A 51,262-nucleotide genomic window follows, 5' to 3' on the forward strand; every position below is an offset into this window, starting at 1 on the left:
ATGTCGCCATGTCGTGCGTTAGGACGGGTTTGTGCTTCATGCACTGGCTTTTAGCACACTGTTGAGTTCTCAAGAAACGGACGCGTTCACCGTCCCCCCGAACCGTTTTACCGGCCGGAATTCCGGGGCGTTTCGTTTCGTTCATTTCGTTGTGTCTTTATTCTTTCAGACCCGCTTTTTCGTGTCAAACCGATCCGACCGGATCGCATTTTCTTCGATAAAGCCTGTCCGAGGAATTTCAGACCGCCCCGTCTCCGGAGCAACCCTTCCAACTTACTCCAACATCCGGGCCTTGTCGAACCGGCACCCTGCGCGACGCATGCGTCATGCAGGGAAAGTGGATCAGTGGAAGGGGTCCCGAGGCCTTGGCGATCTTCGCCGACCCCCTCGGGCCTGTGAACTCTATGTAAGGCCTCCGTCGCCGTCAAATCGACGATCACCCTGCGATCGAAGAGGTGATCGGAACGGTGATCAAAACAGGGAACGCATCAAAGACCACCCCACAAGGCCGCTTCTCTTCCCATATGGGTAGAGATCCAATATGACGGAGCAAAGACGGATTCCCCGGGCTCTCGTCGTGCTGCTCTGCGCGGCGGGCGCGGTGGTCACACTTGCCGGAGTACGGGAAGCCGGGTCGATCATCGGGCCCGTTCTGCTCGCACTGGTGCTCGTTCTGGCGGTCGCCCCTGTCAGGGCAAGACTGGAAAGGCGGGGCGCGCCCGGCTGGACGCTCGTCGCGGCTCCCCTGGCTCTCGTACTGCTCCTGCTGTTGAGCATGGTCGCGGTCCTCGCTCTCTCCGCCGCGCAGCTGACGACCCTCGCCTCCACCTACGGGCAGCAGTTCGACCAGTTCGTCGTCCAGGTACAGCAGCTCGCGGCGCGACTGGGCATCGGCAACCAGCAGGTGAACCAAGTGATCAGAACCCTCGACCCGGGAAAGGTCTTCGGGATCATCAGCGGCTTCGCCTCCGGACTGCTGGGGGTCTTCTCCAGCCTGGTGATCATCGTCATCGTGGTGCTGGCGATGTGCCTGGACGCCCGGGCCATCTCCTCCGTCCTGTCGTCCCGCCTGGCTCGGGAACACTCCGAGCTCGTCACGGCGCTCGGCCACTTCGCGCACAACACCCGCCGTTATCTGGTCGTCTCCACGGTCTTCGGGCTTGTCTGCTCGGTGTTGGACGTCATCGCGCTGTGGGTGCTCGATGTCCCGCTTCCGATTCTGTGGGGTGTGCTGGCGCTGTTCACCAACTACGTCCCCAACGTCGGCTTCGTCATCGGCCTGATCCCGCCGGCGCTCCTCGGCCTGCTGCAGGGCGGTCCCAAGACCATGGTCCTGGTGATCGTCTGCTACATCGCGATCAACTTTGTGGTCCAGTCACTCGTCCAGCCCAAATTCCTCGGGGACGCGGTCGGCCTGTCCACGACGGTGACCATGATGTCCCTGCTGCTGTGGGCGTTCGTGCTGGGCCCGCTCGGAGCGTTGCTCGCCATTCCGCTGAGCCTGCTGGCCCGCGCCCTGCTGGTGGACAGCGACCCCGAGGGGCGGTGGGTCGCGGCGCTCATCTCGGGGAAAGTCGTCGAGGACGGCCGGGACCGAAAACCCGCGAGGCCGTCCTAGCCTGGAGGCATGTACCGCGAGTGGGCCCCGGATCCGGCGATCGCCGGGCGGGTGACCTGTGTCTGGACGAGCCTCGCCGTCTCGGCGGCCACGCAGCTTGTGGTTCCCGACGGCTGTGTCGACCTGATCTGGGGGCCGGACGGCCCGCACGTCGCCGGGCCGGACACCGGGCCGATGCCGGTGCGGATGCGCCGGGGTGACCGTTACACGGGGGTCCGTTTCCGGCCTGGCGCGGTGGGCGAGGTGTTCGGCGTTCCGGTCGAGGCGCTGCGTGACGCCAGGGTGCCGCTCGACGAGCTGGGGGTGTTGCCGGGCCTGACGCCCCGCACCATGCAGGAGACGCTGGCCGTACGGTTGCGCGAGGTTCCTGAGCCTGATCCGGCGGCGCCGGCCATCGCCGAGGCGCTGCGGACGGGCAGGACCGTCGCCCAGGCGGCTTGGGAGCTCGGTCTCGGGGAGCGGCAGCTGCATCGGCGGTCGCTGCGCGCCTTCGGGTACGGGCCGAAGACGCTGCAGCGGGTGGTGCGTTTCCAGCGGGCGTTGCGGCTGGCCAGGCGCGGGACGGCGCTGGCCGAGGTCGCGCTGGCCAGTGGGTACGCCGACCAGTCCCACATGGCCAACGAGGTCAGGCGGCTGGCCGGGGTGTCCCTGGGCGGGCTGCTCAGCCGGTGACCCGCTCTCCGGGCGGTGGGGGCGGAGCGTCCAGCCTGATACCGAAATGGTCGCGGTAGGCGGCCAGGATCTCGGCGTCGGTGGTCAGGGTGGTCTCCTCGCGCTCGTCCCCCACGGTGCGGACGAGCTGCCTGTCGTTGAGCGTGAGACGCCCGTCCTCGGTGAGGAGGGAGCACACGAGCGAACGGGTGAAGTGGGACTTGGGTGAGGTCTGCTGCCACCAGCAGGTCGCCTCGTAGTCGGCCAGGACGCGTGGCCGCCGTTCCAGGCGATATTGGGGCACGCCGTTCTGCAACACGTCGATGTCCCCCTCCTCTGCCTCGACCAGCCGGAAGACCCCGCCCTGGTCAGCCTGGTCGGTGCGCAGGTCGAGCCGGAGGGGACGGTTGACGAACCTGCCGAACCCGACGTCGACGAGCCACGGCTCCGGGGTGTCGACGCGTAGCGCCATGTGGTCGAAGGGCGGGCCGAGCGAACCTCCGGAGAAGACCCTGGCCGCCAGCATGGTCACCCGGTAGCCCAGCGAGCGGAGCAGTACGGCGAAGGCACCGTTGAGCTCGTAGCAGAAGCCGCCCCTGCGGCGGCCGACGATCTTGTCGATCAGGGCCTGTTCGCTGAGCGTGACGGGTTCGCCGAGGTGGATGCTCAGGTTCTCGAACGGCACCGTCCGCAGGTGGCGCAGGTGCAGTTCGCCGAGAGCCTCGGCGTCCGGGCGCGGAGGGCGGGCGGCGCCGATCCGCGCCAGGTATTCGTCCATGGGGGTGTTTCCCGTTCAGGCTGCGGCCGGGGCCGTGGGAGACAGGGGATCCGAGGCCTTGGAGACGCGGCGCGCCCAGGGCATGGCCATGACCAGGATCGGCAGCAGGACGATGGAGGCGCGGGACCAGATCGAGTGCATGGCCCACCAGGTGTCGGTGTCGAACTGGGTCAGGTAGAGGTAGCCGCAGCCCGCCCAGAGGGACACGCCGATGATGGCCGGCCAGGCGAAGCGGGTCGGGCGGGCGACCAGGAACGGCATGAACCACAGCAGGTACTGCGCGCCGAGTCTGGGCGTGGTGACCATGAAGGCGAGCAGCAGGGCGATGGTGAGGTCGATCGGGTCGGCCCGGCGCCAGAGGAAGGCCACGACCAGCATGGTGAGGTAGATCAGCCGGGTGCCGAAGGTCGCGATCCCGGAGTGGAGGGTCCAGTCGCCACCGACGAGGATGGCGCTGTAACCCCACTCACCGACGATCGGCCTGACGTCTCCCATGACGCGGATGACCTCGGGAAGCTGATCCAGCGAGGTTCCGGCGAAGACGGGCAGGGTGGCCAGGAAGAAGATCGGTGGTACGGCCGTCGCCACGAACGCGGCCAGCCGGGAACGGAAGGTCGGCAGCAGCAGGAGCATCCCTGGGATCAGCCAGATCGGCCAGCTCTTCGCGCACAGGGCCAGTCCCATCAGCAGGCCGGCGATGATCGCCCTGCGCATGACGGCCGAGTCGCCGTCGCGGGGGGCGAGCGCCGTACGCACCGAACCACCGGGGGCGAGCGCGCCGCCCGGCGCGGTGAGGCTCCGTACGGCTCCGCCCAGCCCGAGGGCGGCGACGCGTTCGCGCGCCAGGGCGAACACGTCGATCCTGAGGCCGGGGCGCTCGGGGTCGCCGGGGCCGCGGGCGACCACGAAGGCGGCGACGCCGAAGAGCAGGGCGACGGGTTCGACCTGTCCGTGGATCGAGGCGACGAGGATGGCCAGCGGGTTGCAGGCGTACTGGAAGGCGCGCAGGGAGGCCTTGCCGCCGCCCGCGAGCTTGCCGACGAGCGGGATCAGCGCGATGTCGGCGACCACGGTGACGAGCCTGCCGCCGATCTCCCACGGGATGCCCAGCCACAGCAGCAGGCCGTACACGTAGGGGATGGTGGGCAGGAAGTGCCAGCCGCCCTCACTGCCGATCACGGGGTCCTGACGTCTGAGGATCGCCTCGCCCGCGGGCTTGAAGCTCTCCATGAAGTCGACCGGCTGCCATCTGCTCATCGCGGCCAGGACCATGATGAGCACCCGGAACACGATGCCCACGACGAGCACGAGGATGGGAGACGGGCGCCAATCTCGCCACTGGGCGACCAGAGCCAGCACGACACCTGTGACGAGGACAAACCCCGTGAGAATTGCGTAGTCCATGACGGTAACAGCCTGCCGGAACCGGTCGCCTCACGCCCACTCGGTCTCGAAAACGAGACCTGTCTCTCAGCTTACATCACTCAAAGCTCTACAATCGTTACAAATGGTAGCCCCTGGGGGTGAGTCCTGGTCGTTCGGCAAGCGGATCGCCGAACCGCCCAGGAGGGTGTGGGTGGCGCCGGCCCTGCTGGTGCTCGGGGTGGGCTTCGTCGCGCAGAACCGGGTGCCCGTCAGGATCCGCTGGATGGTCTTCGGCGTGACCTGGCCGCTGTGGCCGGCCCTGCTCGTGATGCCGGTCGTCGGCGTGCTCATCGGGGTGCCGGCCCGTCGCCGGCCGGCGCGGCGGAGGTGAAGGCCTTCCTGGTGTAGAGCAGCGCGCCCAGCGCCGTCAGGGCGAGCAGGAGATAGCCGATCGTGTAGGCGTGGGCCACGGAGTAGACCACTCCCATGACCAGTGGCGGGAAGTAGCCGCCGAGACCACCCGCCGCGCCGACCAGGCCGGTGACCGTTCCCACCCTGGACGGCTCGACGAGTTTGGCGACCAGGGCGAAGACGCCACCCGTGCCGAGGCCGAGGAACAGGGCCGTCAGCACGAAGCACAGTCCGGCGGGGATCTCGGCGGGCGGTTCGAAGGCCAGCACGACCGCCATGATCGCGGTCCCGGCGAACGAGACCAGCAGCACCCTGGTCGCGCCGATCCGGTCGGACAGCGCGCCGCCGACCGGCCTGGCGAGGACCGCGGCCATCGAGAACCCCGCGTCGCGCAGGCCCGCTCCGGTCTGGGTGAAGCCGTAGACGACCTGCAGCAGGGTGGGCAGGTAGGTCGAGAAGGCCACGAAACCGCCGAAGCAGACGGCGTAGAGGAACGCGCACTGCCAGGTCGCCTTGATCTTGACGGCCTCGCGCATCCGGGGCAGCGCGGGCGCCGTCGCAGGTCGCCATTCGGGTGAGTCCCGGCTGACCAGCAGCATCACGACGCCCATCACGGCCAGCAGCACGGCCATCAGCACGTGGGTCTGGGCCCTGCCGAGCCACTCGACCAGGCGGGGCGTCAGGAACGCCGAGACGGCGGTGCCGCCCATGCCCATGCCGAAGACCCCGGTGGCGAAGCCGCGCCGTTCCGGCCGGTACCAGGCGTTGACGAACGGGATGCCGACGGCGAAGGAGGTGCCGCCGAGGCCGAGCAGGAAGCCCCACAGCAGCAACCAGCCGTAGGAGTCGGACCAGCCGACCCCGAGCACCGGGACGATGGTCACGAAGCACACGACGGCGAACATGAGCCGCCCGCCGAGCTTGTCGGTGAGCACGCCGACCGGGATGCGGCCGAGCGAGCCGACCAGCACCGGGATCGCGACCAGCAGGGAGGTCTGGGGCGGCGACAGGCCGAGCTGCCTGGTGTAGCTCCCGGCGAGGGGCCCTATCAGGTTCCACGCCCAGAAGGTGATGGCGAAAGCGGTCGTTGCGAGCACCAGGTTGACGACCTGGCCCCGGCGAAGTTCGTTCGGCATGCGCACCCCCGACATCACAAATGGTAACCATTTGTGATGGATCACTCACAAGGGGTACGACCCGCGAAAGGAAAGATGGACGGATTCCGGCCTGCGACCTTGGCCGGAATCCGTCCGCCGGGCGGAAACTCAGCAGCTAAGGTTGCCGCCCGGAGTCACACCGAGGATCTGAGTGAACCTCTGGTAGCTGTTGATCCTGCTCTGCACCTGGGAGGGGTTGCCTCCGTTGCACTCCAGGGCGCCGTTGATACTGCGGATCGTCTCACCGAATCCGGCGCCGTTGACCATGGCGTTGTGCGGGGTCATCGTGCCGGGGCCGTTCTGGGTCATCCAGTACCAGATGCCGGTCTTCCAGGCCACGGCCGGGTCGTTCTGCACCAGGTTGGGGTTGCGCAGCAGGTCGATGCCCAGGGCGTCGCCGGCGGCCTTGTAGTTGAAGTTCCAGCTCAGCTGGATCGGGCCCCGGCCGTAGTAGGCGGCCTGGCCGGCGGGGCAGCCGTACGGCTGGCTGGCGTCGCAGTAGTGCGGGTAGTTCGAGGTGTTCTGCTCGACGACGTAGACCAGGCCGCCGGTCTCGTGGCTGACGTTGGCCAGGAACGCCGCCGCCTCCTGCTTCCTGACCGTGTCACTGCCGGTGCCCGCGAACGCCGGGTAGGCGCTCAGCGCGTTGACCAGGCCGTTGTAGGTGTAGAAGGGGTTGCGGCTCGGGAACATCTGGTTGAACTGCGCCTCGCTGACCACGAAGCCGCCCGGGTTCGGCGTCGTCGACGTCGGGGTGGGCGTGGGGGTCGGCGTGCCGGAGGGGCGGCAGACGTACGGCGACCAGTACCACGTGCTGATCACGGGGTCGTAGCCCGGGTTGTCGTGGGTTGCCTGGTAGTAACGGCCGTTGGTGTACCTGACGATGTCGCCGGTGACGTAGTTCCTGCCCGCGACCCAGTCGGGGTGGTCACAGGTCGGGACGGTCGGGGTCGGCGTGGGGGTCGGCGTGCCGTTCCCGCACACCCCCTGGTCCGCCCACACGATGGCGACGCCCGGGGTCTCGTTCTGGGTCCACCACTTGGCCGACCAGTTGTGGCCGTTGTAGGAGGCGGTGTTACCGCCCGTGTAGACCTTCGAGGAGTTCCAGGGGTCCGCGCAGGCGGCGGCGACCGCGGTGGAGGTGGTTGCGGTCGTTGAGGCGGTCGTTGAGGCGGAGGCCGCCGGGAGGACGACCGCCAGGGCGCCTGTCACCGCGGCCGCGGCGATGGACGCCATGATGCGTAGTCTCGTCACTTGCTCACTCCTTGGGGCGAAGTCCTTGGGTGGAGTCCTGCGCGGACTCCTGGGGGAGTCCCTGGGGTGATGTCCTGGGGCGGAGACACGGGGACCGGCAAAGACAATCGGCGCCGGAGGTCCGTCTCCCCCGGCGCCGATGGGAACCTCGCCGCCGGGGGTCCGTCTCCCCCGGCGGCGATGAACACCTCGCCTCCGAGGGTCCGTCTCCCTCGGTGACGATGTACACCTCGCCGTCGGAGGTCCGTCTCCTCCTCCGGCGATGGAGACCTCACCGCCGGGGGTCCGTCTCCCCCGGCGGCGAGGGGCCTGTCAACTCAGGGCGTCAAGGTAGGCCCTGTGGTTGCGGGAGAACTCGAAGTTGTTGTACTTGTCCCAGTTGATCGACCAGGTCATCAGACCCCGCAGGCCACGGTAGACACCCTTCGGCTTGTAGGAGCCGCAGTTGGTGCCCTTGCTCAGGCAGTCGAAGGCCTTCTGGACCTCGGCCACCGAGGTGTAGCCGTTGCCCGCGTACTGCGCGGCGGGCAGGCCGATGGCGACCTGCTCGGGGCGCAGGGCGGGGAAGACGTTGTTCGGGTTGCCCGCGATCGGGAAGCCCGCCAGCAGCATGTCGGTCATCGCGACGTGGAAGTCGGCGTTGCCCATCGTGTGGTACTGGTTGTCAAGACCGGTGATCGGCCCGGAGTTGTAGTCCTGGACGTGCAGCAGGGTCAGGTCGTTACGCAGCGCGTGGATGACCGGCAGGTAGGACCCGGCCCGCGGGTCGGCGGAGCCGCTCGCGCCGGGACCGTAGAACTGGTAGCCGAGCTGGACGAAGAACGTCTCCGGGGCCATGGTCAGCACGAAGTTGGCGCCGTACTTGGCCTTGAGGGTCTTCAGCGCGGAGATCAGGTTGACGACGACCGGGGTGGTCGGGGACGCGAGGTTGGTGTCACCGGCGTTGAGGTAGAGCGAGTGGCCCTCGAAGTCGACGTCGAGGCCGTCGAGGCCGTACTTGTCGATGATGGCGCTGACCGACTCGACGAACTTGTCACGCGCGGCCGTCGTGGTGAGCTGGACCTGGCCGTTCTGGCCGCCGATCGAGATCAGCACCTTCTTGCCCTGGGCCTGCTTGGCCTTGATCGCCGCGATGAAGTCGGCGTCGGACTCCACGCTGGGGCACTCGGCGACCGGGCAGCGCACGAAGCGGATGTCACCGGAGGTCACCGAGGTCGGCTCGCCGAAGGAGAGGTTGATGAAGTTCCACTCCTTGGGCACGTCCGCCATCCGCACGTAGCCGGAGCCGTTGGCGAAGGAGGCGTGCAGGTAGCCGACCAGCACCTTGTTCCCGGGCGGCGGGCTGTCGCCGACCGTGACCGAGACCTCGGCGGACTTGCTCGACTCACCGACGGGGTTGAAGGCGCTGACCCGGTAGGCGTAGGTGCCGGCCGGGAGGGTCTCGCTGAAGCCCCGGGTCGTCGTCGTGCCGACCTTGGTGTTGCCCCGGTAGACGTTGTAGCCGGTCACGCTGCCCGTGCCGGGGTTCCAGCTCAGCGTCACGGTGGTGCCGTTGACCGTGGCGGCCAGACCGGTCGGGGTTCCGGGCGGCGGCGGGGTGTCGTTGCCGACCGTGACCGAGACCGTGGCGGACCTGGCCGACTCACCGACCGCGTTGACCGCGCTCACCTGGTAGTCGTGGTTGCCCGGCTGGGGGCTGTCCGCGTAGGTGGTCGTCGTGGCCGAGCCGACCTTGGCGCCGTCGCGGTAGACGTTGTAGCTCGTGGCGCCCTCTGAGGCGTTCCACTTCAGCGTGGCGGTGGTCACGCTGCCCGTGCCGGTCAGGCCGGTGGGGGTGGCGGGCACCTGCGGGGTGTCGTTGCCGACCACCAGCGTGACCGACGCCGACTTGGCCGACTCGCCCACGGCGTTGACCGCGGTCACCTGGTAGACGTGGGAGCCCGCCGGGGCGCCCAGGTCGGTGTAGGTGGTCGTCGTGGCCGAGCCGACCTTGTTGCCGTCACGGTAGACGTTGTAGCTGGTGGCCCCCTCGGAGGCGGACCACTTCAGCGTGGCGGTGCTGGGGGTGCTGCTACCGGTCACGTTCGTGGGAACGGCGGGCGCCCCGGCTCCGGGAGGGCCGTCCAGGACGATGTCGTCGGCCTGGTAGGCGCCCTGGCCGTACCAGCCGTTGACGTAGACCGTCACCGAGTTGGTCGAGGCGCCGGTGGTGAAGGTCCGGGTCAGCTGGGAGTAGGCCGACGGCGAGGACGTCCACGTGCTCTGGTCGGTCGTGCCGGTGCCGGTCACGCCGAGGAACACGTAGCCGCCGCGCACCCAGCCGGACAGGGTGTAGGAGGAGGACGGCTTGACGGGGACCGTCTGCTGGCAGCGCGCGGTGTCGGCGCCCTGCGGCGTGGCCTGCAGGGCCTTGGACCCGCCGTGCACCGGCGAGGAGACCGCCGTCGCGCCGGAGGAGGCCGTGCAGGTCCAGCCGGACAGGCCGTCCTCGAAGCCGGGGTTGTTCGCGATGTTGGCGGCGCTGGCGGGCGTCGCGGCGAGCATCGTGCCGCCGATCGCCAGTACGGCCGCCGTGGCGAGCTTCCTGAGGTTCATCCGGTGAATCCCTTGAAGATTGTGGTGAACTCCCACGGCGACTGTGAGATGCCGCTGCAGGTGGGCGATACCTGACCGTTGGGGCAGCCGCCGTTGTCACGGCCGGCCGACCAGAAGCCGATGTAGGCCACGTGGTTGCTGTTGGCCCAGTTGAGCAGCGAGCGCGCGTCCGCCTGGGTGGTGGTCGACCCGGTGTCGTTCTTGCCGATCATCGGGGTGAGACCGAGCATCTTCTTGAGCTGCGCGTCGGTCTTGGCGGGCCAGACGCCCTTCATCTGGTTGAGGGTCGCCTGGGCGGCGCTGATCAGCGCGGCGCCCCAGTTGCCGCTGTAGCCGAAGTCCATCAGCATCGGGTTGACGATGAGGTTGAGACCCTTGGCGGCGGCGTCCTGCAGGATCGACACGGAGAACGGGTCGAGGCCGTAGTCCGCGCCCTGGATGCGCAGCGTGTAGCTGATCACGGTGCCGCGCTCGGTCTGGAGCTGCTTCAGCGCGGTGTTGACCTTGTTGACGTCGATGGAGGCCTCGACGTCGACGTCGAGGTGGTTGGTGCCGACGGTGTCGAGCACCTTCTTGTAGGCGGTGAGCAGCGCGGCGGAGGTGCCGCAGGTGTGCTCAAGGTAGGGACCCTGGGCGCCACCGGTGGCCACGATGACCTGGCCGCCCTTCGCCTGGAGCGCCTTGACGTCGTTGATGATGCGCGGCTCGTCGATCGGGATGGTGCCGCCCCAGGCCGGGTTGCAACCGGTGCTGTCGCCGAGGGCGAAGGCCAGGGTGTAGTTCTTCACCCCGGTGGCGTTGGACGCGCTGACCAGGGAGGGCGTCGGCATCGTGATGTCGATGTAGGGCGCGTAGCGGATCTCACCGGTCGGAGGGAGGGTGTCGTCGCTGGTCTTGCCGCTGACCGAGGGACCGTACGCGGAGCAGTTGTTCGATCCGTCGCACGCCCTGACCCGGAAGCCGTAGGTGGTGTTGGCGGTCAGGCCGGTCGCGGTGTGGCTCAGGTTCGCCCCCGCGCTGACCGGGGCCCCGTTGTCCCTGGAGACCTCGTAGCGGTCGACCTTGCCCGAGTCGTCGGTCGAGGCCGACCACGCCAGGTTCAGCGAGTTGGCCGTGGGACCGCCCACGGTCAGGCCGGCCGGCACGCTCGGCGGGGTGGTGTCGGGGCCGCCGGTGGTGGTGCCGTTCACCACGGAGGTGTAGGCGGAGCAGTTGTCCGAGCCGTCACAGGCGCGGACCCGGAAGCCGTAGGTGGTGCTGGCGGTCAGGCCGGTCGCGGTGTGGCTCAGGTTCGCGCCGACGCTGACCGGCGTCCCGTTGTCCCGCGACACCTCGTAGCGGTCGACCTTGCCGGAGTTGTCGGTCGAGGCCGACCAGCTCAGGCTGAGCGTGCTGTTGGTGGCGCCGCCGACGGCCAGGTTGCCGGGGACGGTCGGCGGGACGGTGTCCGGGGGCGGGGTGTCGTCACCGGGAGGGCCGTCCAGGACGATGTCGTCGGCCTGGTAGGCGCCCTGGCCGTACCAGCTGTTGACGTAGATCGTCACGGACTTGGTGGACGCGCCGGTGGTGAAGGTCCGGGTCAGCTGGGAGTAGGCCGACGGCGAGGACGTCCACGTGCTCTGGTCGGTCGTGCCGGTGCCGGTCACGCCGAGGAACACGTAGCCGCCGCGCACCCAGCCCGACAGCGAGTAGGACGAGGACGGCTTGACGCTGACCGTCTGCTGGCAGCGCGCGGTGTCCGAGCCCTGCGGCGTGGCCTGCAGGGCCTTGGACCCGCCGTGCACCGGCGAGGAGACCGCTGTGGCCCCCGAGGTCCCCGAGCAGGTCCAGCCGGTCAGGCCGTTCTCGAAGCCGGGGTTGGTGGCGATGTTGGCGGCGTGGGCCGGCGTGGCGGCGAGCATCGTGCCCCCCACCGCCAGTGCGGCCACCGCGGCGAGCCTCCTGAGGTTCATCCGTTGTACCCGACGAAGATCTTGGCGAACTCGTAGGGCGTCTGGGGGATGTTGGTGCACTTGTACAGAGGGCCGTTGCAGGCGTTGCGGTCCCGCGTGCCCTCCCAGTACGAGAGCATCCCCAGGTGCTTGGACTTGGCGAAGGCGACGAGCTGGCGGGCGTCGGCCTGGTCGAAGACCCTGCCGTCGTCGTTCTTGCCGAGCATCGGGGTGACGCCGAGCATTCTCCACAGCTGGGCGTCGTTCTTGGCCGGGTAGAGGGTCTTGAGCTGGTTGAACGTGCTGTTGGCCGCCTGGATGGCCGCGTCACCGTAGTCGGCGTCACGGTAGTAGTCCATGGCCATGACGTTGACCAGGTCGAGGTTGACCCCGGCGTCCCTGGCCGACTTGACCACGTTGATGCCGCTCTCGACGAGACCCTCGGGCAGCACCGGCAGGGTCAGCGAGATCTTGAGGTTGGGGTAGGTCTGCTGGAGCTTGGCCAGCGCCTGCGACCTGCGGTTGACGGAGGCGGTGTCCTGGGTGGCCGCGCCCTCGATGTCCAGGTCGATGTACTTCAGGCCGTAGGTGTCGACGACCATCTTGTACTCGTTGTAGAGCGCGGTGACGTCGGTGCAGGCCTGGGCGAGCTCGACGCCGCTGGCGCCGCCGAAGGAGATCTTCACGTCACCGCCGGCCGCCCTGATGGCGTCGATCTGGTCCTTGGCCCACCCGGAGCGCGGGTCGAAGGCGCCGAACCAGGTGGCCTTGCAGGTCCCGGCGCCGATGAAGGCGAGGGTGTAGTTCTTGACCCCGGAGGCCGTCACCATGTCGGACAGGACCGGCGTCGGCCAGGCGCCCATGTCGACGTAGGGGGCCATCCACAGGTTCCCGCCGGGCTGGACCGTCGGAGTCACGGTGGGAGTCACCGTCGGGGTCACGGTGGGCGTGACCGTCGGGGTCACCGTGGGGGTCACGGTGGGCGTGACGGTCGGCGTCGGCGTGGGGGTGGAACCGCCGTCGCAGGGGTTGCCGTTGAGCGTGCAGCCGGTCGGCGAGCCGGTGCCGGTGGAGACCCAGCCGAAGGTGGCGGTCGCGCCGGGCGCGAGCGTGCCGTTGTAGTCGCGGTTCTTGAAGGTGTACTTGCTCCCGGACTGCGTCATGAGCGAGTCCCAGTAGGAGCCGACCCCGGTGCCCGAGGGCAGGTCCAGGACCACCGTCCAACCGTTGAGCGTGGTGGTACCGGTGTTCTTCACGGTGATCTGGCCGGTGTAACCGCCCGACCACTCCGATGCCTTGGTGAAGGTCGCGGTGTCCGCCTGGGCGGGCGCGTTGACAAGCAGTGTCGCTCCGCAGGCGAGCGCCGCGGCGACGGCGAGCGTCGACAGCCGCACTCGTGTTGATCGTTGGTTCATGACCTGCCTCATGGGACTTCTGGGGGGTGTGGGGGGTGTCATGGGGTGTCATGGGGGTACGGCCCGCGGCCCGGTGCACGGGGCCGCGGGCCGTACCGGCTAGAAGCCGGCGGTGATCTTGGTGAACTCCCAGTCGGCCTGCGCGACGCCGCTGCAGGTCTCCTGGACGCCGCCGCCGGGGCAGGGGCGGTCACGGTTGGTCGACCAGAAGGCCAGGCGGGTCAGACCCTTGGACTTGGCGTAGTCGGTGATCTGCTGCCAGGTCGCCGGGCTGGTCACCTCCTGCTGGTCGGACAGACCGTTCATGCCGGAGATGCCCATGTGGGCGTAGGCCTGCGCGTCGGTCCAGCCGTTGGCGGACTTCAGCGCGTTCTTCAGGCCCTCGGCCGCGTTGACCGTGCTCTGGTACATGTTCGCGCCGCCGTTGAAGTCGAACGGCATGATCGTGTAGTTGTCGATCGGCACGGCCAGCGCCTTGGCCTGGTTGATCAGGCGGATGCCGTGGCTGGTCGGGCCGGTGGTCGCGGTGCCGAAGGTCACGACGATCTTGACGTTCGGGTTGGCGGCCTTGACGATCTTGAGGCCGTTGAGGATGCGGTCCTGGACGGTGTAGTTCTCGAACTCGTCGGTGTTCTCGATGTCGAAGTCGACCACGGCCGGGCCGACCGCGTCGATGACCTTCTGCACGGCGCCGGCGAAGGCCTGCGGGGTCGAGCAGTTCGGGCCGAGCTTGTTACCGCTCCAGCCACCGAAGGAGATCTGGACGTTGCCGCCCGCGGCCTTGACCGCGTTGATCGCGGCCTGGTCGGCGCCACCGGTCAGCGGACGCTGCCCGTCCCAGGCCGGGTTGCACCCGTTCTGGGCCAGGATGAAGGCCATCGTGAAGGACTTGATGCCGGTGGCGTTCATGACGGTGGTGACGCTGGGCGGGTTGCCCCAGCCCATGTAGAGGTACGGCGCGCCGGGCATCTTGGCCGGGTTCGGGTTGGTGCAGCCCGTGGTGGTGCCGGTGACGGCGGCGCTGGCGGCCGACTCGCCCTGAGAGTTGTAGGCCTTGACCGTGTAGGTGTGCGGCTCACAGGTGCCCAGGTTGGAGACCGTCGCCGAGGTGCCGGTCACGGTCGCCTTCACCGTGGAACCCTCGTAAACGCGGTAGCCCGTCACCGTGCCCGAGGAGGCGCCCCACGACAGCGAGATGGAGGTGTCGGTGGTGCCGCTCACGGTCACGTTGGCCGGTGCGCCGGGGGTGCCGGTGGTGCAGCCGGTGGTGGTCGCGCTGACCGGGTCGGTCTTGGCACCCTCGCCCGCGCCGTTGTAGGCCGCGACGGTGTAGGTGTGCGCCTCACAGTCACCCAGACCGGAGATCGTCGCCGAGGTACCGGTCACGGTCGCCTTCACCGTGGAGCCCTCGTAGACGCGGTAACCGGTCACCGTGCCGGACGCCGTGCCCCACGACAGGGACACGCTCTTGGAGCCGCCGGTGGCCGTCACCGCGCCGGGCTTGCCCGGGGCGGTCTCGGTGCTGCCGCCGCCGCAGTCGGCGCCGTTGACCTTGCAGCCGGTCGGGGTCGCGTCACCGGGGGAGGCGATGAAGCCGAAGCTCACGCTGCTCCCGGCCGGGAGGCTGCCGTTCCAGCCGACGTTGCTGAGCGTGAAGTGGGTACCGCTCTTGGTCAGGCTGGCGTCCCAGGCGGAGCTGACGTTGCCGCCCGCGGGCAGGTCGAACTCGACCTTCCAGCTGCTCAGGGCGGCGCCGCTGTCGTTCTTGATCGTGTACTTGCCTTCGAAGGCCGAGCCCCAGCTTGAGGTCTTGGTGAAGGTCGCCGTCACCCCGGCCGCGTGGGCCGGGGAGGAGGCGAGCAGTACACCCGAGGCGGCGATGGCCGCCGCCACGAGAATACGAAGAGGACGCATGTTCCCTCCATGGGGAAGAGGTGCGAGAAGTGCGGTCTTACTTGGGGGGTGTCACTTCGTCGTGACCTAGGTAGGGCCCGCGCCCCGGGGGCGGAAGACGCGGGCCGTACCGGCTGTGTGCCCTGGGAGGTGCTTCCCCTAGGGAAGAGTGGCGAGGTGCGGCTTGACGGTCTTGGAGAAGTTCCAGTTGTTGCTGGCGTCCCAGTTGATCGACCAGGTCATCGCGCCCCTGATGCCGGGGTAGGCGTTCGGGGGAACGAAGGAGCCGCAGTTGGTCTTGGTGGCCAGGCAGGTCAGCGCCTGGTTCACCATGGAGGGCGCGACGATGCCGCCGCCCGCGGCGCCGGGGCCCGCGGGCAGGCCGAGCGCGACCTGGTCGGGGCGCAGACCGTTCTCAAGCTGGATGCAGGCCAGGGCGGTCATGAAGTTGACCGTGCCCTGCGAGTAGGCCGCCATCTTGTCGCAGCCGAGCATGGAGCCCGAGTTGTAGTACTGCGTGTGGACAACGGTGAGGATGTCCTTGATGTTCAGCGCGAGCTTGAAGTACTCGGCGCCCGGCGACTGCATGTCGATCGTCTGCGGCGCCATCGTGATGATCAGGTCGGAGCCGGCCTTGGCGCGCAGCGACCGCAGGGCCTGGCCCATGTAGGTGGCGTTGAGGCCGTTCTCCAGGTCGATGTCGACGCCGTCGAAGCCGTAGTTCTGCATCAGGGCGTAGACGCTGTCGGCGAACCTGGTCGCCGCGGCCGAGCTGGCGACCTGGACGCGGCCCTTCTCACCGCCGACCGAGAGGATGACCTTCTGGCCGCGCGAGTGCACGGTCTGCACGTCGGCCTTGAACTGGGCGTCGGTGTAGCCGCCAAGGGAGGCCGACAGGCCCGGGTCGATGCCGAAGACGACCTCGCCCGCGGTGGAGCTGGCCTCGCCGAAGGAGACGGCGATCAGGTCGTACTCCTTCGGCACCGAGGAGAGCTTCAGCTCGACCGCGGGGTTGTCGAAGTTGTGCCAGTAGCCGGTGAGGAAGTGCTTGGGCAGCGGGGTGGTGGTGCAGCCCGTGGTGCTGGTGCTGGCCGGGTCGCTCTTGGCGCCCTCACCGTTGTCGTTGTAGGCCGCGACGGTGTAGGTGTGCGCCTCACAGTCACCCAGACCGGAGATCGTCGCCGAGGTACCGGTCACGGTCGCCTTCAGCGTCGAACCCTCGTAAACCCGGTAACCGGTCACCGTACCGCTGGCCGCGCCCCACGACAGGGACACGCTCTTCGAGCCACCGGTCGCCGTCACCGCGCCCGGCTTGCCGGGGGCGCCGGTGGTGCAGCCGGTGGTGCTCGCGCTCGCCGGGTCGCTCTTGGCACCCTCGCCCGCGCCGTTGTAGGCCGCGACGGTGTAGGTGTGCGCCTCACAGTCACCCAGACCGGAGATCGTCGCCGAGGTACCGGTCACGGTCGCCTTCAGCGTCGAACCCTCGTAAACCCGGTAACCGGTCACCGTACCGCTGGCCGCGCCCCACGACAGGGACACGCTCTTCGAGCCACCGGTCGCCGTCACCGCGCCCGGCTTGCCCGGGGCGGTCTCGGTGCTGCCGCCACCGCAGTCGGCGCCGTTGAGCTTGCAGTTCAGCGGTACGGAGTTGGCGCCGCCCGGGGTGCCGAGGAAGCCGAAGCTCACGCTGCTGCCGCTGGGGACGCTGCCGTTCCAGCCGACGTTGCTGAAGGTGATGTGCTGGCCGTTCCTGGTCAGCGTGGCGTCCCAGAACGAGCCGACGCTGACACCGGCGGGCAGGTCGAACTCGACCTTCCAGCTGCTCATGGCGGTGCCGCTGTCGTTCTTGATCGTGTACTTGCCTTCGAAGCCCGACCCCCAGTCGCCGACCTTGACGAAGGTCGCGGTGGCCGAGGCGGCCTGTGCTGGGAGTGCGACCGCCGTCGCCGCCGCGGCGAGGGCCGCCGCGGCGACGAGCGATCCGGCTATGACGCGAAATCTCACGTTAACCTCATGCATTCGGTGGGGGGTGGCCGTACGGCTCGCGCTCCTTTTTGGGGGGTGCTCCTCTGCAGGCGGCGAGGAGGCGGAGCGCAAGCCGTACGGCGGGTAGGGCGCGGTCCCGGGGCCGCAGGAAGGCCGGGTCCACGCCATGGTTCAGCGCAGGCCGTCGCCCGGCACGCCGAACGAAGAGGCGCCGTCGCTGGTCGTCTCTTGGTTCGCCGTACCGGTCGCGTGCCCGATCTTCCGGTGTTCACCGGTGATGACCGGCTGTACGCCGACCCGCGGAGTCCGGCCGACGGTGTGTTCGGCCCGTGCGGACGCGCGCGGATCGCCCGGGGTGTTCCGCGTGGCCGCGTCGTTACGGCTCACGCTGGTCGAAACGCTGGTCGAAACGCTGGTCAAGGCGATGATGGAGCCGAGATGCCGCCCGTGACCGGTGGGCGGCGTGTTCTCGCGCCGGGTTTGCCGGTGCGCGGGAACCGCGATGGTGACATCCTTGGGCGTGTGCCCGCCCCGTGGCCCCGACCACCGGCCGCAAGGCCGGACGAGGGTGGCGGTGGTGGTGCCACCTGGCGCGAACGCCCCGTGCGGGGAGCTTGCAGCCTCAGTCAGGACGAGTAAGGGAAGGGTACGCCACATGATCGCTCCCTTGACAGGGGAACCTGGGGGGTGGAGTCGTCCGAACGGCCGGACCTTCACATGGTGATGACTGCCGTCTTGGCGTTCTCGCAGCTCGCGATCGATCAAGGCGGTGGGGGGCGCACCATCGTCGTCTCGTCTCCTCATTTCTTTTAGGAAAGTTTCCTAAGAGTTGTCGCGATCGTAGCCTTGACAGAGATTTGCCACAAGGCCCAAAAGCTCAAGGATTCAACGATCCAGCTAGGCACGTTCCAAAATCTGCCCTCCTTTCCGCCTCCGCGCGCCGGTCACTCCTCGCCGAGCACCTGTGACAGCGGTTTGCGGGTGAGATCGGGAACCTCCGCGTCGTGGGCCGCGTAACCGACCGGGAACAGAATGTAAGGGCGCTCGCTGCCGGGACGCCCGCAGATCTCGGTCAGGAACGCCATCGGGTTCGGGGTGTGGGTGAGCGTCGACAGACCCATCTCGTGCAGCGCGGCGATGAAGAACCCACACGCGATGCCGACGCTCTCGTTGACGTAGTAGTGCTTGACCCGGGTGCCGTCGGGGCGGACGCCGTACTTCTCCGCGAAGCAGACCACCAGCCACGGCACCGTCTCCAGGTAGCCCTTGTCCGAGGTGGTCTCCAGGTGGGCCAAGGCCTCGCGCCACTCGGCGGTCAGCCGGCCGCCCTCGTAGTTCTGCCGCTCCTCGATCTCGGCGGCCTCCCTGATCCGCTTCCTGGTCTCCGGGTCGCCGACGACGATGAACTTCCAGGGCTGCTGGTGCGCCCCTGACGGCGCGGTGTTGGCGGCCCTGATCGCCAGCTCGACGCACTCGCGGGGCACGGGCTCGTCACTGAAGAAGCGCACGCTCCTGCGCCGGTCCATGTGCTCGTAGAACCTGCGGCCCCGTTCCACCATCTCGGCCTCGGGGTACCGCGTGGGCCGGTAAGGAATGAAAGGGTGGGAATGCTCGCGTGCCATTTCTCCTCCATCTTTGCCGTATATGCCATATATGCAGGCGTAGTGTGATTGGCAGTCCCAGACTGGGCAACACACCCGCCGTTTCACTGCCAGATCGTCAGTGAAGGGCACGGCGCGCACTTCGGAGGTGGACAGATTGGCAGCCCGGCGGAACGGCCTGGACGAGCTCGACCGCAAGGTGCTCCACCTGATCAGGGAACGCCCGAGGACCGGGCTGCTGGAGATCTCCCGCCTCCTCGGCGTCGCCAGGGGCACCGTCCAGGCCCGCCTCGACCGGATGGTCTCCGACGGGGTGATCACCGACTTCGGCCCCAACCTCTCCCCCCGCGCGCTGGGGTACCCGGTGCAGGCCTTCACCACGCTGGAGGTCGAGCAGGTCTCCAGGGCCGAGATCTCCGCCGCGCTCACCGCGATCCCCGAGGTCCTGGAGGCCCACATCGTCACCGGCCCCGGCGACGTCTGGTGCCGGATCGCGGGCCGCGACCACGAGCACATCCAGGAGGTCATCGACGAGACCCTCACGATCCCCGGCGTACGGCGCAGCAGCACGGTGATCACGTTGTCCACGGTCGTCCCGCACCGGGTCCAGCCCCTGGCCGACCGAGGCTGAGACACCGGTTCCCGGGAACAGCCGGCCCCCGGCGGGCGATCCGGAGGCGGGCATTCCGGCGGCGGAGGCGGACCGCCGAGCCGCCGACCGGGCCGGGGCCAGGAAGGGCTGTGACAGGACGAACGGCGGGCCGCCGCGACGGCCCGCCGTACCGGACTCCGGTCTCAGGCGGCGCTGAACCCGCCGAACAGTGCCAGCGCAAGCCCGAGGGCGACGACCACGTTGACCAGGGTCGCGGCGGCGAAGACCCCGACCGGGCGCCAGCCCGCCTCCCGCAGCGAGGCGACCCTGAACTCCAGGCCGATGCTGACGAAGGCCAGGATCAGGAACCAGACCCGCAGGTCGTTCACCTCCCCGATGACCGCCTTGGCCTGCGTGACGGCGACCGTGCCCTGCCACCAGGTGGCGATCACCGAGGCGGCGACGAAGCCGAGCACGAACTTCGGGAAACGCCGCCAGAACTCGCCGAGACCCGGCCCGCGCGTGCCGGGGCGCCGCTCGACCCGGAAGGCGAAGTAGGCGGTAAGCCCGATGGTCACGACGCCGATCAGCGCGTTCTGGGTGACCTTGACGATGCTGGCGACCGCGAGCGCGTTGTCGCCGACGATCGCGCCCGCCGCCGTCACCGCCGCGGTGGTGTCGATGTTGCCGCCGATCCACGCCCCGGCGACCTCGTCGCTGAGCCCGAACACGCCCGCGAGCCAGGGCAGGACGAAGATCGAGGGCAGCGCGAAGGCGATCACCAGACTCGCGCTGTAGGCCAGCTGCTCACGCCTGGCCTGTACGGCTCCCGCCGCGGCGATGGCCGCGCTCACCCCGCAGATCGAGACCGCGGCCGACAGCAGCGCGCGCAGCCGTTCCTCAAGGCCCAGCCTGCCGCCGAGCCACCAGGTGAACAGGAACACCGAGGTGATCAGCACGATCGCCTGGACGATCGCGGGACCGGCGGCCGTGACGATCACCCTGAGGTTGATCGAGGCGCCCAGCAGGACCAGGCCCGTCTTGATGAAGAACTCGGTCCTGAAACCGCCGGACAGGCGCTCTCGCACCCCGGCCAGGGTGAGCACGGCGTTGCCGGCCAGCCCGATGACGATCGCGTAGACCGGGTACTCGACGGTGGCCGCGATGTTCCCGAGCGGGGTCCCCTTGAGCAGCTCGGGGACGTTCTGGTCCAGATAGCGGGTCGCCGCGGCCAGCAGCAGCACGACCAGGACGCCCGACAGCGCCCATCCGGCGCCGCCCTGACGCCGGGACACGACGTTCGTCTCCTCGATGCTCATCAGGGCACCAGCCCTACGGGGATCACGCCGACGAGGACCAGTGCCAGCAGCACCAGGCCCACGATCGTGGCCGCCCAGTCCTCGTTGACCGCCGTGCGGCCCTCGCTCTCCACCGCGGTCTCCACAGGGGGATCGGTCTCGCTCATCTCACGACCTCACTCGTCGTCCGACGTCACCCCCGAGTCATTTCCATGGTAATTCGATAGGGATTAAAGGTAAAGCGGTACGACGCGTGGCGGTAGCGTGTGACGGATCACGCAACGTCCCCCTGGAGCACGACCATGTTCTTCGGCATAACCGACATATGGACTTATGTCCTCGGCGCCTTCTTCATCATCCTGTTGCCCGGCCCGAACTCGCTCTACGTGCTCACCACCGCCGCGCAGCGCGGCGTACGCCAGGGATACCGCGCGGCCGCCGGGGTGTTCATCGGCGACAGCGTCCTGATGGTGCTCGCCTCGGCCGGGGTCGCCTCACTGCTGAAGTCGACGCCGATCCTCTTCAACGTCGTCAAGTACGCCGGCGCGGCCTACCTGGCGTGGATCGGCTTCCAGATGCTGCGCGGCGCCTGGCGCTCCTGGCGAACGTCACAGGACGCCCAGGCGGCTCAGGCGGCCCAGGGAGCGCAGGCCGGGCGGACGACGCAGGCCGCGTCCCGGCGCGGTGGGGAGAACCCCCTGCGCAAGGCCCTCGTGATCAGCCTGATGAACCCGAAGGCGATCCTGTTCTTCATCTCCTTCTTCATCCAGTTCGTCGACCCGGCCTACGGCATGCCCGCGCTGTCGTTCCTGATCCTGGGCGCCATCTGCCAGGTGTTCAGCATGCTCTACCTGTCTCTGCTGATCTTCGGTGGAACGTTCCTCGCCGCCCAGTTCAGGACGCGCCGCAAGCTGGCCGCCGGGCTGACCACCGGGGTCGGCGCGCTCTTCCTCGGCTTCGGCGCGAAGCTGGCCACGGCCTCCATGGGCTGACGCCTCCCCGGCCCCGGCGGGACGGCTCGGGCACTCACCCGGCTCGGATACGGTGAATCGCCGTCCGGCACGGGAGTCTCCGTCCCCCGATCCGAGACGTCCGGCGGCCGTCCCCTGGGGAGCGTCATGAGCCATCCGCCCGTCGTCCTGCCCCGCCTCACCGCCCTGGTCCGGCAGGCCGTGCCCAAGCTCCTCGAAGGGGTGGTCGCCCCCCTGGCCGTCTTCTACGCCGCGCTGGCCGTGCTCGGGCTCAACGGTGCCCTGATCGCGGCGGTGAGCTGGGTCTACGCGGGGGTCGGCTGGCGCCTGGTCCGGCGGGTCAGGGTGCCGGGGACGATGGTGCTGGCCGCCATCGCGATCACCGTGCGGGCGCTGCTCGGGCTGTGGAGCGGAAGCGCGGTGGTCTACTTCCTCCAGCCGGAACTGGGCACCATCTGCATCAGCATGGCCTTCCTCGCCTCGGTGCGGCTGAACCGGCCACTGGCGCAGAAACTCACCCTCGACTACATCCACCTGCCCTCCGCGGTGCTCAGGCACGAGCGGGTGCGGCGGTTCTTCGCCCGGATCACCCTGCTGTGGGCCTTCGTGCTGCTGGCCAACTCCTCGGTGAGCATCTGGCTCCTGCTGCACGAGTCGATCGGCACCTACCTGCTGGTCCGCACCGGCGTCGTCGCGCTGATCAGCGGTCTCGCCGCGGCCGTCTCCGTCTACGCCTTCCGCCGCGTCCTGCGCCGCCTGCACCACGACCCGGCCCCCGCCTGAGCGTTTCCCTCCCCGCCGGGGAAACCGTCCCCGTCTGAGCCACGAAGACAGGGGCAGGGAGGACCTCATGGACATCGCGGAAAATCCGAAACGCTGGCTCGTGCTGCCCGTCTTCATCCTCGCCCTCGCCCTGGTCGCCGCGGCCGGGGCGCTGGCGGCGGGAGACGCGGGCGGTGAGTACCTCATGCTCGACCGCCCCGCGTGGGCACCGCCGCAGTGGCTGTTCGGTCCCGCGTGGACGGTGCTCTACATCATGATCGCGCTGTCGGGCTGGCTGGCCTGGTCGGCGCGCGGCCTGACCCCCGCGCTCGGTGTCTACGCCGTCCAGCTCGTCCTCAACGCGCTCTGGACCCCGCTGTTCTTCGGCGCCCACCTGTACGGCGTCGCCTTCGCCGAGATCGTGGTGCTCTGGGGGACGATCGTGGCCACCGTCGTCATGTTCCGGCCGATCAGCCGCCCCGCCGCCTGGCTGCTGGTGCCGTACGCGCTGTGGGTCACCTACGCGGGCGCGCTGAATCTGGCCGTCTGGCTGATGAACTGACCCCGCCGTCGCGGGATCTCCCGCCGGAACAGGAGGGCGCATGACGAAAGTAGGGGGTCACCACGACCGAACGCGGGATGTGCCGACCGCCCTCTGCTTCCTAGGGTCGAGATGACGCGCCCCTGAGGGGCCCTCAGGGGGCGCTCCCCGAAAGCTCGGGGACTCCCCCTGATGCCCGACATGCGGGCCGCCCGGCACCGTGCTGTGTGCGGTTCCCGATACCTACAGGAGTGCGGCTGTGACACAGGCCATCCTCGACGCCGTCCACCAGGCGATGTCCTCGCCGTGGATCTATCTGGCGCTGTTCGCGCTGGCCATGCTCGACGGCTTCTTTCCCGTGGTCCCCGCGGAGACGGCCGTCATCACGGCCGGTGTCTTCGCCGCCTCGACCGGCGCACCCAGCCTGTGGCTGGTGATCGTGGTCGCGGCACTCGGAGCGTTCGCGGGCGACCACATCTCGTACGCCATCGGGCGCACGACCAACAGCCGTCTGAGGGGCGGAAGGCGCAGCGGCAAGGCGATCGCCTGGGCGGAACGGGCCCTGGCAGAACGCGGCGGGCTGGTCCTGGTCGTGGCCCGTTACATCCCCGCGGGCCGGACCGCGTGCACCCTCACCATGGGCGCCGTCGCCTACCCCCGGCGCTCCTTCGCCCTCTTCGACGCCCTGGCCGCCGTGTCCTGGGCGATCTACTCGGGGCTGATCGGCTTCGTGGGCGGCGCCGCCTTCGAGAACGACCCGATCAAGGGGCTGCTGCTCGGCCTCGGCATCGCCCTGTCGATCACGGCGGTGGTCGAGATGGTCCGCTTCACCCGGCGGCGCCGTACGGCCGAGCGGCACGAGCGGACCGCGGCCGGGGTCCGCGACTGACCCCTACCTCCTTTCCCCCGCGCCCGCGGGGAGGGAACTCCGTCACCTCGGAGAAGGCCGTCGCTCCGGCCACGAGGCCCTGACGGCCCCCGAGCCCGACCCCGGGGAATTCCCCGGGGAGTCAGGGAGAACCCCGATGGTTCCGGGGTCCGTGCCGCGAGACGCTGCCACTGGTTCACCGGAAGACCCCAACCGGTCGCCTCCTTGAGGTGTCTCGGCCATCTCGCCATGTCTTCATCTGCAGTGGAAGGAGTGCGCATGACCGTGTTGGCCGTCGGCCTGGCGTTGCTGGGATCGCTGTTCTTCGCGCTCGGAGCCGCGTTGCAGCAGCACGAGGCGGCCGGTGCGGAACGACCCACGATCGGCCGTCTGTTCCGGCGCCCGCGATGGCTGCTCGGCGGGCTGTCCATCGGGGTCGGGACCGGCCTGCACGTCCTCGCCCTGAGGTACGGCCCGCTCACCGTCGTCCAGCCGATGGGCGTGGCCAGCCTGCTGTTCGCCCTGCCCTGCGCCGCCGCCCTCGGCGGTCGCAGACCCACGTCCCGTGAACTGTCCGCCGCCGCGGTGATCGCCGTCGGGCTCGGCGGCCTGGTACTGGTCGTGCCCCAGGGCACCGGAGACCCCCACCTGAGCACGACGGGGGTGGTGGCCCTGCTCGCGGGGGCGGCCATCACCGCCCTGGCCCTGTGGGCGGCCTCCCGGCTGACCTCTCCGGCGGGACGGGCCGGGCTGCTCGCCATGGCCGCGGGCGTGCTCTACGGGGCGACCGCCACCCTCACCAGGGTCCTGGTCTACGGCGACTGGGACCTCTGGCTGGTGCTCGCCGTACCGCTGCCCTGCCTGGTCGCGCTGGTCCTGCTGCAGCACGCCTACGCCGCCGGCCACTTCGGCGTCGCCTTCGCCGCGCTCCAGGTGGCGGACCCGCTCACCGCCGTCGTCTTCGGAGCCCTGCTGCTCGGTGAACCGCTGCCGACCGGCGCGGTGAGCACGCTGACCGCGCTCGCCGCCGCCTGCCTCACCGCCGCGGGCACGGTCGCGCTGGCCCGTACGACCCCGCTGTCCCCCAACGTCCGATTAGATCGATGAAGGAGTATCGATGGTCACCTCAGCCGCCCCGATCCTCGCCCCGTCCCCCCTTCCCCAGAGGCCGAGACGGGTTCTGATCGCCACCGACACCTACCCGCCGGACGTCAACGGCACCGCCTACTTCACCCACCGCCTGGCCTGTGGCCTGGCCGGGCGGGACAACGAGGTCCACGTGATCTGCTGCTCCGACGAGGGCCCGGCCAGGACCGAGTCCCTCGACGGGGTGACCGTGCACCGGCTGCGCTCGGCCCCGCTGCTGGTCCACCCGACCATGCGCGTCTCCCTCCCCTCCAGGCTCGACCGGCTGGTACGGCACATCGCCCCCGACGTGCTCCACGTCCAGGGACACTTCGTGGTCGGCAGGGCCGCGATCTCGGCGGCCAGGCGCGGCGGCGTCCCGGTGGTCGCGACCAACCACTTCATGCCCGACAACCTCTTCCAGTTCGCGCACGTCCCCGGGCCGCTGCGGGAGCAGGTCGCCCGGCTGGCCTGGCGCGACTTCAACCGGATCTTCTCCCGTGTCGACCGGGTCACCACGCCGACCAGGATCGCCGCCGGGCTGCTCACCGACCGGGGCTTCACCCGCTCGGTCGAGGCCGTCTCCTGCGGTATCGACCTCGCCCGCTTCCACCCGCACGCCGAGCCCAGGGCGTGGGCGCGCAAGGCCTTCGACCTGCCCGACCGGGACACGGTGCTGTTCGTGGGGCGCCTGGACGAGGAGAAGCGGCTTGAGGACCTCGTCCGCGCGCTGCCGTACGTCCTCAACGAGACCGACGCGCAGATCGCGCTGGTCGGCACCGGCGGGCAGCGGGCGGCGCTGGAGCGGCTGGCGCACCGGATCGGGGTCGGCGACCGGGTGATCTTCCTCGGTTTCGTGCCGGACGAGACGATCCCGCAGGTGTACGCCGCGGCGGACGTGTTCGCGATGCCCAGTGTCGCGGAGCTGCAGAGCATCGCGACGCTTGAGGCCATGGCGACGGGCCTGCCGGTCGTCGCCGCCGACGCGATGGCCCTGCCCCACCTCGTACGGCCCGGCGAGAACGGCCACCTGTTCGCCCCCGGCGACGTGCGGGGGTTGGCCAAGCACCTGGGCGACCTGCTGCGCAGCCCGCAGGCGCGCGCCTCCATGGGCGCCGTGAGCCGCTCGATCGCGCTGACCCACGACCACCAGGCCTCCCTGGCCAGGTTCGAGGCGATCTATCAGGAGGTGGCGCGGTGAGCGCGGGCGCCCTGGGCAGGGGCGCCGTCGGCACGGGAAAGGAAAGCGAAGGAACCGTGAAAGCGGAGAACGCGGGCGCACGCGCCGTGTGGCGCTGGCCGGGGGTCGCGGCGGCGCTGCTGGCCGTCGCCGCGACGCTCTACGCGCACGTGGCCGCGGGCCAGGTCGATCCGATGACGACGTTGATCAGCGACTACGCGCTGCTGGGCGCCAGTGCCCCGGCGATGGTCCTCGGCACGATCGCGCTCGCCGTCGGCTCGGTCTGGGTCTCCTACGGCCTGGCCCGGGTGGACCCGGCGCGCAGCGCCGCCGCCCGGGTGCTGTTCCTGGCCGGGGCCGTCGGCCTGCTGCTGACCGCGGCCTTCACCACGGACACCGCCGCCGGGACCCTCTCGGCGGGCGGGGAGATCCACCGCTGGTCGGCGGCCGTGGTCTTCACCGCGCTGCCCTGCGCGGGCTGGCTGCTCGGCAGGAGGTTCAGGAACCCGCTGCTCTCGGTCGTCAGCGCGCTCTCGGTGGTGCTCCTGGCCGCCTTCCTGGCCGCCCACCCGGGCTCACTGGTCTCCTCCCTCATCGACGGCCCCGGCTACTACGGCCTGCTCCAGCGCCTGCTGGTGCTGAGCGACGCCCTGGTCGTCCTCCTCGCCTCCCTCGGTCTGGGCGGCAGAGGTGAGACATCTCGCGTACCGACCCTCGGGGTACCTACGCTAACGTAGGTTACGGTTCCGTAGTCTGTGAGGGAGAAGACCGCAATGCGCGAGTTCAGCCAGACCGAGCTGTTGCTTGAGCTTGAGCCCGTCGTCGCCGGGGAGCTGGACCGGCATCACAAGGTGGCGAAGGAGTGGTTCCCCCACGAATACGTCCCGTGGTCCGAAGGCAGGGACTTCGACGGCGTGCTCGGCGGCGAGGCCTGGGTCGAGAACGACTCGAAGCTGCCCGAAGAGGCGCGCGTCTCCCTCATCGTCAACCTGCTGACCGAGGACAACCTCCCCAGCTACCACTACGAGATCGCCACCGCCTTCGGCCGCGACGCCGCCTGGGGCACCTGGGTGCACCGGTGGACCGCGGAGGAGGCCCGGCACGGCGCCGCCCTGCGTGACTATCTGACGGTCACCCGCGCGGTCGACCCGGTCGCCCTCGAACGCGCCCGCATGTTCCACATGGAGGAGGGGTTCACCAACTCCTACGAGGGAGTGCTCCACTCACTGGCCTACGTCTCCTTCCAGGAGCTGGCCACCCGGATCTCGCACCGCAACACCGGCAGGGCCTCCGGCGAGCCGAACTGCGAGCGGCTGCTGGCCAGGATCGCCGCCGACGAGAACCTGCACATGCTCTTCTACCGGAACCTTCTCGACGCCGCCTTCAAGCTGGCCCCGAGCCAGACGATGCGCGCCGTCACCGACGTGGTGACCACCTTCCAGATGCCGGGGACCGGCATCGAGGGCTTCAGCCGCAAGGCGATGATCATCGCCAACGCAGGGATCTACGACCTGCGCCTGCACATCGACGACGTCCTCATGCCGGTGCTGCGGCAGTGGGCCGTCTTCGACATGAAGGACCTCGACGGCGAGGGCGAGAAGGCCCGGGAGGAGCTCGCCGAGTTCCTCGCCCGTCTGGAGGTCTCCGCCTCCCGCTTCGTCGAGCGCCGCGAGGCCCGCCGCGCCCGCGAGGCCGCCCGCTCCTGAACCTTCTCGCGCCTTCCGCCGGGGGCTCGGGATGCGGCCCCCGGCGGAAGGACGCGCGGATCAGGACTTCGCCAGGTCCGCGAGCGGGACCCCGGGGTCGGCGAGCCGCTCGGCGTCCACGGCGACGCCCGAGCGGATCAGGTTCTGCACCGGGCCGATGCCGTCGTCCCACAGGTTGACGTGCATGCCCGCCACGACGCGGCCCCCGCTGAGCCAGAAGGCGTAGAAGGCCTGTTCCTCCCGCTCTCCCCTGACGACGACGGAGTCGTAGCCGCCCGGCTCGAACCAGCCGGAGAACTCCATGCCCACGTCGTACTGGTCGCTGAAGAAGTAGGGCGGCCTGTCGTAGACGACCTCCTGGCCCAGCATGGACCTGCCCGCGGCGAGGCCGCCGTTGAGCGCGTTGGCCCAGTGCTCGACGCGGACGCGGGTGCCGTACAGGGGGTTGAAGGCGTTGGCCACGTCACCGGCGGCGTAGACGTCGGGGTCCTCCGTGCGCAGCGCGGCGTCGACCAGGACTCCGTTGTCCACGGGCAGACCGGACAGTACGGCCAGCTCGGCGTTGGGCCGCACGCCCACGCCGACGATCACGACGTCGGCCGGGACCTCCGCCCCGTCGTCGGTCGCGACGGCCCTGACGCGCCCGTCGCCGAGGACACCGGTCACCTGACGGCCGAGCCTCAGGTCGACCCCGTGCCGCCGGTGCAGGTCGGCGAAGAAACCGCCCATCTCCGGCCCGAGCGCGGCCTGCAGCGGCACCGGGCGTGGCTCGACGACGGTCACCTCGCAGCCGTACTCGCGGGCCGCCGCCGCCGTCTCAAGGCCGATCCAGCCCGCGCCGACGACGACGACCCGGCCGCCGCCCTTGATCGCGTCACGGAGCCGCTGTGAGTCTCCGAGGTCACGCAGGTAGTGCAGGCCCTCAAGGTCGGCGCCGGGCACGTCGAGGCGGCGCGGGGAGGCGCCGGTCGCGAGCAGCAGCTTGTCGTAGCCGATCTGCCCTCCGCCGTCCAGCTCCAGCATGCGCGCGCCCCGGTCGAGGTCGGTCACCTGGCTGCCGGACACCAGTTCCACGGAGTGCTCGCGGTACCAGGCCTCGTCGTGGACGTAGACCTTGGCCTGGTCCTCCTTGCCCAGGAGATAACCCTTCGACAGCGGAGGACGTTCGTAGGGCAGTTCGGACTCGGCGCCGACAAGGGTGATCCTGCCGTCGAAGCCCTCCTCCCGCAGGGACTGGGCGGCCTTCGCGCCTGCGAGGCCCGCCCCAACGATGACGTACGTCTGCTCGGTGGTCATGCTCCTCTTCTTATCGGATTACCGCCCCGCTATCGATCAGTTGGCGTGATCCGTCTCCACGGCGGCGTTCCCCCTTATTTCATCACTTGTTGACTTTCTGGTCGCACCGACCTACGTTTACGGGAGAAAGACACTGATCACCGCCCGTGGCCTTGTGGAGGCTCGCCGATGTCCGCCAGCCCGTTGATCCTGCCGTTCTCCGACATCGGAGCGGAGGCGCTCCCCCTGGCCGGCGGCAAGGCCGTCAACCTCGGCGTGCTCACCAGGGCCGGTTTCCCCGTCCCGCCCGGGGTCTGCCTCACCACACGGGCCTACCGCGCGGCCACCGAGGGGGCGGGTCTCGGCGACGTGCTCGACGCGCTGGCCACGACCCCCGCCGGGGACGTCACAGCCCTGAACGAACTGGCCGCCAGGGCCCGCGCCCTCGTGCTCGCCGCCCCGGTGCCCCCCGAGGTCGCCGAGGCCGTACGGCACGGCGTGCGCGGTCCCGGCGGTCCCTCCGGCCCGGTCGCCGTGCGCTCCTCGGCGACCGCCGAGGACCTGCCGCACGCCAGCTTCGCCGGGCAGCAGGACACCTACCTCAACGTGGTGGGCGAGGAGGCCGTGCTCGACGCGGTCAGGCGCTGCTGGGCCTCGCTGTGGACCGACAGGGCGGTCTCCTACCGGGCGGCCAACGGCGTCGACCACCGGTCCGTCCTGCTGGCCGTCGTGATCCAGGAGATGGTCTCCTCCGAGGTCGCCGGGGTGATGTTCACCGCCAACCCCGTCACCGGCAGGCGGCACGAGGCGGTGATCGACGCCAGTCCCGGGCTCGGCGAGGCCGTGGTCTCCGGCTCCGTCAACCCCGACCACTTCGTGGTGGACGTCGCGACCGGCCGGATCACCGGGCGGCGCCCCGGCGACAAGCTGCTGGCCGTACGGCCGCTGCCCGGGGGAGGCGTCGAGCATGTCGGCCTCGGGGACGGGACGGGGTCGGCCTGCGTCACCGACGACCAGGTCAGGGCGCTGGCCGCGCTGGGCGGGCGGGTCGAGGAACACTACGGGAGCCCGCAGGACACCGAGTGGGCCATCGACGCCGACGGCGCGCTGTGGCTGACCCAGTCTCGCCCGATCACCACCCTCTTCCCCGTCCCCGAGAGCGCCGCGGCGCGGGCGGAGGGCGGCCCCCGGATCTACTTCTCCTTCAGCGTCGCGCAGGGCGTCTACGCGCCGTTCACCCCGATGGGCGTCTCGGCCTTCCGGCTGATCTCCTCCTCGATCTCGGCGCTGGCGGGGAACCCGGTGGCCGACGTGACCGCCGGGGCCCCGCACCTGACCGAGGCGGCCGGGCGGCTGTTCCTCGACGTCACCGGCGTCATGCGCGGACGGGCCGGTCGTGCGATCGTGCCGCGCCTGCTGGACGTGATGGAGGCCAGGTCGGCGGTGGTGCTGCGCGGCCTGTTCGACGACCCCCGTTTCGGGGTGACCCGGCGCTCCGTGCTGCCCGCGCTGCGGCGGGTGCTGCGGATCGCGCGCCGCTTCCGCGTCCCCTCCAACGTCGTGCGGGCCGTGCTGAACCCCGGGGCCACGCGGGGGCGGGTCGAACGCCTCAGGTCACGGCTGCGGGCCGAGCTGGCGCCGCTGCCGGAGAGCGCCACCTCGCTTGAGCGGCTCGACCGGGTCGAGCGGACGCTGAGCGCGCGGACCGTCCCCCTGCTTCCCCACGTCGTGCCCGGCCCCATCGCCGGGTTCGCCATGCTGGGCCTGGCCGCCCGTCTCCTGGGCGGACGGGCCCGGCCCGGGGAGCTGACGACCGTGCTGCGCGGGCTGCCGCACAACGTCACCACCGAGATGGACCTGGCCCTGTGGCGGCTGGCGGGCCGGATCAGGCGGGACGCCGACGCCGCCGCCCTGCTGCTCACCGTCCCCGCCGCCGACCTGGCCCGGCGCTTCCACGACGGGACGCTGCCGCGGACGGTCCAGCGGGAGCTGCGGGAGTTCCTCGCGGTCTACGGCGTCCGCGCGGTCGCCGAGATCGACCTGGGGGTGCCCCGCTGGTCGGAGGACCCCACGCACGTCCTGGGTGTGCTGGCCAACTACCTGCGCCTGGACGACCTCTCCCAGGCTCCCGACGAGGTGTTCGCCAGGGGCGCCGCGGAGGCGGCCGTCATGATCAGGACACTCGCCGCCCGGGCCGGTGGCCTCCGCGGGCCGCTCGTCCGCTTCGCCCTCGGCAGGGCGCGGGCCCTGGCCGGGCTGCGTGAGCTGCCCAAGTTCCTCGTGGTGACCGTGCTGGCCGCGATGCGCGCCGAACTGGCCGCCGTCGGGGCCGAACTGGCCTCCCGCGGCGTCCTCGACTCCCCCGGCGACGTCTTCTTCCTGACGATCGGCGAGGTCAGGGCCCTGCTGTCTGCCCCGCCCGCCGACCCCGCCGGTTCCCGGGCGCTCGTCGCGGAACGGCGCGCCCAGGCGGACCGGGAACGGCTGCGCAGGCACCTGCCCAGGGTCGTGCTGTCCGACGGCACCGAACCCGAGGCCGTCGCCACGGCGGAGCCGGTCGACGGCGCGCTGACCGGGACCCCCGCCTCGGCGGGGACGGTGACCGGGACGGCCAGGGTCGTCCTCGACCCCGTCGGGGCCCACCTCGAACCCGGGGAGATCCTGGTCTGCCCCTCGACCGACCCCGGCTGGACACCGCTGTTCCTCACCGCGGGCGGCCTGGTCATGGAGATGGGCGGGGCCAACTCACACGGCGCCGTGGTGGCCAGGGAGTACGGCATCCCCGCCGTCGTCGGCGTCGCCCACGCGACCGAACACGTCGTCACCGGCCTGCGGATCACGGTCGACGGCACCTCGGGAACGGTGACCACGACCTGAGGCGACCTGAGGCGCTCATCCGCGCAGCACCTCCGCACACCACCCGAGGCCCGTCACGGCCCGGTCGACCAGCGCCTGGTCGGCGAACTCGTCCGTGCCGAGCAGGCCGAGCAGGGCGAAGGTGTCGACGGCGTAGGCGGCGATCGTCCGCTCGTCGGCCGCTTCGCCCCCGGCCCGGCCGTACCCCGCGAGCAGCGGCCCCTCCAGCAGGCCGTAGGCTCTCATCCGGCCGAGTTCGGCAGCGGGGTCGCCCATCGTGCAGTTGGACAGGTCGAGCACCGCGACGAGGTCGTCCCCGTGGAAGCACAGGTTCTCCCTGCGCAGGTCCATGTGGAGCAGCCGCAGCGGCGCCCGCCCGGCCCGCTCCCCGGCCACCGCCGTGGCCGCCTCGACGAGCGCCCGGTGCCCGTCGAGGGGGACGCGGGCGGCCAGCGCGCCCACCCGGGTCTCGATGCGCCTGGCCATCGCCTCCGGGGCGCAGTCCGCGCCCAGTCCCGCGCGCCGGGACGCCGGGACGTCCGCCGTGTGAACGCGCGCCAGGACCTCACCGAGGCGGCGCAGCCGCGTTTCGCCGAGCTCGGCCGCTCCGTCGTCGGGGACGAGGTCCAGGAGCATCCACGACCGCTCCCCCTCACCCCGGGCTCGCCGCCACCCCCTGAGACCGGCGACGGGAACACCCGCCCGGGCGAGAACCCCGTGCGCCAGGACCTCGCGTTCGAGGACGGCCCCGAAGTCGACCGTCCCGTCGTAGGCCGTCGGGGTGACCTCCCGCAGCGGCACCCTGAGCACGAACCGCCGTTCGCCGCCCGCCTCGACGAGCAGCGCGGCGTAGTCGGCGCCCCGGCGCCAGGGCGAGATCACACACCCCGGCGGCAGCCGGTCGGCCAGCTGCCGGGCCATCCGCCCGGCGAGCCGTTCCTCGTCGGGAATCTCCAGACCGCGCAACACGACATCCCCCCTGTCCCCGTTCCCCGCCCGATTGTAAGAATCGGCTCGGTGGGTCGCCTCGGGAAAGGACCGTCACGTGCCCCGTGATCGGATCGCCGTGCTCGGCGAGTGTGTCGCCGACGCCTTCGTCACCGGTACGGCGCCGGGAGGCGGGCTCGCCCTGCGGGTCCTGCCCGGCGGCGGTCCCGCCAACACCGCCGTGGCCCTGGCCCGTCTCGGCACGCCCGTCCGCTTCCTCGGGCGGATCTCCCGTGATCCCTTCGGGGAGCTGTTCCGCGCCCACCTGGACGCCTCCGGCGTCGATCTGACCGGCTGTGTGAGCGCGCAGGAGCCCAGCGTCCTGGCCGTCGCCACCCTGGACGAGGCGGGACGGGCGGCCTACTCCTTCCACGCCGAGGGAGCGGCCGACTGGCGGTGGAGTGCGGCGGAGCTGACCGGCGAGCGGGTCGGCGACGCCGTCTGCCTGCACACCGGCTCCCTCGCCCTGGTCCACGACCCCGGAGCGGGGCGGATCGAGGAGCTGCTCGCGCGGGCCGCCGCCGGGGCGACCGTCTCGATCGACCCCAACGTACGCCCCGGCGTCGTCCCCCTTGAGCGCTACCGGGAGGCGATGCCCCGCTGGTGCGCGCTGGCCGACGTCGTCAAGCTGAGCCTCGACGACCTGGAGCTGATCCGCCCCGGTGAGACGGCCGAGCGCGCCTGCGACGCCTGGCACGCCGCGGGTGCCCGGCTGGTCGTGGTGACCCTCGGCCCCGGGGGCGCGCTCGTCTCCCTGGACGGCCTGCGCGTGAGGGTGCCCGCGCCCGCCGTACGGGTCGTGGACACCGTCGGGGCCGGTGACTCCTTCACCGCCGCGTTCCTGCACCGGCTGCGCGCGGACGGCCTGCTCGGCGGGCGGCTCGACGCCCTCGACCTGGACGCGGCCGGGCGGGCGGCGGCCTTCGCGGCCGGGGCCGCCGCCCGTACCTGCTCGGTTCCCGGAGCCGACCCTCCGTGGGCCGGCGACCTGTGAGCCCCGCTAGCTCCTCGGTCCCGTGGAGAGGGCCTCGGCCCGTTCGCGCCCGCCCGGCAGCAGGCGGGCGAACCACTCCGAACGGCTGGCGATCAGCGGCCCGAACAGCGCGAGGATGAGCACGTACCCGGCGATGAACGGCGCGAGCCTGCCGTCGAGCCCGGCGGCCACGGCCATGGTCGCCAGGACCAGGGCGAACTCCCCTCGGGAGAGCACGGTCAGTGAGATGTTCACCGCCTGTGTCGCGCCGAAGGAGTTCATCCGGGCGGCCAGTGCCCCCGCCGCCACGTTGAACACCAGGGTGAGCACGACCGCGATGGCGACGGGCCAGGCGACGGAGAGCATGTCCCCGGGCTCGATGGACAGGCCGAACGCGAAGAAGAACAGGGCCGCGAAGGCGTCCCTGAGCGGATGGACGAGCTGGCGGATGCGCGGCGCGGCCTTGGTCGAGCTGAGGATCAGGCCGATCATGAAGGCCCCGATGGCGTCGGAGACGCCGAGTTCCTCCGCGACACCCGCGGTGAGGATCGCCAGTCCGGTGAACATCACCACGAGCAGCTCGTCGTCCTTGGTGGTCACGAGCCTGTCGACCAACCGGGTGCCCCACCTGGCCAGCGCGGTCAGCGCGATCAGGAAGGCGAAGGCCTTGCCGAAGGAGAGCGCGGCGGCGGCGAAGGAGTCGGCACCGCTGAGCACCGGCTGCAACACCGCCAGGTAGAGGGCGAGGAAGATGTCCTCGACCACGATGATTCCCAGGATGAGGCGGCTCTCCGGGTTGCCGATCCGCCCGAGGTCGACGAGCAGTTTGGTCGCGATGGCCGAGGAGGAGATCCCGACCACCCCGGCCAGGACCAGCGCCTCCCTCGTCCCCCAGCCGAGGGCGAACCCGAAGATCAGGCCTCCCCCGACGTTGAGCAGGATGTAGACGGTCCCGGCGAGCACCAGCCTGCTGCCGCCCGCGATGAGACTGTCGAGGGAGAACTCCAGGCCGAGGTAGAACAGTAGGAAGATCAGGCCGAGCGTGGCGATGACCTTCAGGTCGGCCGGGTTCTCCACGAGGGCGAGCCCGGGGGTGTGCGGCCCGAAGATGATGCCCGCGAGCATGAACAGGGGGATCGTCGGCAGCCCGATCCGGCCGCCGAGCCTGGCGATGATCCCGGCGGCGAGGAAGGAGCCGCCGAGGGCGATGAGAGCGTCACCCAGTGCCACGGTGGCCTCCTTCCGGCCTGATTCCGGGCATGGTGAAAGCGCATTCGTAGAACATGAAAAAACCTCCGTCGGACGATCTCGATCTGGTGCGTCAGAGATCGCCGGACGGAGGCGCCCGGGGTTCGGACGGGCCGTGTACGGCCCGCGTGACGACGGTGACGGGCGGCCGGGGGCGCAGCCACACCACCCGTGCCGGACCGGCGTGCCGGATCGTGGGCGGAGGCAGGCCGTGCCCCGCCTTGTACGGCGAGGCCGGGGGCAGGATCGCGCCGCTCGCCAGGGCCACGGCGACGCCGGGTTCGTGGCGTAGCCCGTGGTGCGCCTGGAGCGGCGCGTGGATGACGGTGAGCAGAACGAACAGAAGGGAGGCGACCGTACCGACGACCCTCTTCTGCAAACCGGACCCTAACCCTGAGGCGAATTGTCCGTTATTTTATCATCTGTCACCGTTGTTTCCCGGGCCGGGCGCCACGACATCAGATACGCCCGCTGCCAGAGGATTTCGAGCGGCCCCCGCTCGAAGCGGCGCAGCCACAGCGTGGCCAGCGTCATGAACACCGCGCAGATGGCCGCCCAGGCGGCGACCGTCCACCACGGCCGCAGTCCCTCGAACCGCGTGGCCAGGCCGAGCCCCCAGCCGTAGCAGAGCACCGCCCCCGCCAGGTTCTGGAAGACGTAACAGCTCAGCGCCGTCCTGCCGACGGCCGTCAGCCCCCGGCGCATCCGGCCCTGGACGTCCCCCGCCCTGAGCGCGACCGTCGTCACCAGCCCCAGCAGGCCGAGCGCGACCAGCGGCGGCAGCAGGTAGCGGTCGACCAGGAACCAGCCCTCTCCGGAGAAGGCCGTCAGCAGGTTCAGCGGCGCGCCGACGCCGAGCCCGAGGACCATCAGCCTGCGCCGCAGGACGGCGCCGCGTTCCGAGTCCTCGAAGACCCCCGCCCGCACCAGGCGGGAGCCGAGCAGGAACAGCACGACGCCCAGCGGGACGATGAACACGGCCTCGAAGCGGTAGGTGCCCATGTTGACGATCCTGGCGGTGACCTGGTCGAGGTAGCCGCCCTCGGCGAACCGTCTCGACGGCGCGGCCCCCGAGGAAAGATCGGCGACGCCGTACAGGAGGGCGAGGGTGATCAGGCCGATCACGGCGGCGAACACCGTCCCCGTCACGATCATCCAGGCCCTGACCACCCGGTCGCTCCTGCCGATGAGGAAGGCCACCAGGACCGAGACCACGGCGTAGCCCATGAGCACGTCGAACTCGAAGATCAGCACGTAGTGGAGCAGTCCCTCGACGAACAGCAGCGCCGCCCGCCACAGGTACCGGCCGGGCCAGGTGACGCCACGCCGTACGGCCGAGCGGTACTGCAGCTCCATGCCCACCCCGAACAGCAGGCTGAGCAGGGCCAGGAACTTGCCGTTGGCCAGGAAGTGCAGGAAGGTCTCGGCCGCCCCGCTCCCGGAGAGGGCGTCCATGACCCCGGCCGGCCCCAGGGGGTCGGTGAAGATCCAGATGTTGGTGCCGAGCGTGCCCATGATGGCGATGCCCCTGAGCACGTCGAGCACGTCGATGCGTCGCGTCGTCACCCTTCAACGATCGCCGTCCCCGGCCCGCGGGACATCGTCGCGCGGACCCATCCGTCGGCTACATCGATCTATGTAGCCTCTCCCCCGCTGGGGCGATCTCTAGACCGACAAATCCGGATATGTCGCCTTCAGAGGTGTTCGGCGAGGAACTCCGCCGTGGCCTCGACCGCCCGGGTGACGCAGGGCTCGACGTCGTAGAGGTCGGTGTGCCGCCGGGCGTCCACCCAGACGAGCCGCTTGGGCCCCTCCATCCGCCGGTAGACCTCCTCGGCGCCCTCCGGGGAGCTCATCCGGTCGATCACCCCGTGCACGACCAGGCCCGGCGTCGGGGCCAGGAAGTCGGCGCCGGTCATGTCGTCCACGGTGAGCAGCTCACCCAGGGAGGCCCTGGTGACCCGGTTGCGCCAGTGCGGGCAGGCGCCCCGCCCCGTGCCGTAGTAGTCGAACGGCTCCGGCCCCGGCATGGCCGCCTCGCCCTCCTGCGCCACGGCGGGCAGGTACTCCACCTCCCCGCCCCGGTCCTGACGCTCCATGACCTCGGCGTGGCGGGCCAGCGCCTCCCGGTAGCCCGCCCCCATCGTGGCGCGCGTGCCGTACGGATTGCCGTAGGACCCCGCGATGCCCGCGAAGGCCCCGACCCGGGGGTCGAGGGCGGCGAACCTGAGCGCGTAGCCCGCGCCGAGGCAGATCCCGACCGCTCCGATCCGGCCGCCGTCCGCCTCGGGACGCGAGCGCAGCAGCGAGACCGCGGCCCGCAGGTCACGCAGCTTGCCCTGCGGATCCTCGTGCCCGCGCGGCGTGCCGCCCGACTCGCCCCAGTTGCGGTGGTCGAAGGCCAGCGTCACGTAGCCGGCCCCGGTCAGCGCCTCGGCGTAGCGGCCGGCGACCTGGCCGCGTGTCCCGGTGAACGGCCCGGTCAGCACCAGCGCCGGACACGGCCCCGGCCCCTCGGGCACGCGCAGGTCACCGACGAGTGTGATCCCGTCGGCCTCGAACTCAACCCTCTCGCTCATGCCCCCAGACTGTACGGCTCCGCGAACGTCCCCGGCCCTCGGCCGTACGCGCCGAGAGCCGGGGACGACGGCTAGGAGTCGAACCCGAGACCCATCTTGTCCAGGGTGCGCAGCCAGAGGTTGCGACGGCCCTGGTGGAGGTCGGCCTGGGCGATCGACCAGCGGGTCATCTGGATCCCGGCGGAGCGGACCGGCTCCGGCGGGAACGGCAGCGGCTTCTCCCTGACCATCCGCAGCTCGGTCCGCTCGGTCGATTCGCCGCCGAGCAGGTCGAGCATGACGTTCGCCCCGAACCTGGTCGCGCCGACCCCCATGCCGGTGTATCCGGCGGCGTAGGCCAGGCGTCCGCCGTGCGCGGTTCCGTAGAAGGCGCTGAAACGGCTGCAGGTGTCGATGACGCCGCCCCACCGGTGGGTGAAGCGCAGCCCCGACAGCTGCGGGAAGGTCGTGAAGAAGTGCTCGGCCAGTTTGACGAAGGTCTCGTCGCGCTGTTCGTACTCCGGCTTGATCCTCCCGCCGTTGTAGTAGACCGCGTCGTAGCCGCCCCAGAGGATGCGGTTGTCCGAGGTCAGCCGGTAGTAGTGGAACTGGTTGGCCGAGTCTCCGACGCCCTGCCGGTTGTGCCAGCCGACCGAGGCCAGCTGCTCCTCCGACAGGGGCTCGGTCATCAGCGCGTAGTCGTAGACCGGCACCAGGAAGTGCTTCAGCCTGCGCAGCAGCGGCTGGAACACCCCGGTGCCGAGCGCCACCTTCTCGGCCCTGACCGTGCCGTGCGGGGTGAGCAGCTCCATGTGCGTCCCGGTGTCCCGCATGTGCCTGACCGGCGTGCGCTCGTGGACGCGCACGCCCAGTGAGAGACAGGCCTGCCTGAGGCCCCAGGCCAGCCGGGCGGGGTCGAGCATGGCGCAGCCGTCACGCTCCCAGTGGCCTCCCACGTAGGTGGGCGAGTTCACCTCCGCCCTGACCTGGTCCTGGTCGAGGACGTCGAAACGGACACCCAGCTCCCTGGCGACCTCGACGCTCTGGTGCATCTCCGCGAGCTGCCACGGCTCGGTGGCCACGTGCAGCTCCCCGGTCCGCTCGTAGCCGCAGTCGATGCCGTACCTGGCGACCGTCTCGCCGAGCTCGTCGAGGTTGGTCAGTCCCATGTGTTCGAGGAGGGCGATCTCCTCCGGCCAGCGCTCAAGGCCGTTGGCGATGCCGTGGGTGAGCGTCGCCATGGCGAATCCGCCGTTACGGCCGGACGCCGCCCAGCCGATCTTCTTTCCCTCCAGCAGGACGACGTCCAGCGACGGGTCCCGCTCCTTGGCCATCAGGGCCGTCCACAGCCCCGAGAAGCCACCGCCGACCACCGCGAGCCCGGCGGTCGTGTTTCCGAAGAGCCGCGGCAGCGGCTCGGGTTTCGCCGGACTGTCGAGCCAGTACGGCTTGCGCTCCGCGTCAGCAAGAGCCTTCAGCGGATCCACAAATCTCACTTCCCTACGGTGAGTCAAAGAGTCTTTGTGTGTGTCGCGGGGCCTTGGGGGCCACGCGCGGGTTCCCCCCGCCTGAGTCCGATCTCGCCTCCCTGTTCTCTGTCGAGGATCCTGATGCGCCTGAGCCCGTGCCACCGGCGGCGGCACGGGCTCAGGCGACGGTCAAGTGCGGCGGCGGGCGGTCACCGTGTTGACCACGGCGATCACGACGCCTACCGCGAATATAAGCGTTCCCAGGATGTTGACCTGCGGCGGGATGCCGATCCTGGTGGCCCCCCAGATCCACAGCGGGAAGGTCTCCATGGCCCCGCTGGTGAACTGGGTGATCACGAAGTCGTCGATGGACAGCGCGAAGGCCAGCAGCGCGCCGGAGACGACGCCGGGCAGGATCATCGGGAACGTCACCCGCCAGAAGGTGGTCCAGGTGGAGGCGCCCAGGTCCCTGGCCGCCTCCTCGACCGACCTGTCGAGCCCGATCACCCTGGCCCGCACGGTGATGGCCACGAACGACAGCGAGAACAGCACGTGCGCCACGACCACGGTCCAGAACCCGGTGTCCACCCCGGCACTGACGAACAGCGACAGCAGCGAGGCGCCCATGACGAGCTCGGGTGAGGCGATCGCGGCGAACAGCACCAGGTTGGTCGCGCCCTGCCCGCGGAAACGGTGACGGCCGAGCGCCAGCCCCATGAGGGTGCCGATCACCGTGGTGATCAGCGTGGCGAGCAGGGCCACCTGCAGTGAGTTGCCCACGGCCCCGATCAGCTCGGGGTAGTCGCCCAGCCTGCCCCACCACCTGAGCGTGAAGCCCTGCCAGGTGACGTTCGACTTGCTCGCGGTGTCGTTGAACCCGAAGACGATCATGACCACGATCGGCAGGAACAGCCAGGCGATGACCAGCCAGACGTAGCCCCACAGCAGCCGCTCGCCGAACCTGACCCTGGGTCTGGTGATCTCCGGTGCGCTCATCGGGCCGCCGCCTCCAGCACGTTCTCGGTGCCCAGCGCCCTGGCGTAGGCGAAGATGCCGACCAGCATCACCGCCATCAGCGTGAACGACAGCGCCGCCGCGGTCGGATAGTCGGCGTTGACGAGATACTCGGTCTGGATGATGTTGCCGATCATCGTGTTGGCCGGGCCGCCGAGGATCCCGGCGTTGACGTAGTCGGCGGTCATCGGGACGAACGTCATCAGCACCCCGGCGAAGACCCCGGGCAGCGAGAGCGGCAGCACGACCTTCGTGAAGGCCTGGCTCCTGGCCGCGTAGAGGTCCTGGGCCGCCTCGACCACCCGGGGGTCGATCCGTTCGAGCGCCACGTAGATCGGCAGGATCATGAACGGCAGGTAGTTGTAGACCAGGCCGCCGATCACCGCGACCGTGGTCTGCAGGACGTGGAAGTCCTGGGCCACCAGGCCCATCGCCTTCAACGGCGACAGCAGCAGGCCGTCGTCGGCCAGCAGGAACTTCCACGAGACCGTGCGCAGCACGAACGACACGAAGAACGGCAGCAGCACCAGCAGCAGGTAGGTGGACTTGCGGGAACCGCCCCTGAAGGCGATCCAGTACGCCACCGGATAGGCCATCGCGATGGAGACGGCCGTGCCCACGAGGCCGTACCCGACCGAGCGCAGGAACTGCGTCTGGTAGCGCGTCAGGGCGTCGCCGTACACGGAGAAGTCGAAGGTCTGCACGAAGCCGTTCAGGATGTCGCCCTCCTGGGTGGAGACCGAGGCCATGAAGACCATCGGCACCACCAGGAAGATCAGTAACCACAGGCCGCCCGGCAGGATGAGCAGGTAGGGGGTGAGGCGCTTCACCGGGGCTCTCCGTCAGCCCTGGGTGATCGGCTGGAAGATGGACTCGAAGGTCTTCTCCTTGGCCCCGTCGAGGGTCACGTAGGAACGCAGCCTGGCCATGTCGGCGTCCGAGGGGTAGATCATCGGGCTGTTCGCCAGCTGTTCGAGCGCCGCCTTGTCCTCACCGGACTGCTTGGCCGCGTCGGCGAGGACCAGGTCCTTGGTCGCCGGGACCGGCGTGATGTAGTTGATGGCCTCGACCAGGGTCGTCGCGATCTTGGGCTGGTAGACGTAGTCCATGTACGTCAGCGCGTCCACCGGGTTCTGCGCGGTCCTGGGGATGCACATGTTGTCGGTCCAGATCGTGCCGCCCTCCTGGGGGACCACGAACTTGAGGTCCTTGCCCTCGGCGACCTGCTGGAAGATGTCGCCCGACCAGGCCATGGTGATCCACACGTCGCCCCTGGCGAGCGCGTCCACGTAGTCGTTCTCGTAGTACTTGCGCACCAGCCCCGCGTCGCGCTGCGCCTGGAGCCGCTCGGCCGCCTTGCGCCAGTCGGCCTCCGTCGAGGTGTCGGGGTCGATGCCCAGGGAGAACAGCCCGACGTTGGCGATCTCCTCGCTGTCGGTCATCATGCCGACCTTGCCCTTGTACTTGGGGTTCCAGAGGTCCTCGACGCTCTTGACCTCGTCGACGTACTTGGGGTTGTAGGCGATGCCGGTCAGCCCGACCGTCCACGGGATCGTGTGGGCGTTGCCCGGGTCCCACGTCGGGTTCTTGACCTTCTGCGCGGCGTTGGCGGCGAAGTTGGGCAGCTTGGAGTGGTCCAGCGGGGCCAGGTAGTCGAGCTGGATGGCCCGGCCGAGGTGGATGCCGTTGGTCAGCACCATCAGGTCGTGGCCGATGTCGTTGCCCGCGGCGAGCAGCGGCTGGATCTTGCCGAAGAAGGACGGGATCTCCTGGATGACCTCCTTGTAGGAGACCTTGATCCCGGTGTCGGCGGTGAACATCTCCAGCGACGGGTACCTCTTGCCGTCCTTGTCGATGTACAGCGGCCAGTTGGCGAACCGCATCGTCCCGTTGCGCTTCTTACCGGTCCAGAAGTCGGCGACCGCGTCCTTCTTCGGCGTGGTCACGGGCTTCTTGCCCTGGATGCCGCAACCGGCCAGGGCGAGCCCGGCGGCCGAGAGCCCGGCCAGACGCAGGGCGTCGCGGCGGGTGACCGAGCGGTTTTGCGTCAGGCCCCGCAGCAGGGCGGGGTTGGAGCGGGGGTCCATGGCTGTGGTCAACGTCAACTTCCGATCACGTACGAGTGGCGTGCCTGCCACGACAACCAGACGGCCTCGCCACGCTCGGCCGTGCTCGTGCTGTCGAGCGCGTTCTGCTGGAAGACGGTGATCTCGGCGCCGTCGGCGAGGCGCACCGTGTAGCTGTTGTAGAGCCCCAGGTAGACGACCTCGGAGACGGTGCCGCGCACCGCGCTGAGGTCGCCCTCCGGCTCCCCGGCGGAGATCGTGATCTTCTCCGGGCGCACGGTGACCGCGACGCGGTCCCCCGTGACGTGGGCGTCCCCCTCGACCAGGACGCGCCCTCCGTGTCCCGCCCGCAGGACGGCCCGCCCGGCGCCCGTCTCCTCGACGACGCCGTCGAGGAGGTTGGAGGTGCCGATGAAGCCCGCGACGAACGCGGTGGCCGGACGCTCGTAGATCTCGCGGGGCGGGGCGAGCTGCTCGACCAGGCCGTCGTTCATGACGGCGATGCGGTCGCTCATGGTGAGCGCCTCGCTCTGGTCGTGGGTGACGTAGACGAAGGTGATGCCGACCTCGCGCTGGATGCGCTTGAGCTCGATCTGCATGGCCTGGCGGAGCTTGAGGTCCAGGGCGCCGAGCGGCTCGTCGAGCAGGAGCGCGCGGGGGTTGTTGACCAGGGCGCGGGCCAGGGCGACGCGCTGCTGCTGGCCGCCGGACATCTCCCTGGGGCGGCGCTTCTCCCGCCCGGTGAGGTCGACGATCTCCAGCATCTCCCCGACGCGCCGTTTGATCTCGGCCTCGGCGACCTTCCTGCGCCGCAGGCCGAAGGCGACGTTCTCCCAGACGTTCATGTGCGGGAACAGCGCGTAGGACTGGAAGACCATGTTCACGTCGCGCCTGTTCGGCGGGACCCCGGTGACGTCCTGGCCGTGCAGCCTGACCGTGCCGCGCGAGGGGTCCTCGAACCCGGCGATCATCCGCATGGTCGTCGTCTTGCCGCAGCCCGAGGGCCCCAGGAGGGAGAAGAACTCGCCTCCGGCGATGCTCAGTGTGACCCCTTTGACCGCCTGGACGACCTCACCCTGGGCGAGGTACTCCTTGACGACTCCGGAGAGCTCGATGGCGGGCACCTGGGGGGAGGAGGGGACGGCCGCAACCGCCCCCTCCTCTTCTGAGCCCGCCTGGATTTCGGTCATACCAGGCTTAATCTCTCTGTCTGCGGCTACTCGCCGATGTAGTGCATGACGTGCTTTACGCGAAGGTAGTCGTGAAGGCCGAAAACCGACAGGTCCTTACCGTATCCGGAGTGCTTGAACCCTCCGTGCGGCATCTCCGAGACGAACGGGATGTGGGTGTTGACCCACACGACGCCGAAGTCCAGCCTCCTGGAGACCCGCATCGCCCGGCCGTGGTCGGAGGTCCAGACCGAGCTGGACAGGCCGTACCTGACACCGTTGGCCTTGGCGACCGCGTCGGCCTCGTCGGAGAAGGTCTGCACCGTGATGACCGGGCCGAAGACCTCGTTCTGCACCATCTCGTCGTCCTGGCGCAGGCCGTCGACGACGGTCGGGGCGAAGAAGTAGCCCCGCTCGCCGACCCGCTCGCCGCCGGTCAGCACCTTGGCGTGCCCGGGGACGCGCTCAAGGAAGCCCGCGACCCGCTCCAGCTGGGCGGCGTTGTTGAGCGGGCCGTACAGGGCGTCCTCGACGGACAGGTCACCGGTGACGGTCGCGGCCGCGGCCTCGGTGAGCGCGGCGACGAAGGCGTCGTGGACGTCCTCCTGGACCAGCACCCGGCAGGCCGCGGTGCAGTCCTGACCCGCGTTGTACAGCCCGGCGGTCGCGATGGACTCGGCGGCCGCCTTGAGGTCCTTGACGTCGTCGAAGACCACCACGGGGGCCTTGCCGCCCAGTTCGAGGTGGACGCGCTTGAGGTCGTCGGCCGCCGACCTGGCCACGGCCATGCCCGCGCCGACGGAGCCGGTGATCGCGACCATCTGGGCCGACGGGTGGCCGACGACCAGCGCGCCGGTCTCGCGGTCGCCGACGACGACGTTGAAGACGCCCTTCGGCAGGATCTCACCGATGATCTCGGCGAGCTTGACGGTGGAGACCGGGGTGGTGTCGGAGGGCTTGAGCACCACGGTGTTACCCGCGGCGAGCGCGGGGGCGATCTTCCACACCGCCATCATCAGCGGGTAGTTCCACGGCGTGACCTGGCCGACGACGCCGATCGGCTCGTGCCTGATCACGGAGGTGTGGTCGGCGAGGAACTCACCCGACGTCGGCCCCTCAAGCGTGCGCGCGGCGCCCGCGAAGAACCGGAAGTGGTCGGCGGCCACCGGGGTCTCGTCCTCGGCCATGCGGGCGAGCGGCTTGCCGGTGTTGCGGCACTCGGCCTCGTTCAGCTCATCCGCCCTGGCCTCGATCGCGTCGGCGACCTTCAGCAGCAGACCGGCGCGCTCACCCGGGGTGGTCTGGCTCCACGACTCGAAGGCGGCGGTTGCGGCGGCGTAGGCGGCGTCGACGTCCTCGGCTCCGGAGACCGGGGCCTGAAGGTAGGCTTCCCCGGTGCAGGGGTCGATGACGTCGGAGAACCTGCCGCTTCTGGCGTCCACGAGCTCACCGTCGACGTAGTTGCGCAGCCGGGCGGATTCACGGTTCTCAACCGGGGTGGTCACCGTTGACCTCCTAGTTCTTTCGAGCTGAGTCGTCGAGACTCTTACAGAGGAGAAGACCCTCGACAAGGGATTTCGTTGTTAAGATATCAAATTGCTACGAAATCGCTTGACAGAGACGCAATAACTGACACGATGTCGCACCAGAGCCGCGAGAACACCGGCGACACACACGCATCAGGACGTCTCAGGGAGCGCGCATGACGACCCCGTCCAAGGCACGCCGCGAGAACGACGCCAGACCCGGCACCGTCGTCCTCGACGAGATCTCAAAGAAGATCATCGAGCAGTTACAGGCGGACGGGCGCAAGCCGTACGCGGCGATCGGCAAGGCGGTCGGCCTGTCCGAGGCCGCGGTGCGCCAGCGGGTCCAGCGCCTGATCGACGGCGGTGTCATGCAGATCGTCGCGGTCACCGACCCGCTGACCCTCGGCTTCTCCCGCCAGGCCCTGATCGGCATCAAGTGCGAGGGCGACCTGGAGGCGGTGGCCCAGGAGTTGTCCCTCATCGCCGAACTCGACTACGTCGTGCTGACCGCGGGCGCGATGGACATCATGGTCGAGGCGGTCTGCGAGAGCGACCAGCACCTGCTGGAGATCCTGGGCAAGATCCGCGCCATTCCCGCGGTCCGCGGCACGGAGACGTTCGTCTTCCTCAAACTCCACAAACAGACCTACTCCTGGGGCACCCGCTGACCCCTTGGAGCGTTTCTCGGGAAGCCCACTACCCTCCTGGGACATTCCTTGGGGGACCCACCGGCCTCCTGGGGCGGCACGCTTTCTGTTAACTTTATTTCCTAATTGCTAGCGTTTCCCCCGCGACCACACGCGCGCCTCAGCGACGGAAACGGGTGATCACGAAAGTGGTACCAGGCATGCGGCTCTCCAAGGTGTTCTTCAGATACTCGCGACGCGGTCCGTGGGTGCTGCAGGACATCGACCTCACGCTACGGCCCGGCTCCGTCATCGAGGTCACCGGCAAGAACGGGGCCGGCAAGTCCACCCTGCTGCGCCTGCTGGCCGGGATCGTCCCGCCCTCCAAGGGCACCGTCGCCCAACGGCCCCGCGTCGTCGGCTACGCCCCCGACGTCTTCCCCATCGGCCAGCCGTTCACCGTCACCGCCTACCTGACCCACATGGCCGAGATCCGGGGGGTCTCCCCCGACGCCATAGGACGCCTCGCCGACCGGCTTGAGGCGACCCACCTGCTCGAACAGCCGCTCGGCGACCTGTCGAAGGGCAGCGCCCAGAAGATCGGGCTCATCCAGTCGCTGCTGGACCCGCCGGACCTGCTCATCCTGGACGAGCCCTTCGCCGGGCTCGACGCGCACACCCGGGGCGAACTGCCCGCCATGATCGGCGAGATCGCCGCCAACGGCGGGACGGTCGTGGTGAGCGACCACCAGAACCAGCTGGAGAACTTCCCCGGCGCCGACCACTGGCTGGTCGCGGGCGGTACGGTGACCACCCAGGCGGGAGAGCGCCCCAAGCAGGTCGTGATCGAGGTGCTCGTCGACGCCGCGGAGGCCGACGAGGTCGAGCAGAAGCTCCACGCCGACGGCTACACGACCAGGCGGGCCCTGTGACCCCCTCCGCGTCACGCCTTCCCGGCGTCAGGCAGATCACTCCCTACGGCGCCCTCCCCCATCCGAAGGCGGCCACAACGCCCAGGAAGGCCAGATGATCCCCCTCGTCCGTTTCAAGCTGGCCGCCTACACCCGGTCGCACCGCCTGCTCCAGCCGGTGATCGCCCTGTTCGCGATGCTGGCGATCTTCTACTCGTCGCCGGGACCCGCCCTTGAGGGCTACAGCGACTCGGCCGCGCTGCTCATCGTCGTCTTCGCCTGGGCCGCCAGGAGCCTGCTCGACACCGAACCGCCGACCCAGCGGCTGATCTCGATGACGGCGGCGGGAAACCCCGGCCGGGAGGTCACCTCTGGCCTGGTCGCCGCCTTCGCCGTCAACCTCGGCCTGGCGGCGGTCGCGATCGTGGCCCCCCTGATCATCCGCTTCGGCGTCCTGCCCGCGCCGGGCGACCTGGCGCGCGGCGTCGGGCTCCACCTGCTTGGGGTGTGCGTCGGCACCGCGCTCGGCGCGCTCGCCAGCGCCCCGATCCTGCCCTCCCCCGCCACCTCCCTGGTGGCCCTGTTCGGCGGCTACACGGCCATGCTGCTGCTCAGCCTCACCCCGATCGGGTCCTTCCTGGTGCCGATCATGCCGTGGATGCGGGCGACCAACTCGGGCAGGCTCGACGAGGTCCTGCTCCCGATAGCCACCGCGACGCTCCTGTGGTCCGCGGCGGGCGTGCTGGCCTACCTCAGACTGCGCCGCTCCCGCCCCTGACGGACGCCGCCCTGGCCCGTGTCAAGGCGTGACGGCGAGGACCGGGTGCGGCGGGGGGCGCCGGGTGCGGGGACGGGTCGGTACGGCGGGCGGCGGCCGGGGGGCCGGCCGTAGGGCCTGGGGGTTGCCCGGGCTGTTCGGGGCTATTCGGCGGCGGCGAGCTGGCCGCAGGCACCGTCGATCTCGCGGCCCCTGGTGTCGCGGACCGTCACCGGGACGCCGTGGAACTCCAGGCGGCGGACGAAGGCCTGCTCGTCCTCCGGGCGGGAGGCGGTCCACTTCGAGCCCGGGGTGGGGTTGAGCGGGATCAGGTTGACGTGCACGAGCTTGTTCCTGACCAGCTTGCCGAGCAGGTCGGCCCGCCACTCCTGGTCGTTGATGTCCTTGATCAGGGCGTACTCGATCGAGACCCGGCGCTTGGTCCTGGCCGCGTACTTCCAGGCGGCGTCGAGGACCTCGGCCACCTTCCAGCGGGTGTTGATCGGCACCAGGGTGTCGCGCAGTTCGTCGTCCGGGGCGTGCAGCGACAGCGCCAGCGTCACCGGCAGCCCCTCCTCGGCGAGCTTGCCGATCGCCGGGACCAGGCCGACGGTCGAGACCGTGACCCCGCGCGCCGAGATGCCCAGCCCCGAGGGGGCGGGCTCGACCAGCCTGCGCACGGCCCCGATCACGGCCTTGTAGTTGGCCAGCGGCTCGCCCATGCCCATGAAGACGACGTTGCTGATCCGGCCCGGCCCTCCCGGGACCTCGCCGGAGGCGAGAGCCCTGGCTCCCGCGACCACCTGCTCGACGATCTCGGCGGTGGACATGTTGCGGGTCAGGCCCGCCTGGCCCGTCGCGCAGAACGGGCAGTTCATCCCGCAGCCCGCCTGAGAGGAGACACAGATGGTCGTCCGGTCCGGGTAGCGCATCAGGACGGACTCGACCAGCGCGCCGTCGAACAGCCGCCACAGCGTCTTACGGGTCGTGCCCCTGTCGGTCGTCAGCTCCCTGACCGACGTCAGCAGCTTCGGGAACAGCGCGGTGGCGAGCTTCTCCCTGGCCGCGGCGGGCAGGTCCGTCATGAGGGCCGGGTCGCCGTTGAGCTTCTCGAAGTAGTGCCGGGAGAGCTGGTCCGCGCGGAACGCCTTCTCACCGAGCTCCGTGACCGCGGCCTTGCGCTCGGCCATGGTCAGATCGGCCAGGTGACGGGCGGGCTTCGCCCTGCGGGGCGCCACGAAGGTGAGCTGGCCGGGGGCGGGAGTCCGGCTCTGGCTCTGGCTGGCAGTGGACACGGTGCAAAGCCTTCTCTCGACGGTTACGCGAATACTTCGGAAGCGGTGCTCGCCCCTGATCTAGAGTCCGGAGGTATGGCGACAATCCGCTCCACGGGCGAGCGGGGAGACGACGTCGAGGTCGTGTTCACCGACGTCAATCCCTACGGGAGCCGCACCCTGGTGGTCGAACGCGACGAGACCTCCTCGGTAGCTTACCTGCGCGGGCCTCACGGCACGGTTCACGGAGCGGTGTGGCTGGCCAACCACGGCCGCGCCCCCGAGGCCTTCGACCCGTCCCGTCCCGAATCCGGGCTTCCCCCGGTGGCGCCCAGGGCGAACACCGGGCACCCCGACGGCAGGGCACCGCTGGGCAGGTTGCGGGCGCTGTGGTTCGAGGAGGGCGACGGCGTCGCCCTGTACGAGAACGACGAGTTGCTGGCGGTCATTCCTGGCTGGGCCGACATGAGCCGCGGCATGCCGGGCTACTCCTTCGACGCCGTCGGAGAGTTCCCGTTCGCCTGGTCGCTTGAGGAGGCCCTGGAGGGGCTGGCCCCCAGACTGGCCAGGGCCCGCGCCTACTGGGACTGGCGGACGGGTGAGGGAGCCTGGGCGACGTTCCAGCAGTTCGTGATGGGCCACCTGGACAGGACGGTGGGCACGGCGGGCAGGTTCTGGGACGCCGGAGGCGACCGGCTGCCGACGGTCGGCATCACGGAACGGCCCCCCGAGGGTCAACGCGAGTACACCGTCCTGTCCACGGTCGGAATGAGCTGCCAGCCGATGCCGACCGTCGAGCAGTACGTCGAACGGCCCCAGGCCCGCACCAGGATCGAACTCGCCGTCGCCACCCCCGGCGACCCGCGTGAGGCCGCCAGGCTCTTCCTGTGGCTTGCCCAGTATCCCTGGCACTCGGTCACCTGGCTGGGACACGGCCACACCGCCAGGTGGTACCACCGCCCCGAGACGTTTCCGCTCGGCTCCCCCTACGGGGGCGTCATCATGCTGAGCGGCCTGCCCGGCCTGCCCGACCTGTCGGGTTTCGCCTTCGGCGGGGACGACGTCGAGTGGCTGTGGCTGGTCCCGATCACCGCCGAGGAGCTCGACCTGGTCGGCGAGGAGGGCCACCGGGCGCTCCTGCCCCGCCTCTCCTCGGCCCGGATCACCGGGACCTGAGGCTCACACCAGCAGCGTCAGCAGCGCCCAGATCGGGATCAACGCGGCCAGCAGCGAGTCGAGGCGGTCCATCAGGCCACCGTGACCGGGCAGGACGCTGCCCATGTCCTTGACGCCGAGGTCCCGCTTGATCACCGACTCGACGAGGTCTCCCAGCGTGGCGAAGGCGACCGCGACCGCGCCGATCAGCACGCCCTTCCACACGGCGTCGCCGAGCAGCCACGCGACCAGCCAGCCGCCGACGGCCATGCAGGCCAGTGCGGAGCCTGCCAGCCCCTCCCAGGTCTTCTTCGGGCTGATCCGCGGCGACATCTTGTGCCTGCCGAACAGGATGCCCGCGAAGTAGCCGCCGATGTCGCTGGCGGCCGTGGTCGCGACGAAGACGACCACCCGGTCCGGCCCCTGGTCATCGGCGAGCAGAAGCCCGACGAACCCGGCCAGCAACGACGGGTAGACGGTCACCAGCAGGGTCGCGGAGATGTCGCGGACGTAGCCCTCCGTGCCCTGGAACATCCGCCAGATCATCAGCACGAGCACGGTCATCGCGAAGGCGCCGACGAGCCACGCGGGCCCGTCCCTGCCGCCCCAGTAGGCGCCGCAGACCATGATGGCCATCCCGGCCAGAACCGGGACCACCGGGACGTTGATGTCCCTGGCAGCGAACGACTTGACGAGCTCCGTCACGCCGATGCCCACCGCCGCGATCACCACGGCGAGAAAGAGCCACTCGACGAAATAGAGGGAGGCGATGATGACCGCTCCCAGACCGGCACCCACCGCGATCGCGACGGGGAGATTCCGGCCGGTACGGCTACCGCCCGTCGCAGGTTCCACGAGGCCCTACTCTCATGCGAAAAATCCTTGTCCCGCGCGGAAGGCCGGGCGGGACAAGGATCACAGGCTCAGACTTCGAGCAGCTCGGCTTCCTTGTGCTTGAGCAGCTCGTCGATCTTGGCGACGTGCCTCTGGGTGAGGTCGTCGAGCTCCTTCTCGGCGCGACGCACCTCGTCCTCGCCCGCGTCGCCGTCCTTGACCATCTTGTCGAGGGTCTCCTTGGCGTGACGGCGGATGTTGCGGACGGACACCCGGGACTGCTCCGCCTTGGTGCGGGCGACCTTGATGTACTCCTTGCGGCGCTCCTCGGAGAGCTCGGGGAAGGCCACCCGGATGACCTGACCGTCGTTGCCCGGGTTGACGCCGAGGTCGGAGTTGCGGATCGCCTTCTCGATCGCCGCCATCGAGCCCTTGTCGAAGGGCTGGATCACGACCATACGGGCCTCGGGGACGTGGAACGAGGCCAGCTGCTGAATGGGCGTGAGGGCGCCGTAGTACTCAGCGCTGATCTTGTTGAACATCGACGGGGTGACCCGGCCCGTGCGGATGCCGGCGAAGTCGTCCTTCGCCACGGCCACGGCCTTCTCCATCTTTTCTTCGGCTTCGAAGAGAGTTTCGTCAATCACAGCGGCTCCTGCCTTCTCGGTCACTCACCATTCCACACCCGCTTCGCGGAACGCCGTACCATCCGGAGGGGTCCCTCCATATGGCCGGTGCCGCCTTCCGCTCCGCTCACCGCGGTCAGGCTCGCTCCCCGTCTTCCGGGTCACTCACCCGACTCACTCACTTCACGGGAGACTCCTACGTCGCCCACCGCTCCGCTCGCTCCGTCAGGCTCGTTC

General features: G+C 70.0%; 46 protein-coding genes. 18 read left to right on the plus strand and 28 right to left on the minus strand.

The genetic code is table 11. The features are described 5' to 3' along the window. Positions 1-541 precede the first annotated feature (541 nt). Positions 542-1,618, plus strand: a complete 1,077-nt coding sequence (locus ABZ470_RS03305) for an AI-2E family transporter (protein ID WP_362909661.1) — start codon at positions 542-544, stop codon at positions 1,616-1,618. A 9-nt stretch (positions 1,619-1,627) separates the two neighbouring features. Further along, positions 1,628-2,290, plus strand: a complete 663-nt coding sequence (locus ABZ470_RS03310; RefSeq protein WP_362909663.1) for a helix-turn-helix transcriptional regulator — start codon at positions 1,628-1,630, stop codon at positions 2,288-2,290. On the opposite strand, the gene ABZ470_RS03315 is transcribed toward ABZ470_RS03310, so the two are convergent. Next, positions 2,280-3,047 (minus strand): arylamine N-acetyltransferase, encoded by a 768-nt coding sequence (locus ABZ470_RS03315; protein WP_362909665.1) that lies wholly within the window; start codon positions 3,045-3,047, stop codon positions 2,280-2,282. The genes ABZ470_RS03310 and ABZ470_RS03315 overlap by 11 nt on opposite strands. A gap of 15 nt (positions 3,048-3,062) precedes the next feature. Beyond that, entirely contained in the window at positions 3,063-4,406 is a 1,344-nt protein-coding gene (locus ABZ470_RS03320) for a hypothetical protein (protein WP_362909667.1), read from the minus strand. Positions 4,407-4,554: 148 nt separating this feature from the next. Here ABZ470_RS03320 and ABZ470_RS03325 point away from each other — a divergent pair, with 148 nt between their 5' ends. Beyond that, positions 4,555-4,803, plus strand: a complete 249-nt coding sequence (locus ABZ470_RS03325) for a DUF1049 domain-containing protein (RefSeq protein ID WP_362909669.1) — start codon at positions 4,555-4,557, stop codon at positions 4,801-4,803. Here the strand turns inward: ABZ470_RS03325 and ABZ470_RS03330 are convergent. The 9 genes from ABZ470_RS03330 to ABZ470_RS03370 all read right to left on the minus strand — a co-directional run bounded on the left by ABZ470_RS03330 (position 4,760) and on the right by ABZ470_RS03370 (position 18,676). Next, on the minus strand, positions 4,760-5,959 hold the full coding sequence (locus tag ABZ470_RS03330; RefSeq protein ID WP_362909671.1) for an MFS transporter: 1,200 nt from the start codon (positions 5,957-5,959) through the stop codon (positions 4,760-4,762). The genes ABZ470_RS03325 and ABZ470_RS03330 overlap by 44 nt on opposite strands. A 129-nt stretch (positions 5,960-6,088) precedes the next feature. Continuing rightward, positions 6,089-7,234 (minus strand): glycoside hydrolase family 19 protein, encoded by a 1,146-nt coding sequence (locus ABZ470_RS03335; protein WP_362909673.1) that lies wholly within the window; start codon positions 7,232-7,234, stop codon positions 6,089-6,091. Positions 7,235-7,546: 312 nt separating this feature from the next. Further along, entirely contained in the window at positions 7,547-9,829 is a 2,283-nt protein-coding gene (locus tag ABZ470_RS03340; protein ID WP_362909675.1) for a glycosyl hydrolase family 18 protein, read from the minus strand. Continuing rightward, positions 9,826-11,781 (minus strand): fibronectin type III domain-containing protein, encoded by a 1,956-nt coding sequence (locus ABZ470_RS03345; RefSeq protein WP_362909677.1) that lies wholly within the window; start codon positions 11,779-11,781, stop codon positions 9,826-9,828. The genes ABZ470_RS03340 and ABZ470_RS03345 overlap by 4 nt, the downstream gene beginning before the upstream one ends. Next, positions 11,778-13,175 (minus strand): cellulose binding domain-containing protein, encoded by a 1,398-nt coding sequence (locus ABZ470_RS03350; protein WP_352009479.1) that lies wholly within the window; start codon positions 13,173-13,175, stop codon positions 11,778-11,780. The genes ABZ470_RS03345 and ABZ470_RS03350 overlap by 4 nt, the downstream gene beginning before the upstream one ends. A 99-nt stretch (positions 13,176-13,274) precedes the next feature. Further along, entirely contained in the window at positions 13,275-15,089 is a 1,815-nt protein-coding gene (locus ABZ470_RS03355; protein ID WP_362909679.1) for a cellulose binding domain-containing protein, read from the minus strand. Between the two features lie 138 nt (positions 15,090-15,227). Further along, entirely contained in the window at positions 15,228-17,072 is a 1,845-nt protein-coding gene (locus tag ABZ470_RS03360; protein WP_362909681.1) for a cellulose binding domain-containing protein, read from the minus strand. 153 nt (positions 17,073-17,225) lie between these two features. Beyond that, the gene (locus ABZ470_RS03365; protein WP_352009482.1) at positions 17,226-17,711 is read right to left on the minus strand and encodes a hypothetical protein; all 486 of its coding nucleotides are present in this window, start codon (positions 17,709-17,711) and stop codon (positions 17,226-17,228) included. 287 nt (positions 17,712-17,998) lie between these two features. Then, on the minus strand, positions 17,999-18,676 hold the full coding sequence (locus ABZ470_RS03370; protein ID WP_352009483.1) for a nitroreductase family protein: 678 nt from the start codon (positions 18,674-18,676) through the stop codon (positions 17,999-18,001). A 127-nt stretch (positions 18,677-18,803) separates the two neighbouring features. Here ABZ470_RS03370 and ABZ470_RS03375 point away from each other — a divergent pair, with 127 nt between their 5' ends. Next, positions 18,804-19,286: an Lrp/AsnC family transcriptional regulator gene (locus ABZ470_RS03375; RefSeq protein WP_352009484.1), complete on the plus strand. Its 483-nt coding sequence runs from the start codon at positions 18,804-18,806 to the stop codon at positions 19,284-19,286. A gap of 164 nt (positions 19,287-19,450) precedes the next feature. Here the strand turns inward: ABZ470_RS03375 and ABZ470_RS03380 are convergent, their stop codons facing one another. After that, the gene (locus tag ABZ470_RS03380) at positions 19,451-20,566 is read right to left on the minus strand and encodes a putative sulfate exporter family transporter (RefSeq protein WP_352009485.1); all 1,116 of its coding nucleotides are present in this window, start codon (positions 20,564-20,566) and stop codon (positions 19,451-19,453) included. Beyond that, positions 20,566-20,712, minus strand: coding sequence for a hypothetical protein (locus tag ABZ470_RS03385; RefSeq protein WP_362909684.1), 147 nt, complete (start codon positions 20,710-20,712; stop codon positions 20,566-20,568). Before ABZ470_RS03385 ends, ABZ470_RS03380 begins: the two co-directional genes overlap by 1 nt. A gap of 135 nt (positions 20,713-20,847) precedes the next feature. Here ABZ470_RS03385 and leuE point away from each other — a divergent pair, with 135 nt between their 5' ends. The 8 genes from leuE to ABZ470_RS03425 all read left to right on the plus strand — a co-directional run bounded on the left by leuE (position 20,848) and on the right by ABZ470_RS03425 (position 27,698). Then, entirely contained in the window at positions 20,848-21,537 is a 690-nt protein-coding gene (gene leuE / locus ABZ470_RS03390) for a leucine efflux protein LeuE (RefSeq protein ID WP_362909686.1), read from the plus strand. Between the two features lie 126 nt (positions 21,538-21,663). Then, complete coding sequence (locus tag ABZ470_RS03395; RefSeq protein WP_362909688.1) at positions 21,664-22,299, plus strand: VC0807 family protein; 636 nt, start codon at positions 21,664-21,666, stop codon at positions 22,297-22,299. A 67-nt stretch (positions 22,300-22,366) separates the two neighbouring features. Further along, entirely contained in the window at positions 22,367-22,840 is a 474-nt protein-coding gene (locus ABZ470_RS03400) for a TspO/MBR family protein (protein ID WP_362909690.1), read from the plus strand. 238 nt (positions 22,841-23,078) lie between these two features. Then, positions 23,079-23,708 (plus strand): DedA family protein, encoded by a 630-nt coding sequence (locus tag ABZ470_RS03405; protein ID WP_362909692.1) that lies wholly within the window; start codon positions 23,079-23,081, stop codon positions 23,706-23,708. A 258-nt stretch (positions 23,709-23,966) separates the two neighbouring features. Beyond that, positions 23,967-24,794: a DMT family transporter gene (locus tag ABZ470_RS03410; RefSeq protein WP_362909694.1), complete on the plus strand. Its 828-nt coding sequence runs from the start codon at positions 23,967-23,969 to the stop codon at positions 24,792-24,794. A gap of 10 nt (positions 24,795-24,804) precedes the next feature. Next, a complete protein-coding gene (locus ABZ470_RS03415; protein WP_352009492.1) occupies positions 24,805-26,013 on the plus strand; it encodes a glycosyltransferase in 1,209 nt (402 codons plus the stop codon). Further along, positions 26,010-26,729, plus strand: coding sequence for a DUF998 domain-containing protein (locus ABZ470_RS03420; protein ID WP_362909697.1), 720 nt, complete (start codon positions 26,010-26,012; stop codon positions 26,727-26,729). The genes ABZ470_RS03415 and ABZ470_RS03420 overlap by 4 nt, the downstream gene beginning before the upstream one ends. A 36-nt stretch (positions 26,730-26,765) precedes the next feature. Then, positions 26,766-27,698: an acyl-ACP desaturase gene (locus ABZ470_RS03425; protein WP_362776889.1), complete on the plus strand. Its 933-nt coding sequence runs from the start codon at positions 26,766-26,768 to the stop codon at positions 27,696-27,698. Between the two features lie 60 nt (positions 27,699-27,758). Here ABZ470_RS03425 and ABZ470_RS03430 read toward each other — a convergent pair whose 3' ends face one another. Continuing rightward, complete coding sequence (locus ABZ470_RS03430) at positions 27,759-28,994, minus strand: FAD-dependent oxidoreductase (RefSeq protein ID WP_362909699.1); 1,236 nt, start codon at positions 28,992-28,994, stop codon at positions 27,759-27,761. A gap of 168 nt (positions 28,995-29,162) precedes the next feature. Between ABZ470_RS03430 and ABZ470_RS03435 the strand changes: the two genes are divergently transcribed. Continuing rightward, positions 29,163-31,850 carry a PEP/pyruvate-binding domain-containing protein gene (locus tag ABZ470_RS03435; RefSeq protein ID WP_362909701.1) on the plus strand — a complete coding sequence of 896 codons (2,688 nt, stop codon included), beginning with the start codon at positions 29,163-29,165 and terminating at the stop codon, positions 31,848-31,850. Positions 31,851-31,865: 15 nt separating this feature from the next. Here the strand turns inward: ABZ470_RS03435 and ABZ470_RS03440 are convergent, their stop codons facing one another. Next, positions 31,866-32,798: a phosphotransferase gene (locus tag ABZ470_RS03440; protein WP_362909703.1), complete on the minus strand. Its 933-nt coding sequence runs from the start codon at positions 32,796-32,798 to the stop codon at positions 31,866-31,868. 76 nt (positions 32,799-32,874) lie between these two features. Here ABZ470_RS03440 and ABZ470_RS03445 point away from each other — a divergent pair, with 76 nt between their 5' ends. Further along, a complete protein-coding gene (locus ABZ470_RS03445; protein WP_362909705.1) occupies positions 32,875-33,810 on the plus strand; it encodes a carbohydrate kinase in 936 nt (311 codons plus the stop codon). A gap of 6 nt (positions 33,811-33,816) precedes the next feature. On the opposite strand, the gene ABZ470_RS03450 is transcribed toward ABZ470_RS03445, so the two are convergent. From ABZ470_RS03450 to ABZ470_RS03495, 10 genes are all read right to left on the minus strand, one after another. Further along, positions 33,817-35,019 (minus strand): cation:proton antiporter, encoded by a 1,203-nt coding sequence (locus tag ABZ470_RS03450; RefSeq protein ID WP_362909707.1) that lies wholly within the window; start codon positions 35,017-35,019, stop codon positions 33,817-33,819. A 91-nt stretch (positions 35,020-35,110) separates the two neighbouring features. Beyond that, a complete protein-coding gene (locus ABZ470_RS03455) occupies positions 35,111-35,416 on the minus strand; it encodes a hypothetical protein (RefSeq protein WP_362909709.1) in 306 nt (101 codons plus the stop codon). 8 nt (positions 35,417-35,424) lie between these two features. After that, the gene (locus ABZ470_RS03460; RefSeq protein ID WP_362909712.1) at positions 35,425-36,603 is read right to left on the minus strand and encodes a DUF418 domain-containing protein; all 1,179 of its coding nucleotides are present in this window, start codon (positions 36,601-36,603) and stop codon (positions 35,425-35,427) included. Positions 36,604-36,731: 128 nt separating this feature from the next. Then, positions 36,732-37,616 carry an alpha/beta hydrolase gene (locus tag ABZ470_RS03465; RefSeq protein ID WP_362909714.1) on the minus strand — a complete coding sequence of 295 codons (885 nt, stop codon included), beginning with the start codon at positions 37,614-37,616 and terminating at the stop codon, positions 36,732-36,734. Positions 37,617-37,687: 71 nt separating this feature from the next. Continuing rightward, positions 37,688-39,082: an FAD-dependent oxidoreductase gene (locus ABZ470_RS03470; protein WP_352010155.1), complete on the minus strand. Its 1,395-nt coding sequence runs from the start codon at positions 39,080-39,082 to the stop codon at positions 37,688-37,690. Between the two features lie 171 nt (positions 39,083-39,253). Further along, positions 39,254-40,060, minus strand: coding sequence for an ABC transporter permease (locus tag ABZ470_RS03475; protein ID WP_352009503.1), 807 nt, complete (start codon positions 40,058-40,060; stop codon positions 39,254-39,256). Further along, positions 40,057-40,908, minus strand: a complete 852-nt coding sequence (locus ABZ470_RS03480; RefSeq protein WP_352009504.1) for an ABC transporter permease — start codon at positions 40,906-40,908, stop codon at positions 40,057-40,059. Before ABZ470_RS03480 ends, ABZ470_RS03475 begins: the two co-directional genes overlap by 4 nt. A gap of 12 nt (positions 40,909-40,920) precedes the next feature. After that, complete coding sequence (locus tag ABZ470_RS03485; protein WP_352010156.1) at positions 40,921-42,165, minus strand: spermidine/putrescine ABC transporter substrate-binding protein; 1,245 nt, start codon at positions 42,163-42,165, stop codon at positions 40,921-40,923. 14 nt (positions 42,166-42,179) lie between these two features. Then, positions 42,180-43,334 (minus strand): ABC transporter ATP-binding protein, encoded by a 1,155-nt coding sequence (locus ABZ470_RS03490; RefSeq protein ID WP_362909716.1) that lies wholly within the window; start codon positions 43,332-43,334, stop codon positions 42,180-42,182. A gap of 26 nt (positions 43,335-43,360) precedes the next feature. Next, complete coding sequence (locus ABZ470_RS03495) at positions 43,361-44,818, minus strand: gamma-aminobutyraldehyde dehydrogenase (protein WP_362909718.1); 1,458 nt, start codon at positions 44,816-44,818, stop codon at positions 43,361-43,363. 197 nt (positions 44,819-45,015) lie between these two features. Here ABZ470_RS03495 and ABZ470_RS03500 point away from each other — a divergent pair, with 197 nt between their 5' ends. The 3 genes from ABZ470_RS03500 (at position 45,016) to ABZ470_RS03510 (ending at position 47,157) form a co-directional block, all read left to right on the plus strand. Further along, a complete protein-coding gene (locus tag ABZ470_RS03500; RefSeq protein ID WP_352009507.1) occupies positions 45,016-45,510 on the plus strand; it encodes an Lrp/AsnC family transcriptional regulator in 495 nt (164 codons plus the stop codon). A gap of 179 nt (positions 45,511-45,689) precedes the next feature. Then, entirely contained in the window at positions 45,690-46,400 is a 711-nt protein-coding gene (locus ABZ470_RS03505; RefSeq protein ID WP_362909720.1) for an ATP-binding cassette domain-containing protein, read from the plus strand. A 94-nt stretch (positions 46,401-46,494) separates the two neighbouring features. After that, positions 46,495-47,157: a hypothetical protein gene (locus ABZ470_RS03510; RefSeq protein WP_352009509.1), complete on the plus strand. Its 663-nt coding sequence runs from the start codon at positions 46,495-46,497 to the stop codon at positions 47,155-47,157. A gap of 143 nt (positions 47,158-47,300) precedes the next feature. Here ABZ470_RS03510 and rlmN read toward each other — a convergent pair whose 3' ends face one another. After that, on the minus strand, positions 47,301-48,431 hold the full coding sequence (rlmN, locus tag ABZ470_RS03515; protein WP_362909723.1) for a 23S rRNA (adenine(2503)-C(2))-methyltransferase RlmN: 1,131 nt from the start codon (positions 48,429-48,431) through the stop codon (positions 47,301-47,303). 75 nt (positions 48,432-48,506) lie between these two features. Here rlmN and ABZ470_RS03520 point away from each other — a divergent pair, with 75 nt between their 5' ends. After that, the gene (locus ABZ470_RS03520; protein WP_352009511.1) at positions 48,507-49,586 is read left to right on the plus strand and encodes a suppressor of fused domain protein; all 1,080 of its coding nucleotides are present in this window, start codon (positions 48,507-48,509) and stop codon (positions 49,584-49,586) included. Between the two features lie 3 nt (positions 49,587-49,589). Here ABZ470_RS03520 and ABZ470_RS03525 read toward each other — a convergent pair whose 3' ends face one another. Together ABZ470_RS03525 and frr are read right to left on the minus strand one after the other, a co-directional pair. After that, a complete protein-coding gene (locus tag ABZ470_RS03525) occupies positions 49,590-50,420 on the minus strand; it encodes a phosphatidate cytidylyltransferase (RefSeq protein WP_352009512.1) in 831 nt (276 codons plus the stop codon). 68 nt (positions 50,421-50,488) lie between these two features. Beyond that, the gene (frr, locus tag ABZ470_RS03530; protein WP_352009513.1) at positions 50,489-51,046 is read right to left on the minus strand and encodes a ribosome recycling factor; all 558 of its coding nucleotides are present in this window, start codon (positions 51,044-51,046) and stop codon (positions 50,489-50,491) included. Positions 51,047-51,262: the final 216 nt, after the last annotated feature.

This window comes from Streptosporangium sp. NPDC020072, assembly GCF_040631445.1.
GTDB lineage: Bacteria > Actinomycetota > Actinomycetes > Streptosporangiales > Streptosporangiaceae > Streptosporangium.

Coding starts and splice junctions, on each gene's coding strand:
- ABZ470_RS03305 (WP_362909661.1), top strand. CDS start 542: ATGACGGAGCAAAGACGGATTCCCCGGGCTCTCGTCGTGCTGCTCTGC.
- ABZ470_RS03310 (WP_362909663.1), top strand. CDS start 1,628: ATGTACCGCGAGTGGGCCCCGGATCCGGCGATCGCCGGGCGGGTGACC.
- ABZ470_RS03315 (WP_362909665.1), bottom strand. CDS start 3,047: ATGGACGAATACCTGGCGCGGATCGGCGCCGCCCGCCCTCCGCGCCCG.
- ABZ470_RS03325 (WP_362909669.1), top strand. CDS start 4,555: ATGGTAGCCCCTGGGGGTGAGTCCTGGTCGTTCGGCAAGCGGATCGCC.
- ABZ470_RS03330 (WP_362909671.1), bottom strand. CDS start 5,959: ATGCCGAACGAACTTCGCCGGGGCCAGGTCGTCAACCTGGTGCTCGCA.
- ABZ470_RS03340 (WP_362909675.1), bottom strand. CDS start 9,829: ATGAACCTCAGGAAGCTCGCCACGGCGGCCGTACTGGCGATCGGCGGC.
- ABZ470_RS03345 (WP_362909677.1), bottom strand. CDS start 11,781: ATGAACCTCAGGAGGCTCGCCGCGGTGGCCGCACTGGCGGTGGGGGGC.
- ABZ470_RS03350 (WP_352009479.1), bottom strand. CDS start 13,175: ATGAACCAACGATCAACACGAGTGCGGCTGTCGACGCTCGCCGTCGCC.
- ABZ470_RS03355 (WP_362909679.1), bottom strand. CDS start 15,089: ATGCGTCCTCTTCGTATTCTCGTGGCGGCGGCCATCGCCGCCTCGGGT.
- ABZ470_RS03365 (WP_352009482.1), bottom strand. CDS start 17,711: ATGTGGCGTACCCTTCCCTTACTCGTCCTGACTGAGGCTGCAAGCTCC.
- ABZ470_RS03370 (WP_352009483.1), bottom strand. CDS start 18,676: ATGGCACGCGAGCATTCCCACCCTTTCATTCCTTACCGGCCCACGCGG.
- ABZ470_RS03380 (WP_352009485.1), bottom strand. CDS start 20,566: ATGAGCATCGAGGAGACGAACGTCGTGTCCCGGCGTCAGGGCGGCGCC.
- ABZ470_RS03385 (WP_362909684.1), bottom strand. CDS start 20,712: ATGAGCGAGACCGATCCCCCTGTGGAGACCGCGGTGGAGAGCGAGGGC.
- leuE (WP_362909686.1), top strand. CDS start 20,848: ATGTTCTTCGGCATAACCGACATATGGACTTATGTCCTCGGCGCCTTC.
- ABZ470_RS03395 (WP_362909688.1), top strand. CDS start 21,664: ATGAGCCATCCGCCCGTCGTCCTGCCCCGCCTCACCGCCCTGGTCCGG.
- ABZ470_RS03400 (WP_362909690.1), top strand. CDS start 22,367: ATGGACATCGCGGAAAATCCGAAACGCTGGCTCGTGCTGCCCGTCTTC.
- ABZ470_RS03410 (WP_362909694.1), top strand. CDS start 23,967: ATGACCGTGTTGGCCGTCGGCCTGGCGTTGCTGGGATCGCTGTTCTTC.
- ABZ470_RS03415 (WP_352009492.1), top strand. CDS start 24,805: ATGGTCACCTCAGCCGCCCCGATCCTCGCCCCGTCCCCCCTTCCCCAG.
- ABZ470_RS03425 (WP_362776889.1), top strand. CDS start 26,766: ATGCGCGAGTTCAGCCAGACCGAGCTGTTGCTTGAGCTTGAGCCCGTC.
- ABZ470_RS03430 (WP_362909699.1), bottom strand. CDS start 28,994: ATGACCACCGAGCAGACGTACGTCATCGTTGGGGCGGGCCTCGCAGGC.
- ABZ470_RS03435 (WP_362909701.1), top strand. CDS start 29,163: ATGTCCGCCAGCCCGTTGATCCTGCCGTTCTCCGACATCGGAGCGGAG.
- ABZ470_RS03465 (WP_362909714.1), bottom strand. CDS start 37,616: ATGAGCGAGAGGGTTGAGTTCGAGGCCGACGGGATCACACTCGTCGGT.
- ABZ470_RS03475 (WP_352009503.1), bottom strand. CDS start 40,060: ATGAGCGCACCGGAGATCACCAGACCCAGGGTCAGGTTCGGCGAGCGG.
- ABZ470_RS03485 (WP_352010156.1), bottom strand. CDS start 42,165: ATGGACCCCCGCTCCAACCCCGCCCTGCTGCGGGGCCTGACGCAAAAC.
- ABZ470_RS03490 (WP_362909716.1), bottom strand. CDS start 43,334: ATGACCGAAATCCAGGCGGGCTCAGAAGAGGAGGGGGCGGTTGCGGCC.
- ABZ470_RS03500 (WP_352009507.1), top strand. CDS start 45,016: ATGACGACCCCGTCCAAGGCACGCCGCGAGAACGACGCCAGACCCGGC.
- ABZ470_RS03505 (WP_362909720.1), top strand. CDS start 45,690: ATGCGGCTCTCCAAGGTGTTCTTCAGATACTCGCGACGCGGTCCGTGG.
- ABZ470_RS03510 (WP_352009509.1), top strand. CDS start 46,495: ATGATCCCCCTCGTCCGTTTCAAGCTGGCCGCCTACACCCGGTCGCAC.
- ABZ470_RS03520 (WP_352009511.1), top strand. CDS start 48,507: ATGGCGACAATCCGCTCCACGGGCGAGCGGGGAGACGACGTCGAGGTC.